This is a genomic window from Pseudofrankia asymbiotica, from assembly GCF_001983105.1.
Classification (GTDB): Bacteria; Actinomycetota; Actinomycetes; order Frankiales; family Frankiaceae; genus Pseudofrankia; species Pseudofrankia asymbiotica.
Genome location: NZ_MOMC01000072.1, coordinates 1 through 57,671, shown reverse-complemented (window position 1 = coordinate 57,671; position 57,671 = coordinate 1). Strand labels below are relative to the sequence as shown.

Here is a 57,671-nt window from a genome sequence, read left to right as displayed (position 1 = left end):
CGACGGTCAGCGCCCCGAAGAGGCCGCAGCGAACCACCCGCCACCCCTGCGCCTACAGGCATCCAGTAGAACGCCCCAATAATGGCTCCCGAGGGAAACAAAAAATCCCCATCACTTCCGCGACAGGGGCTCCAACATACTTACAGACAAAAAAGGAAAGCTGGACGTTTAGCTCGGGGTTCCACTATCCCCGGAATCCGGAATGGAGCTTGGCGGATTCTATCCCCGATCCACCCGGACCCGATGAGCCAGCGTGGCGAGGCCGGGGCAGCCGGGCGTGAAGCCCCCCGACTATGKGGATTCCAGGGGAATCATTCCCTAGGCAGAAATTACGCGTATTGCGCGGGAACCCCGGAAGATGCTCGAAGACCACCGAACAGGGATAAACCCGATCGAGTGGAGCTGAGGGGATTCGAACCCCTGACCCTCACACTGCCAGTGTGATGCGCTACCAGACTGCGCCACAGCCCCATATTCTGTTTTTCCTTTGCCGCGTCCCAAACACTACTACATGGTCCGCGGTTCCGGTTTGGTGCCTGTCTGTACCTCTTGTCCGGCCCGTCAGGCCGGTGGTCGAGAGTGTACAGGATCCGTGTCCGGGGCTGTCGAGGTGTCCTCGTCATGCATCAGCGCCTGACTTGGGAGGACGGTCCCGACGGTCACGTTCAACGGGCCGGTGCCGACCTTATCAGGTCGAACGAGGCCGACATTGTGCTCGACCAGCCGGAACCGTCCGTGTTCGTGCCGCAGCAGCGACCAGTGGCAGTTGCGCAGCGGGCCGAAGTGCCACCAGGTGTGCGGCGGCAGGCCGAGCAGGCGCCCGATGAGCGACCGGGCCGTCCCGCCGTGCAGGACGAACACGACGAGGCTGTCGGGCCCGACCGGCGGGCCGGCCGCGAGGATCTCGTCGAACAGCGCGCCGGCCCGGGCCGCGACCTCGACGTAGGTCTCGCCGCCGCCCCGGCGGATGTCCTCACCGCGCCGCCAGGCGGCGTCCTCCTCCGGGAACAGCCGGCCCGCCTCGTCCGACGTCAGGCCCGACCAGGCGCCGAGGTCGATCTCGCGCAGGCGCGCGTCCGAGCGGTAGGGCAGGCTGACCGCGGCGGCGGTCGCGCGGCACCGCATCAGATCGGACGACACGACCAGATCTGGACCCATCGCCCGGATCACCGGCCCCACGGCCGCCGCCTGGGCCCGCCCGACCGTGTCCAGGGGCGGGTCGGCCTGGCCCTGGAAGCGCCCGTTGTCGTTCCATTCCGTCCGGCCGTGCCGCAGGAGCAGCAGTCTCACCAGGAGCCGGCCGCGCGGTCCGCGTCGGAGGGCGTCGGGGTGGCCGAGGCACCGGCACCGACCATCGCCCTCGCCTTGTCCTTGTCCTCGAACTCGACGCGCGGGCAGTCCTTCCACAGCCGCTCGAGGTCGTAGAACTCGCGCTCCTCGGTGCGCTGGATGTGCACCACGATCTCGGAGAAGTCCAGCAGCACCCAGCGGCCCTCCCGCTCGCCCTCGCGGCGCAGCGGCTTGACCCCGACGAACCGTAGCTTCTCCTCCACCTCGTCGAGGACGGCCTTGACCTGCCGCTCGTTGTCGGCGGACGCGAGCACGAAGCAGTCGGTGAGGGCCAGCCGCTCGCTGACGTCGAGGATGACGAGGTCCTTCGCCAGCTTGTCGGCGGCGGCCTGGGCGGCGGTCAGAGCGAGCTCGACGGCCCGGGTGGAAGCGGTCACGCTACGGGTTCTCCAAGGTGGTGAGCGGGCGGGTCCTGTCGGCTGGAGGCACGGTGGTCAGCCAGCCCGGGACGCCGGATGTTGCCGGCCAAGTTACGGTAACCGGCGCCGCACACGAGGTCACGGCGGTTTTCACGTTGTTTGTCCGGCCGGTGACAGGCGTCATCCAGAACAACAGACCGGGACAAGCTGACATTCCAGCCCCGGTCGGGGCCACCGAAGCCGACTCCAGCCCCGCGCGTCCAGCCGACCAGCCCTCCAGCGGTGCGGCGGTCCGGCCGGCATCAGCTGGCAACGGGAGGCACGGGGTCCGTCCCGTCCCGGTGGGGGCGGTAGAGGCCGCGCTTGACGATGTAGCGCACGACGGCGTCGGGGGTMAGGTACCAGATCGGGGCGCCGCGRCCGACGCGGTCGCGGATGTCGGACGACGAGATCGCCAGCGCCGGCACCTCCAGCAGGCTGACGGAGTTCGCCGGCAGGCTCGCGTCGAAGGTGAGGTGGTAGCCGGGCCTGGTCACGCCGACAAAGTGCGCGAGCAGGAACAGTTCGTGTACGTCACGCCAGGTGAGAATCTGCGCGAGAGCGTCCGCGCCGGTAATGAAGAACAACTCGGCGTCCGGGTACAGCGCTCGCAGGTCCCGCAAGGTGTCGATCGTGTACGTCAGGCCGCCCCGGTCGACGTCGGTCCTGCTGACCGTGAACTGCGGGTTCCCGGCCGTCGCGAGGAACGTCATGAGATAGCGGTCCTCGGCCGCCGACACCTCCCGGTCGGCCTTCTGCCAGGGCTGGCCGCTGGGGACGAAGATCACCCCGTCGAGCGCGAACAACGCGGCGACCTCGCTCGCCGCGACCAGGTGCCCGTTGTGCACCGGGTCGAACGTCCCGCCCATCACCCCCAGCCGCCTGGCCGAAAACGCGGCCACACTGGCCGTCATCCGACGCCCCGGTGCTGCCTGGCCGGGAGAGGCACCCAGGCCGTCTCCGCGGTTTGTCCGGCGCTCTCGGCTCCCAGATGCCTTCCGACATCCCATGGGCTCGCAGCGTGCTGACGGAACGCAGGCATGACGCCGTGCCACCGCCCCATCCGATCAACCCAACCACCGATGGTGACAGCGCTTCGGCGCTGTACCAACGCAACCACTGACCGACCCCGAACCAGACCAACCACAGCTCTATCACCTCCGCCCCAGAACAGCGCGGGGAGGGCGCCCTAGCGCCCGACACGAGGCGGCCGCGTTCAGCGCGCCGGCTCGACAGTAACGCCACGCCCGGAGGACGTGCCTTCCTCGGACCGCCCTCGCCAGCCGGAGTGACCGGCGCCATACCCGTCAACACGCTCCCGCATCGGGAGCGGACGCCTGCCGGGCCGCGAACCGGCCCCGGCCGGGTCACCGGTTGGTAACCACGTGGACTCCCAAGAGACCCACCAGGACGGGTCCTGGCAGTTAGGCTCGGGGGCGCCCACGGAGGTACTTGTCACAAAGACCGGCACCGACGGGGCACCTGACCTGGCGGGACAGGGACGGGCCCGTGCGGCCCGCTCCACGCTGGTGACTAGGAGGCCGACGATGTCGGTACCCGGTTCGCGTCCTACCGGAGGCCATACGACCAGGCCCGGTCCGGCGCGCCCCGGCGGGCCCAGCCGCCCGGTGTCGGCCGCGCGGCCCGACCCGGCTCCGCCGCGCCCGGCGCCCGGCTCCGGCCCAGGCCGCCCGCTCGCGCACCGGCGGAGCAGGCCGTGGCGGTGAGCCCGGGCGTCAGCCCCTTCGCGGGCAAGCCGGCGGACGCCGCCGAGCTCGTCGACGTCGACGAGCTGCTGGCCGCGTACCACGACGTCCACCCCGACGCGGCCGACCCGGCCCAGCGGGTGTCCTTCGGGACGTCGGGCCACCGCGGCACGTCGACGAACGGGTCGTTCAACGCCGACCACATCCTGGCGACCACGCAGGCGATCTGCGAGCACCGGGCGGCGGCCGGCATCGACGGGCCGCTGTTCGTCGGGGCCGACACACACGCCCTGTCCGCCCCGGCGCTGGCGAGCGCGCTGGAGGTGCTCGCGGCGCATGGCGTCGACATCCGGATCGCCCCCGACGGCGAGGCCACGCCCACGCCGGTGATCTCGCACGCGATCCTCGCCCACAACCGTTCCGGCCGGCCGGGCGTGGCCGACGGCATCGTCATCACCCCGTCGCACAACCCGCCGACGGACGGCGGTTTCAAGTACAACCCGCCGCACGGCGGCCCCGCGGACGCCGACGTCACCACCGCGGTCCAGAACCGGGCGAACGAGCTGCTGGCCGCAGGCCTGGCCGGGATGAGCCGGCTGCCCTACGAGAAGGCGCGGGCCACGGCGACCGTGCAGGACTACGTGACCGCCTACGTCGACGATCTGGTGGACGTCGTCGACCTGGACGCGATCCGGGGCGCCGGGGTGCGTGTCGGCGTCGACCCGCTGGGCGGGGCGAGCCTGATCTACTGGCAGCGGATCGCCGAGCGTTACCAGCTGGACCTGACGGTCGTGAACGACACGATCGACCCGACGTTCGGTTTCATGACCCGCGACTGGGACGGCAGGATCCGGATGGATCCCTCGTCCCCGTACGCGATGGCCTCGCTGCTGCGCCTCACCGGGGCCACCCCGGCCGACGGCCGGGTGGGCTTCGACCTCGCGGTCGCGAACGACGCGGACGCCGACCGGCACGGCATCGTCACCCCCGCCGCCGGCCTGCTCAACCCGAACCACTACCTCGCCGCCGCGATCTCCTACCTGTTCGCGCACCGGACCGACTGGGCGCCGGCGGCGGCCGTCGGCAAGACGCTGGTCAGCTCGAGCCTGATCGACCGGGTGGCCGCGGGCCTCGGCCGGGACCTCGTCGAGGTGCCGGTCGGCTTCAAGTGGTTCGTACCGGGGCTGACGGACGGAAGTCTRGGCTTCGGCGGCGAGGAGAGCGCCGGCGCGTCGTTCCTGCGCGCCGACGGGACCGTCTGGACGACCGACAAGGACGGCCTCATCCTCTGCCTGCTGGCCGCCGAGATGACCGCGGTCACCGGCCGCGACCCGGGCGCGCTCTACGAGGAGCTGACCGCGACGTACGGCGCCCCCGCCTACCGCCGGGTCGACGCGCCCGCCACCTCGGCGCAGAAGGACGTCCTGAAGAGGCTCACCCCGCGGGCGCTCGGCGCGGCGACGCTCGGCGGCCAGCCGGTCGTCGCGACGCTGACGCACGCGCCGGGCAACGAGGCCCCGATCGGCGGCATCAAGGTCGTCGCCGACGACGCCTGGTTCGCCGCCCGCCCGTCCGGCACCGAGGACGTCTACAAGATCTACGCGGAGAGCTTCCGCGGCCCCGCCCACCTGGACTCCGTCCTCGCCGAGGCCCAGGCAATGGTCGACGCCGCCCTCGCCCGAGGCTGACCGCGCCCGCGCTACTACGCGAGCCACGCCTGACTCACGTGACGTCGATCCCGCGGCGCCAAGCGGCGCCTGGGTATCCGGAGGACCGGACCTCGACGGCCCGGAGATCGCCGACCCCTACCTCGACGGCGGAGGCAGAGGCGGCGACGGCGACGGCTGGGATCACCACAGCGGCTCCGACCATGGTCATCTCGACCGTGGCCGGTCCGGACTGACGACGCCGGGCTCTCAGAACTCGCTGTGCGCGACCGGCGCGCCCGGAGCGTGGATGACCGGGCCGTAGTGCTCGGCGAAGAGCTTCGCGATGAGCTCGCCCCGGCTGCCGACGCCGACCTTCGCGAAGATCGTCTTGAGGTGGTCGCGGACCGTGTGCGGCGAGAGGAAGAGCTCGGCGGCGATCTCCGGGTTCGATAGGCCGCGGGCGATCGCGCGGGTGATCTCCTGCTCGCGGACCGTCAGCCGGTAGGCCTCCACGATGATCGGCGCGATCTGCGACGACTTCGCCGGCTCGATGATCAGCGCCGTCGGGCCCGGCTCCCCGCCGGGGCGGCGCAGGCAGGACGCGTGCACCGACAGCCAACGCCCGGAGGACGCGCGCAGCCGGGCCGCCGCCGGCCCACGGTCCCGGCCGGCGGCGACGGACGCCGCCCGGGCCACCACGGCCCGGACCGGCGTCATCGCCTGGGACGACGGGGACCAGGACGGGCCGGCGAGCTCCATGAACAGGCGCTCGGCGTTCTCGTCGAGCGACAGCAGCAGGCCGGCGTCGTCGTACAGCGCGGTGCCGGGGCCGCTGTCCGCGGGATGGCGGGAGCCCTGGCCCGCGTCCCGGGTGGCGAATCCGCGCAGCGCGGTCGCGACGGCGGGGACGACCGCGCGCATGATCTTCACGTCCGCGGCGCTGAACGCCGGCCGGTGCTTGTCCCGCATCAGGTCGACGACGCCCCAGGTCCCGCCGCCCAGCCGGAAGGCGGCCCGTAGCTCGTCGCCGTAGCCCTGCGGGGCGATGAACTCCCGCCAGCGGGCGCTGCGGGCCGGGTTGTCGTCGGTGGCCGCGTACAGCGTGCCGACGCCCTCCTTCGACCGCGCGACGTCGCGGAACAGCAGGACGTCCTCGACGCGGCACTCCCGTTCCCAGTAAGACTCGCAGTGGCCCGACTCGACGTTCTCGACCCGGACGGGGAAGGTCCCGAGCACGGTCGCCGGGTCGGTGCCGAACCAGGCTCCGCAGTCGAACGGCAGGATCTGCCTGAGGCGCTCGGAGACGTCCCCGAAGAGATCGTCGCCGTTCTCGGCCTCGCGGCACGCCCGCTCCAACGCGGCGATATGCCGCTCAACCATCGCTGAGTCCACAGCCCCCGAACCCCTCCCTCGCGGGAACGCCGAGGCGCTGGTCCCGCGTGTACGGATCTCAGTGTCCCCGTGCCCGGCGCCGGCCCACAACCCCTCAACTGTGGGGGTCTGGGCCGGCCTGGCCCGCCGGTCGAGGGGGCGGTGGCCGGCAGAGGGCCACCAGCCGTGGGATCGCGGCGACGAGCCTCCGCGCCGACTCTTGGTCCTGTCACCAGGACCGACAGCAGGAGGACGCCGTGAAGCTGGGCATCGCGCTACCGAACGCCGTACCGGCGACTCCGGGCCAGGCCATCACCGCCTGGGCTCGGCGCGCGGAACACCTGGGCTTCGACGCCGTCGCGGTCATCGACCGCGTCGTCTACGACAGCTACGAGCCGCTGGTGACGCTGGCGCTCGCGGCGGCCGTCACCGAGCGCGTCGAACTCGTGACGAACGTACTGATCGCCCCGCAGCGGGGCACCGCGCTGCTGGCCAAGCAGGCCGCGAGCCTCGACCGCGCCAGCGGCGGCCGGCTCACGCTCGGCCTCGGGGTCGGCCTGCGCGACGACGACTTCGCCGCCACCGGGACCTCGCCGCGCGGCCGCGGCGCCCACTTCGAGACGCAACTGCGGCAGCTGCGGCAGATCTGGTCCGAGCCGACCGCCATCGGCCCCACCCCCGCGCGGCCCGGCGGCCCCGAGCTGCTGATCGGCGGGGAGGCCTCGATCGCCGGTCCGCGCGCGGCCCACTGGGGTGCCGGCTGGACGATGATGGTCGGCACACCCGAGCAGTTCGCGGCGGGTGTCGCCACGGTGCGCCAGGCATGGAAGGCCGCCGGCCGCCGTGACCAGCCGCGCCTCATGGCCATCTTCTACGCGGCGCTCGGACCGGACGCCTCGGCCCTCGCCACATCGGCGATCGACAGCTACTACGCCTGGCTCGGCCCGGAGACCGTCGGCTGGATCGCCGGCACCGCCGCGACCGACGAGAACGCCCTCGCGGCGCGCATCAGGGCATTCACGGCGGCCGGAGCCGACGAGATCGTGATCTGCCCCTGCTCGCACGACATCCGGCAGCTCGACCGCATCGCCGCTGTCGCCCTGTCGACGACCGTCGCCGGCTGATGGCCCGCCCAGCACGTTCAGCCCGCCCAGCGCGCTCAGCCCCCCGGTTCAGGGCCACGGCTACGGCCACCGCCGCGGCCACAGCGGCCACAGCGGCCACGGCCACCGCGGTCGTGGCCTTCGGCCGGCGCCGCCGAGCCTGGACGACGCTCTCACAGCCCCACGCCCGGACCTCACGGTCGGACGCGCTCCCCACATCCGAACGCCCAGACACCGAACGCCCAGACAGCACATGCTCAGGCAGAAGAGGAACCCCCGGTATGACTCCCGACCTGCTTCAAGCCGACCCGGACATCGCCGCCCGCACCAGCGTCGACGCGGAGCTCGCGGCCGGCCTGGATCGGCTCGCGGCCGACCTGGACGGGCCGCTGCTGCGGCCCGCCGACGACGGCTGGGACACCGCCCGCCAGGCCTGGCACCTGACCGTCGACCAGCGGCCGACGGCGGTCGTCACCGCGCTGTCGGTGCGCGACGTCGCCACCGTCGTCCTGGCCGCGGCCGAGCTCGGGCTGCGCGTCGCCGCGCAGTCCACCGGGCACAACGCCGCGCCCATGGGCGACCTGGCGGGCACGATCCTGCTGCGGACGTCGGCGATGCGGTCGGTCCACATCGACGCCGAGGCGTGCCTCGCGCGGGTGGAGGCCGGCGCGCTCTGGATGGACGTCACCGACGCCGCGGCACGGCACGGCCTCGCCGCCCTCGCCGGTTCGGCCCGTGACGTCGGCGTCGCCGGCTACACGCTCGGCGGTGGGCTGAGCTGGCTCGGCCGTTCGCACGGTCTCGCCGCCAGCAGCGTCACGGCGATGGAGGCCGTCACCGCCGACGGCCGGTTCCGCCGGGTCCACGCCGGTCAGGACCCCGACCTGTTCTGGGCGCTGCGTGGCGGTGGCGGCGGCTTCGGCATCGTCACCGCGCTGGAGTTCCGCCTCTACCCCGTCACCGACGTCTACGCCGGCGTGCTGTTCTTCCCGATCGAACGGGCCGAGGAGGTGCTGCACGCCTGGCGTGGCTGGCTGCCGTCCGTGCCCGACGAGGTGACGTCCGTCGGCCGGCTGCTGCGCTTCCCGCCGCTGCCCGAGCTGCCCCCGGCGCTGCGCGGCCAGTCCTACGTGGTGGTGGAGGCGGCCTGCCAGCTGCCGCCCTCGCTGGCCGCCGCGCTGCTCGCGCCGCTGCGGGCGCTCGGGCCGTCCCTCGACACGTTCACCACCAGGCCGGCCAGCGAGCTGGGCCTGCTGCACATGGATCCCGACGGCCCGACGCCCGCGCACGGCGACGGCATGCTGCTGCGGGCCCTGCCGCCCGAGGCCGTCACGGCGTTCGCCAGCGGCGCCGACGGCGCGGACGCGCTGCTCTCGCTGGAGCTGCGCCACCTGGGCGGGGCGCTCGCGCCGGGACGGCGGCCCGGCGGCGCGGTCGACGGCATCGACGCCGCCTTCGCGCTGTTCGCCGTCGGGATCACTCCCGACGCCGCGTCCGCCCAGGCGGTGCGCTCGGCGGTGGACGCCGTCCAGCGCCGGATGGGCCCGTGGTCGACGGGCGGTGCCTACCTGAACTTCGCGGAGCGGCGCCGATCCGGCGAGGAACTGTTCGGCGCGCGGACATACCAGCGTCTCCGTCAGATCAAGGCCGCCTACGACCCGGCCGACGTCATCCGCTCGAACCACCCGGTCGAGCCCTGAGACGACGGGCGGCACCCGACCTCGCGTTGGATTCCGTCATCGCCGGCGGGGCCTGGCTTCGGACCGGGCGGTCCGAAGCCAGGCGGAACCGCGCCGTCTCAGGTGGTGGTCCCGCTGGGGACAGGACCGGTGGTGGTGTCGGCCGAGACCGGATCCGGATCCGGCGACGAAGCCGGGTCCGGGGAGGCGGGAGCTGGGGAGGCCGGAGCCGGGGAGCCGCCGCCGTCCGTACCGCCGGCCCCGCCCGTGCCGCCTGTACCACCTATACCACCCGAGCCGCTGGCCTCGCCGTTCGTGGGGCGGTCACGGCGGGTGCGGCCGGTGCGCCGCAGGGCGCGGGGCAGGCGGTAGAGCAGGTAGAGGACGACGATGACGAGGGCGATCAGCGCGATCACACCGAGGGCCGAGATGATGTCCTCGAGGCCGGAGACGAAGTCATGCCAGGCGGAGCGCAGCGCGTGCAGGAAGCCGTTCTCCCCCTTCGGCTCGCCGCTCTGGGCGCCCTTCTCGGCGAGGTCGATCGTCAGGGTGGCCAGGTCGCTCTGGTCCGCGAGCACCTTGCGCTGGCCCTCGAGCTGCTCGATCTGGGTCTGCACCCCGTCGATCTGCTGCTGCACCTGGAGGATCTCGCCGACGGTCGTCGCCTTGCCCAGCAGCGTCAGGTAGGTGGTCCGTGACGTGCCCAGCGCGCTCAGGCGGGCCTCGAGGTCGACGTACTCGGCGGTGACGTCCTTGGAGCTCATCGTCGACGTGAGGACGGTGCCCGCGCCGCCGACGGCGTCCTGCAGCTTGGTGAACGAACCGGCCGGCACCCGCAGGGTGATCGTCGCACTCTGCCGGTCGTCGTCGGCCGTCGTCGCGGTACCGCTGACCTGGCTGTCCGCGAGGTAGCCGTCCAACACCTCGGCGACGGCCGCGATCCGGCGAATCGTCGACTGAACGGAACCCGCGGCGACCTCGACGCTCATCGACCCGGTCCACACGATCCGCGGCTGGGCTCCGGCCGGGCGGGCCGCGCCCGAACCGCTCCCCGGCGTCGGGACCGGGCCCGCGGGCCCGGTGACGGCGGGCGCGTCGGCGGCGGACCCGGACAACGGGGGCACGGCGCGCTCGGCGGTGCTGGCGTCGCCGGCGGTGCCGACGCCACCGCTGTCGGCGATCCCACTCCCGCCGGCGGCGTCGGGCTTGATCGCGGCGGGAGCCGGCAGGCTGTAGCTCGACGTGCCGCCGCCGCCCGCCGTACCCAGCGCGACGATGATCACTATGACGATGGCCAGGGCCACCGCGCCCATGAGGGCGCCGCGCCGGGTCACCCGCAGCTGGCGCCCGCCCCCAAGCGGGATCCGCGTCCCCCCGGTGCCGTCCTGACGCCTGGCGGCGAGCGCCGCCCGCGCCGCGAGCCAGCCGGCCCGCAGCGCCCCGTCCCCGGTCCGCGCGACCGGCGGAGCCGACGACGCCGACGCTGATGACTCCGAGGCCGCGCCGCCCGGTGCGGCGGCGGCCCGGGCGCCGCCGGCGGCCGGGCTGGCGTCGGCCGGAGCCTCGCCAGGCCTCGGCGCCGGCGCCTCCCTCGGCAGGGTCGCCGTGGCGCCCCCCGCCGTACCCACGCCTCCCCCGGGCTCCGGTTCCGCCCGACCGCCCAGCCCCTCGTCCGACGCCATTGCCGCCCTCCGATCCGTGCCTCGCGGCACCTCGAAGGCATTGGACGCGCCCCACCCGCGATCGGTTTCACCCGCGCCGCGTACTCCGGCGGTGTCAGTGGTGGACGGTCGGGGCGGGATCGGTCGGACGCCGTCGCCGCCTCCACGCGTCGGCTGCGGCGCGCGCCGCGGCCGGTCGGAGCCAGCCACCGCGGCGAATGCCCGTCGATCGCCCGTCAACCGCCGTCGGGCCGGGCGGACGCCAGCAGAGCGCCCAGGTGACGGGGCGGGGGTGAGCCGTGGGCGAGGAGATCGTCGTGGAAGGCGCGCAGAGCCGAGGGAGCGGGGCGGTATGCCTGGCGGAGCCCGGTGATCTCCTTCCAGCCGACGAAATAGGTAGACAGCTGCCCCGAGGTGAGCAGGGCACGACGCCACTTGCCGTAAGCCTCGCCCTCCTCCTGGAGGCCGCGGTTCGTCATCAGCTCCATCGCTTCAGCCCTGGTCATGCCGGCACAGTGCACACCATGGTCGAGCAGCGCATTGATGGTCATCCGCAACTGCAGTTTCAGCTGCATCAGGCGCACCGGCAGGCCACCGAAGCCCGCCTCGGCCATGATCTGTTCCGAGTACACCGCCCAGCCCTCGACGAAGGACCCTGACTGGGCGGCGGCGCGCACCCGGGTCGGTCCTCGGAAACGACGTTCAGCGGCAATCTGCAGGTGATGGCCAGGGATGGCCTCGTGAACGGTGAGGTCACGCAGGGCGGCGCGGTTGTACTCCCGGTAGAACGAACTCTTCCGCTCGCGCGACCAGTGCTCGGGCGTCGGCGCGATCGCGTAGAAGGTCGGCAGCGGTGCCGCCTCCAGCGGGCCGGGCGTGTCGCAGTAGGCCACGGAGACGCCGCGGGCGAACTCGGGCATGACGACGATGTCGAGTGGGTCATCGGTGGGGCTGACCAGGTCGACGTCGGCAAGAAACGCGCTGGCGTCGGCGAGCGCGGAACGGATGTCCGCGACGACCGTCGTATCGTCGGGCGCGTCCGCGGCGACCAGGTCCAGGGCCCGTCGAACCACGTCCGTTCCCCGCCGCTCACCGAGATACCTGGCGGCGGCCTCGGTGATTTCCTCAGTCAACCGGTCGAGATGCTCGCCTGCCGCGGCGACCACCTGAGCCGACGTGAGCTCGCTCGACAGGCTGTGTACCAGCGTCCGCTCCCACAGCGCCTGACCCAGCCGAGGACCGCGCCCTTCCAGGCTGGTCACCTCGCCGAGGGCGCTGTCGTCCCCGGAGCGCGAGCCGCTCGGGGCGGCATCCTCCTGGYCGGCCAGCCTCGCGCGCAGCCAGTCACGGAACTCGACGACGGCCCGGAGCGCGGCCGCCCGCGCCGGCTCGACCAGCGGACGCAGCGATGGCTCCCCGGCGAGCGCGCCCGCGACGTCGTCGCGGATGAGGCCCGCAAGCCCCGTTGCCTGGTCCACAGCCGTCTCGACGTGGATCTGGGGCATCGGGCCAAGGATGTGGCGGGCGGTCGCCAGTGCGTCAGGCAGAGCGGCGAGGCGGCCGGCGAGCAGGCGCAGCCGGTCGCCGGCCGGCGCGAACGGCCGGGCCAGCAGACCGTGCAGCGCATGGCCTGGCAGGTGGACAAGCGGGTTCCACTCATGGGAACGCAACTCGGCGACATCGAACTCCGCCGCGGCGAGCAGCTCCCCCAGCATCGCGGCGTCGACTGCCGCCTCCGGTTCCAGCGCGGCCACGTCGACCCGTTCCAGGGCCGCCCGATGTTCCCGCAACGCGGCGAGGTATCCGCGCCGCGCCTCCAGCCCGAAGTCGTCGAGCCGGTCGTCGAACCGGTGGTCACCCAGGGCGCTCGCCCACGCGGGCCGCCGAGCCAGCAGATCCTCCAGCGCCCCGTCGGCCACCGACAACAGCTCCGCCGTCGCTTCCGGACGCGTCATGCCCCAAACCTAACCCGGGTCGTGACACAACCGGCCCGGTAAGCGCGATGTCCGCCGACGTGCGGGCGCCCGGTTCGCGGGCGTTTCGGGGTCAGCTGGCGCGGACGGCGGCCAGGGTGGTGCCCCGGCGGGCGAGAGCCTCCTCGACGCGACGCTGGATGTGCGCGATCAGCGCGTACTGGTCCGCGCAGTACACCGTCGGGTTGGCATACGCGGCGCCTGGCCGGTAGCGGTGCGGGAACAATCCGGCGCCGCAGGTCGTCACCACGTCGCAGTCGCGGCAGCTGTCGGCCAGGCCGTGCAGCCCGAGCTGGCGCTGGACGAACGCCGGCACGTCGAACAGGGCGTCGAGCGGGTCGGCGAACACGGTCCGCCCGCTGGCGGCGGCGCCCTGGCCGACCGCCTTCATGGTGTCCACCTGTTCGTAGGAGCCGTCGGACTCGACGACGACGAGCGCCACGGGCGCGAGACCGAACGACTCGTGCGCGCCCACTCCCCCGAGCAGCAGGTGCAGCAACGACTCGAAGGTCCGTACCGACAGCGGCCGCACCGGCGCGTCGAACCAGCGGTCGAACAGCGGGACCAACCAGTCGGCGTAAGGCGTCCGGCCGCCGGCCGGTACGAGGCCCGGAGGAGGGTGTTCCCAGGTGCCGTGCGGGAGCAGGAAGTCCACTCCGTCAATGCCAAGGCCGAGCAGCGCGTCCCATACCCGGACCGGGTCCGCCGCCAGCTGGATGGTGCACAGGAGCCCGAGGAAGTGTGAGCGGAACTCCGGCCGCTGCATCATCTGGATGCCCGCGACAACCTCGTCGTAGCTGGACCTGCCGTCGGCATAGGTGCGGTGCAGGTCGTTGGCCTGCCGGTCACCGTCGAGGCTGATTCCGACGCCGATGTCCTGCGCCACGAGGAAGGCGGCCATCGGTTCGTCGAGCAGCACGCCATTGGTCTGCACGGTGATGGCGACCTCGGTCAGCGGGGCGAGGCGCTCCCGCAACGTGCCGGCGATCCGGCTCAGTCGCTCACGGCCCGCGAGCAGCGGCTCGCCGCCGTGGAGCCGGATGTTCACGAACTCCAGGTCGTGTGTACGCACGTGCTCGGCGATCCGGTCCGCCGTCGCGCCGACCGCCGCTTCCGTCATGAACCGTGGCTGGGTTCGCCAGGACTGGTCAGCCAGGTGGTAGACGTAGCAGTAGTCGCAGTCGAGGTTGCAGCGCGAGGCCACCTTCAGGACGAACTCGCGAAACGGCGTCGGGGCCCAGCCCGGCGGCAGCGGAGCGCCCCACGCCGCGGCGGCGCGTTCCGCGGCGGTCGGTGCCGCGCCAACGGCCTCCGGAGCCCGAACCGGCGGGGGCGCCGGCCACGGCAGCGAGACCGACATTCTCCGTCAGCTCTTGGTGTCCGTCAGTCGGGGTGCCGACGCCGAGGCAGGCCGGCGAGGGCGGAACAGGCACGGGCCGGAGTTGTGCACGTAGGCACCGCTCACCAGGTCACCGTCGGCGGACGTCCGGCGGGCGAGAGCGTGCTCAAGCGCGGACAGACCGACCGCGGTACCTGTTGTGTCGACCGGCGTGACGGCGGGGTCGGACATGGCGCACTCCCTGCGGCCGGAACATCAACGGCTGGCATGACCGGTCCCGGTCATCGCTCGGCCCTTCAGCGGAAAGTGTCGCATGACGGTGGCCCGTATTCACCCGGATCCGGGTTTTCCGGATCCGGGTCCTCGGAAAGCGCGCGCCGCGGTTGCGGCCGCGGTCAGGTCGGGAGAAGACGTCCGATGAAGGCTTCCAGCTGTTCGACGTTTCGKCACTCGACCATCTCGTCGACGATGTCGGCGTAGGCCTTCGTGGCGGAGTCGCCCGAGCCCCAGTAGGAGTGAGGCTCCGGGTTGAGCCAGTAGGCGTGCCGGGCCTGCTGGCAAAGACGCCTGAACGGGACGGTGGAGGTGGCGCGGTAGTTGTTGCGGGCGTCGCCGAGGATCAGGAGCGACGTCTTCGGGCCGACGGCGTCGGGGAACTTCTCGGCGAAGACCTCGAAGGCGTGGCCGTAGTCGCTGTGGCCGTCGAACCAGACCAGGTCCGCCTCCTTGGCGATCCTGGCCATCATGTCGCCGAGGTCGACGCCGCGCAGGAAACGGGTGATCTCGTCGGTGGTGTCGATGAAGCCGAACGCGCGCACCTTCGAGAACTGCTCGCGCAGCGCGTGGGTGAGCATCAGGGTGAAATGCGCGAATGACGCGACCGAGCCGGAGACGTCGCAGAGAACGACCAGCTCGGGCTTGTGCGGCTTGTGCGGGCGGTGCTTCGTCTCCAGCGGGACGCCGCCAGTGGCCAGCGAGGCGCGCACGGTGCGGCGGAAGTCGAGCCGGCCACTGCGGCCGAGGCGGCGCTTGGCCGTGAGCCGGGTCGCGAGCCGGCGCGCCAGCGGGTACACCTGCCGGCGCAGCTCGATGAGGTCCTGGTGGGAGGCCCGCAGGAACTCGACCTGGTCGGTGAGCGGCTTGACCGCGGTGCGCTCGGTCGCCGCCAGGCCACGTTCCTCGGCCATCCGGCGGCGGATCTCGCTCTGGACCATCTCCTCGAAGGAGCGGATGCGGTCCGTGATGGTCTGCCGGGCGATCCGCTCGGCGAGGCCGCCCTTGTCCTGGGGGCCGAGCATAGCGGCGAGCAGCGCCGCGATCAGGGTGTCCGGCGACATCGCGCGCAGGACCCTGAACACGAACCACGACTTGCCGTTCTGCCCGCCGGCGGGCGCGGAGCCGAAGCTGGACACGGCCTGGCGGGCGAGCTCGCGCAGCGCGTCGTCGTCGCCGTCGAGCAGCGCCTGCTGGAGCCGGTCGCGCAGCGCCTTGCGCAGCGCGTCCAGCTCCTCGGGGGTGAGGTCGCGCGGCGGCTCGTCGCTTGGGTCACCCTCCCCCAGGCCGGGCACGCCGTCGGCCCCGCCGGCCACCCCGTCGCCGATCCGCGGCGGGAAGTACAGGTCGAACAGGGTGTCGAAGGCGTTGCGGTAGAGCGGGCGCTTGCACATCGTGGTGGCGAACGCCGCCCGGACGGCCTCCCGGTCGAGCCAGCCGACCGCGCCGACGGCGCGCGACGCGTCGACGGTCTCCGCGGTGCTCACCGGCACACCGGCGCGCCGCAGGGCCGCGGTGAAGTCGACGATGCGGTCTACCAGGTTCATCGCGTGCCCCTCACTGCTCGCGGGTACGCGGGCCGGTCAGTTGGCGCCGAGCTTGAGCTGGCTGATGGCGCGAGCCTGATCGCTCGCGTGCTTGAGGACGACGCCGAGAGTGCTCCGGACCTCTTCCTCGTTGAGCGAGTCGAAGCCGAGGGCGAGCACGGTCTGACCCCAGTCGATGGTCTCCGCGATCGACGGCGCCTTCTTCAGCTCCATCGCCCGCAGCGAGCGGACAGTGCGGACCAACGCCTCGGCGAGCTGCTCGGGCAGTTCCGGCACTCGGGCGAGCAGGATCTCCTTCTCCCGGGCCGCCGACGGGTAGTCAAGGTTGAGATAGAGGCAGCGGCGCTTGAGCGCCTCGGAGAGCTCACGGGTCGCGTTCGACGTCAGGACGACGAACGGCCGGCGCTTTGCCTGGATCGTGCCGAGCTCCGGGATCGTCACCTGGAAGTCGGAGAGGACCTCCAGCAGCAGGCCCTCGACCTCGACGTCGGCCTTGTCGGTCTCGTCGATCAGCAGGACGGTCGGCTCGTCGCGGCGGATCGCGGACAGCAGCGGCCGCGCGAGCAGGAACTCCTCGCTGAAGATGTCGTCGTRGGTCGCACGCCAGTCGGCGGCCGCGGAGCTGTCGCCGGAGGCGGCCTGGATGCGCAGCAGCTGCTTCTTGTAGTTCCACTCGTAGAGCGCGCGCGCCTCGTCGAGCCCCTCGTAACACTGCAGACGGATCAGCTCCGCGCCGACCGACGCGGCCAGCGCCTTGGCGAGCTCGGTCTTGCCGGTGCCCGCCGGTCCCTCGACGAGCAAGGGCTTGCGCAGCCGGTCGGCGAGGAAGACCGTGGTGGCGATCGCCTCGTCGGCGAGGTAGCCTGTCTCCCTCAGGCGGCCGCGCACATCCGCGACATCGGCGAAGGCGTGTTCCTGCAACGACATGGGACTTTTCCCCGCTCTACGTCCGCTTGATCCCCTCGGATCCGTTATCCGTCAGACCCATAGTGCCAGCGCGATCCCGCAAATACCCGGACTGCTACGGGTCCGGATGGTTGGGGTGCGGACGGTTATGTTTCGGACGGGTGACGATCCCCGTCGGCGCTGACCTGCCCTGCCCCGGATCCCGGCGGTTGCGAACCAGCCGGCCCGCCAGGCCTGGGTCAGATCCGGTCGTAGGCGGGCAGCGTCAGGAACTCGGCGTAGGGCTCGCCGAGCGCGGTCCGCTCGAACAGCTCGACCGCGTCCTTCCACCGCCCGGCCGCGAAGGACTCGTCGCCGGCGGCGGCGCGCAGCCGTTCGACCTCCTCGGCGAGCACGGCACGCACCAGCTCGGCGGTGACGACGCGGCCGTCGGCGAGCCTCGCCCCGGCCGCGGCCCACTGGTGGAGCTGGCTGCGGGAGATCTCGGCGGTGGCCGCGTCCTCCATGAGGTTGTCGATGCCGACGGCGCCGGTGCCGCGCAGCCACGCCTCCAGGTACCGCAGGCCGACGCTGATGTTGACCCGTACGCCGCCCTCGGTGATCTCGCCGGGGGTGGCGGCGACGTCGAGCAGCTGGGCGGCGGTGACGTGGACGTCGTCGCGCTGGCGCGCGAGCTGGTTGGGGGCGTCGCCGAGCACGCCGTCGAAGACCTCGGTGCAGACGGGCACCAGGTCGGGGTGGGCGACCCAGCTGCCGTCGAACCCGTCGCCGGACTCGCGCTCCTTGTCCGCCCGTACCTTCGCCAGCGCCGCCGCGTTGACCTCCGGGTCGCGCCGGGACGGGATGAAGGCGGCCATGCCGCCGATGGCGTGCGCGCCCCGGCGGTGGCACGTGGCCACGAGCAGCTCGGTGTAGGCGCGCAGGAACGGGACCGTCATCGTCACCGAGCCGCGGTCCGGCAGCAGGAACTCCGCCGGCCGCGACGCGAAGGTCTTGATGGTGGAGAACATGTAGTCCCAGCGGCCGGCGTTGAGCCCCGCCGAGTGCTCGCGCAGCTCGTAGAGGATCTCCTCCATCTCGAACGCCGCGGGCAGCGTCTCGATGAGCACGGTCGCCCGGATGGTGCCGCGTGCCAGGCCGAGCGCGTCCTCCGCGGCGGTGAACACGTCGTTCCACAGCCGGGCCTCGAGATGGCTCTCCATCTTGGGCAGGTAGAACGCGGGTGTGCGGCCGGCGTCGACCAGCGTGCGCGCGTTGCGGAAGAGGTACAGGCCGGCGTCGAAGAGCGACCCGGACATCGGCGCGCCGTCGACGAGCACGTGCCGCTCGGGCAGATGCCAGCCGCGTGGGCGGACGACGAGGGCGGCGAGCCTCTCGCCGAGCCGGTAGCCGCGGCCGTCCGGGTTGGTGAAGGTCAGCGTGCCGGCGATGGCCGCGGTCAGGTTGCGCTGGCCGTCCAGCAGGTTGAACCAGGTGGGGACGTTGGCGTCCTCGAAGTCGGCCATGAACAGGCGCGCACCGCTGTTCAGCGCGTTGATGACCATCTTCGCGTCGGTCGGGCCCGTGATCTCGCAGCGGCGGTCGGTGAGGTCCGGGGCCGGTGGGGCGACCCGCCAGTCGCCGGCCCGCACCTCGGCGGTCTCGGGCAGGAAGTCGAGCGTGCCGCCGGCGGCGATCACGGCGCGCCGCTGGGCCCGCCGGTGGAGCAGCTCCTGGCGCCGGGGACCGAACGCGCGCTGCAGCCCGGCCACGAACGCGACCGCCTCGTCACCCAGCACCTCGCCGACCAGCGCCGCCGCGTCGTCCGCCGCGAGCCCCGGCACGTCCCGCTCGACACGCACCCCGTCGCTCGTCGCCCCCCGCAACCCGCCCGTCACACCCATCCCACCCTCCACCTGGCCACCGCTCCAGTCTGGCCGCCCTCACCCCGAATCGACACCCAGCACGGAGATATATCCGCCACGCCCGAGGCCGGGCACGAGGAGGCCGCCCGTCCGCTCCTGTGCCGACCCGCTGGTCGGGCGCAGCCCGACATCGGGGGTTCCAGGGGGTCGTCCCCCTGGGCAGACATCGTCGTATAGGACACCGGGAAGCCGCCCCAAAGGGGCGGCGAACAAGGTTCGCCCCTAAACGACGTGGCCGTCGCCGATGCCGACCCAGGTGGTGGAGGTCAGCTCGGGCAGTCCCATGGGGCCTCGGGCGTGCAGCTTCTGGGTCGAGATGCCGATCTCGGCGCCCATGCCGAACCGCTCGCCGTCGGTGAACCGGGTGGAGGCGTTCACCATGATCGCCGCGCTGTCGCAGGTGGCGATGAAGCGGCGGGACGCGGCGAGCGAGCGGGTGACGATCGCCTCGGTGTGGCCGCTGCTGTAGGCGCGGATGTGCTCGACGGCGGCGTCCAGCGACGGGACGACCCTCACCGCGAGGTCGAGCGAGAGGTACTCGGCGGCCCAGTCGTCCTCGGTCGCGGCCAGCGCGCCCGGGGCGACGGCCCGCACCGCGTCGTCGCCGTGGACCGTCACGCCGGCCTCGGTGAGCGCGGCGAGCACCCGGGGCAGGAACTCGTCGGCGACGTCGGCGTGGACGAGCAGTGTCTCGGCGGAGTTGCAGACCGACACCCGCTGGGTCTTCGAGTTGATCGCGATCGCGACCGCCATGTCGAGGTCGGCGGTCGCGTCGACGTAGACGTGGCAGTTGCCGACGCCGGTCTCGATGACCGGGACCGTCGACTCCTCGACGACGGCCCGGATCAGCCCCGCGCCGCCGCGCGGGATGAGGACGTCCACGAGCCCGCGCAGCCGCATGAGGTGCTTGACCGACTCGTGGTCGACGCCGGGGACGAGCTGGACGGCGTCCGCGGGCAGCCCCGCCGCCTCGGCCGCGTCGCGTAGTACGCCGACGAGCGCGGTGTTGGAGCGCACCGCGGAGGCGCTGCCTCGTAGCAGCGCCGCGTTGCCGCTCTTCAGGCACAGCCCGGCGGCGTCGACGGTCACGTTCGGCCGGGCCTCGTAGATGATCCCGACGACGCCGAGCGGGACGCGGACCTGGCGCAGCTCCATCCCGTTGGGCAGCACCCGGCCGCGCAGCACCTCGCCGACCGGGTCCTCGAGCCCGGCGACCTGGCGCAGCCCGTCGGCCATCCCGGCGAGCCGGGCCTCGGTGAGGGTGAGCCGGTCGACCATCGCGGCCGCGGTGCCGGCGGCCTGGGCCGCGGCGACGTCCTCGGCGTTGGCGGCGAGCAGCTCGTCGGCGCGGGCGAGCAGCGCGTCCGCCATCCCCAGCAGCGCGGCGTCCTTCGCGGCCCGCGACAGTGGGGCCAGCGCCGCCGCGGCCCGCTTCGCGCGCACGGCGCTCGTTCGGACGTCCTCCGCGGAGACCTGCATGACCCGTTCCCCTCTCACCGGGTCCCAGGGGTCGCACCCTGGGCCGGCATCACGGTCCACCGAAAGCCGAACAAGATCATCGGACACGCCCAGCCGGCGCCGCGCCGGCGCGGCGCGCCATCCCCCGAGGCTACCTTCCCGGGCACGGCCGGGCCCGGGAGGCGGGATGCCAGCCAGCGCCGATGACGCCGGGACGGACCGAGGCCGCGCGTGATCGCGCGGCCTCGGTCCGTCTTCCTGGAGCTGCGCCTCGATCTGGATCCGTGTCTTGATCTGGATCCGTGTCTCGACGAGGTCGACGCTTGAGCGGCTTAGTCGGCCGCGCGGGCGAGCCTGGACGGCCACCAGATCTTCTTGCCGATCTCGTGGCTGAGCGACGGGACCAGGATCGACCGCACGATGATCGTGTCCAGCAGGACGCCGAACGCCACCGTGAACCCGACCTCGGCGAGGAAGACCAGCGGCAGCACCGCCAACACCGCGAACGTGGCCGCGAGCACGCAGCCGGCCGAGGTGATGACGCCGCCGGTGACGGACAGCCCGCGCGTGATGCCCCTGCGCGTGCCGAACATCAACGCCTCTWCCCGCACCCGGGTCATCAGGAAGATGTTGTAGTCGATTCCGAGCGCTACCAGGAAGACGAACGCGAACAGCGGGAACGCCGGATCGGCGTTGGCGAAGTTGAACACATGGTTGAACATCACCGCCGACACGCCCAGGGACGCGGCGAACGAGAACACCACGGTCGCGATCAGCAGCAACGGGGCCACGAGCGCGCGCAGCAGCAGTCCAAGCACCAGGAGGATCACCAACAGCACGATCGGGATCACCAGGTTGCGGTCGTGCCGGGAGGCCGCGTTGACGTCGTGGTTGACCGCCGTCGAGCCGCCGACAAGCGCCTCGGCGCCGGGCACCGCGCGGACGGCGTCCCGGATCCGCAGGACCGTGGCGTCCGCCTCCGACGTGTCGTACCGGTAGGCGAGCGTCGCGTCGATCGCGAGCCGGCCGTCCACCGGCTTCACCTGGATGGCCGCCGGCGGGCAGGCTCCGCCGGCCAGGTTCGCCGGCGTGATCGCGCCGGACTTCAGCGCGTCGGGGATCTTGCCGTAGTCGACCTCGACGCAGACCGAGCCCGGCTTGGTGTCCACGCCCTGGACCTTGGACACGGCGGCGATCACGGCATTCGCCTGGTCCGCCTTCGCGGTGATGACCGCCGGGGCGCCGGCGCCGGCGTCGAAGTTGGCGTCATAGATCTTCTGCCCGACGATCGCGTCCGGCTCGGAGGTGAAGCTGTCCATCGTCGACAGGCCGCCCGTGCGCAGGCCGGGCAGGAACGCGACGCAGATCAGCAGCAGCACGGAGGTCGAGATCCAGCCGAGTCGGGCGCGCCGGCCGACCAGCTCGGCGATCCGCGCCCACCTGCCGTGGGTGGCGATGTCGGCCTGGTGATCGACCTTCGGCCTACGCGGCCAGAACACCCACCGGCCGAACAGCACCAGGAACGCCGGCAGGAAGGTCAGCATGAACAGCATCGTGCAGGCGACGCCGATCGCGCAGACCGGTCCGAGGCTCTTGTTGGAGTTCAGCTCGCCGAGGGCCAGGCAGAGCAGGCCCAGAACGACGGTGATACCGGAAGCGGCGATCRCCGGCGCGGCGCCCCGCCAGGCCGCGAGCATCGCGTTCATCCGGCTGGCGTGGTTGTGCAGCTCCTCCCGGTACCGGCTGACGAGCAGCAGCGCGTAGTCGGTGCCGGCGCCGATCACGATGACCGACAGGATGCCCTGGCTCTGGCCGGTGAGCGTCAGCACGTCGTGCTTGGCCAACGGATAGATCACCAGCGACGACAGGCCAAGCGCGAAGACCGAGCTGAGCAGCGGGAAGAACCACAGAATCGGGCTGCGGTAGACGACGAGCAGGATGATGATGACGACGAGCCCGGCCGCGAGCAGCAGCTGCCCGTCGAGTCCCGCGAACGCGTCGATGAACGCCACGAGCAGGCCGCCCGCGCCGGCGCTATGGATCTTCAGGCCGTCCGGCGCCTTGTCGCGAGCCATGTCGATGATCGACTTCTCGGTGTCGCTGAGCTTCTCCCCGTCGACCTCGACGTCGCCGTTCTTGCCGATCAGTGGGACCGAGACCGAGGCGACCGAGCCGTCCTTGTTGAACTGGGCCGGCCCGATCTGGTCCGCGGCCACCCCGTCGATCTTGCCAAAGGCCGCGCGGTCATCGTCGATCTTCGCCTTGTCGCCGTCGGTCAGGCCGCCGTCGCGCTGGTAGACGATGAAGCCCGGGATCGTCGCCACGGAGCGGAACTTCTCCGACTCGGAGTCGACCTTCGTCGACTCGGCCGAACCCGGCAGGTACGAGGCGTTGTCGTTCTTCTGGACCTCGCCCAGCTTGCCCTGGAACGGCAGGCCGGCCACGCCGACGATGAAGAAGACGATGACGACGCCGACGGCACCGACCCATCTGCGCCACGACGGACGGCGCTGGTCCGGCGGCGCGGTTGGCGGCGATGACGCGGGCAGCTGGGTCTCCGAGTTTTCCTGCTCGGCGGCCACGTCGCTCATGGTGTTCTCTCCGGTCGGCTCTCGGGCTCGCTCGTCGTCGACGGCGCAGGCGGCGGTCACTCGTGAACGGGCATACGGGTGTGGCGGGTGCTGCCGACGACCTCGATGATGTCGTGGCGGGCCGGCGGCGCCCATCCGTTATTCGGTTGACTGGCCCGTCCCCATCCGGTGGATCCGGTCGCCCGAACGGCGCGCCCGGGGGCCACTCGCGCAGGCCGGGGAACTCGGCATGGTCATCGAGAAGACGGCCCAGACCCCGAAAACGCATCGGCCGGTCGACGGGATGTGATGCAGGACACTACGGATTGCCGTGCCGCCCGGACGCCATGCCGCCCGGACGCTGGGCCATCCGGACGCTGGGCCGTTCGGCGGTCCGTCGGCGCGCCGCCCACACACCGAACAGTCGCGGATGGCGGCGTGCCAGTCACTGCGGCTGGCCACCGGCTTTGGATCAGAAAACCGGCGGCCTCAGGAGGCGCCACACCCCCGCGACCGAGTGGGACTGGCCCTACCAGGGCGGCGGTCAGCCGGCGCGCGGGTGAGACGCGCGGCACTGGTCGCGCTGCGCGGCCAGGCCGGTTCGCGGTGATGTCATGGTGACCAGCCTGATGCCTGGCGCGACTGGCGTCGTCAGCCGGACGGCGGCATCGGCGTACGTCCACGCGCGTACGGACCGCTACGCCAGCGCTCCGGCCGCGCCGAGCGGGCACGGGGTGCGAACCGGACACGACCGGATCGCCTACGCTACCGATGCTCTCGGCACCCGTTCACCGAGCCGCCGCCGGCGTCCAGCACCCGGCGCGCCGCCGGACGCGGCTTTCGCCGATCCGCCGCCGCACCGTGGCGACGCCCGGGCGGGTCCGGCCGATCGGCGGGAGAGCACGGACCGGTAGGGAGGGGGGACATGCTCGTCCTGCACACGTCCGACTGGCATCTCGGGCGCGGCCTGCACGGGCATGACCTCGCCGCGGCGCAGGCCGCCTTCGTCGATCACCTTGTCGAGGTGGCCCGCGCCGAACGCGTCGGCCTCGTCGTGGTCGCGGGCGACGTGCACGATCGGGCGATCCCGCCGCTCGCCGCGCTGCGCCTGTTCGACGAGGCGCTGTCCCGGCTGCGTGACACCGGCGCCCGGGTGGTGGTCATCAGCGGGAACCACGACGCGCCGGCGCGTCTCGGCGACAAGGCGGGGCTGCTCGACCCCCGGGTCCGCATCCGTACCGACCCCGCCGAGCTCGCGACACCCGTGGTGGTCGAGGACCGGTTCGGCCCGGTGCGGGTCTACCCGATTCCCTACCTGGAGCCCGCGGCCGTCGCCGGCCGCCTCCCCGAGGTCAGCACCGTGAGCGATACCCAGGGCGACGGCCCAGCCGGCGTGGGCGCCGACGCGGAGGCCGGCGGCCAGGCGGACGGCCCGGGCGGCGCCTGGGCGGCTGCCCTCGGCGCCGCCGGCGTCGCGGCCGGGCCGCCACCGCTGGCCGCCGAGGGCCCGGCCGAACCGCCCTTCCCGGGCATGGTCTCGCTCTTCGACGACGACGAGCTGGCCCCGAGCCTCGTACCCGCCGCGCCGCGCAGCCCCGCCGCGCCCGGCCCGGGCCGCCGGGCGGAGCCGCTGTCCCACAYGGCGACGATGCGCCGGGCGATGGCCGCCGTCCGGGCCGACCTCGCCGGCCATCCCGGTGCCAGGTCCGTCGTCGTCGCGCACGCCTGGGTCACCGGCGCCGCCGGCAGCGACAGCGAGCGCGACATCAGCGTCGGCGGCGTCGCGCACGTCCCGGCGTCGCTGTTCGACGGCATCACCTACACGGCGCTCGGCCACCTGCACCGCCCGCAACGAGTCCAGGGCCTGGAGCGGGTCCGCTACAGCGGCTCACCGCTGGCGTACTCGTTCTCCGAGGCCGGCGACGCGAAGACGACGCTGCTCGCCGAGCTCGGCCCGGCCGGGCTGACCAGGGTGGAGGCGATCCCGGTCCCGACGCGACGCCGGATGACGATCCTGCGCGGCCGGCTCGCGGACCTGCTCACCCGGCTCGAGTACGGCGAGCATGCCGACGACTTCATCGCCGCCGTGCTCACCGACCCGGCCCGCCCGATGGACGCGATGACGACGTTGCGTGAGCGTTTCCCGCGCACCCTGGTCCTGCGCCACGAACCGGAGAACGCGGAGGCCGACGACACCCGCTCGTTCGCGCGGCGTACCCGCGGCCGTGCCGACCTCGACGTCGCCGCCGACTTCGTCAGCTTCGCCCGCGGCACCTCGGCGACCGAGGCCGAACGCGACCTGCTCACCGCCGCGCTCACCGAGGCTCGGCTCGCGGCCACGGCGGCGGAGGCCGGCTGATGCGCCCGCACCGCCTGGAGCTCACCGCGTTCGGCGCTTTCCCCGGCACGGTGGAGCTCGACCTCGACCGGCTCGGCGCGGGTGGCCTGGTGCTGCTCTGCGGCGAGACCGGCGGCGGGAAGACGACGCTGCTCGACGCGCTCGGATTCGCGCTCTATGGCACGGTTCCCGGGCTGCGCGGCGTGCGCGACCTGCGCTCCCATCACGCCGCCGCCGACGTGGCCCCGCGGGTGCGGCTGGAGTACTCGGTGCCGGCCGGCCGCTTCCGGGTCACCCGCTGGCCCGGGTGGGACCGGCCGAAGCGCCGCGGCAACGGCACCCAACGGGAGCACCCGAAGGCACAGCTCGAGAGGTGGACCAGTTCGGGCTGGCAGATGGAGGCCACCCGCAACGACGACGTCGGCCTCGAGGTCAGCCTGCACCTCGGGATGAAGCCCGAGCAGTTCTTCCAGGTGGTCATGCTCCCCCAGGGCCGGTTCGCCGACTTCCTGCACGCCGACAACGACGCCCGCGAGGCGCTGCTCAAGCAGCTGTTCAGTGTCGGCCTGTTCGAGCGGGTCGAACAGTGGCTCGCCGACCGCGCCAAGCGCGCCGCCGACGACCACGGCGTCGCCCGCCAGTCCCTCGACCGCGTCCACGCGAAGATCATCGAAGCCGCCGGTGTCGAGGCGCACCCAGCCGACACGGAGACCGCGCCGGTCGGCGCGGCGGCGCCCGGGCCGGACTGGGCGACGGCGCTCGCCGAAGCCGCCCGCGCCGGCGAGATATCGGCCGCCAAGCGCCGCGACGAGGCCGCCAGGGCGCGCGAGCTCGCCGACCGCCAACTGGCCGCGACGCACGAGGCGGCGCGGCGGGCCGAGGACCGAGCGCGGCTGCGCGCCCGGCTCGCTGAACTCGTCGAACTCGCGCCCGAGATCACCTCGCTCGCCGCGGAGCTGGACGCGGCGGGCCGGGCCGGCATGGTCAGCCGTGCCGTCGCCGACGCGGCCGGACGGGCCGACGAGGCCGGCCGGGCAGCACACGATGAGGTCACGGCCCGCGTCGACCTCGCCGCCGCCTCCGTGCCCTCCCTTGACACCACCCGCGAGTCGTCTGGGCGGCTGGCCAGCCAGCTGAGTGCGGGCCCCGACGCGGGCGCGGGCGAGCTGGGCACGCTCGCCGCGCTCGCGCACACCGAGTCGGGCAGGCTCGAGGCGCTGGCGCTCGCGCTCGCGACGGCCGACGAGGCTGAACGGGAGGTGGCGGCGGCCGAACGGGACGCTCTCACCCACGCCCAAGCCGCCGAGGTCCACGTCACCGAGCTCGAGACGACGTTCCCCATCGCCCGCGGGACCGCGCAGGACCGCGTCGGACGGGCCAGGCACGCGGCCCAGCTCGCTCCGGCGCTCGCGGAGCGCGCCGACCAGCTGGCTGATCTGGCCGACGCCGTCCGCGCGCGGCAGGCGGCGTTCCTCGCCGCCGACGAGACCCAGGCCGCCGCGACGCTCGCCCGCGCCCGCGCGGCCGAGCTGCGCCAGCAGCGTTTCGACGCGATCACCGCCGAACTCGCCGCCGCGCTCGTCGGCGACACCCCCTGCCCGGTGTGCGGCTCGCTCGTCCACCCCGACCCCGCCGAGGTCCGCGCCGACCACGTCAACAAGGACGACGAACGAGCCGCCGACGACGAGGCCGGGCGGCGCGAGGCGACGGCGCGGGAGGCACGCGAACGGGTCGCCGGGCTGACGGAACGCGTGCGGGCCCTGCGCGCGACGCTCCTGCGCATCCCAGAAGCGCTGCGCGCCGACGACACCGCTGGCGAACCTGTCCAGGAGCTGCTGGGCGAGCTGCGCGGCACCCTGCTCGACGAGGAGATGCTGCTCGCCAGCCCCGCCGCGCTCCCCGGGGCCGGGGCCGGCCAACCGACGCCCGCCGAGCGCGGCGCCACCGAGCTGGCGGCGGTGGCGCGCGCGTTCGCCGGGTCCGCCGGCGAGGCCGCGGCGGCGGCGGCGGATCTGGCCACGGCCGAGGCGGAGCTCGACCGACTCGCCCGCGCCGAGACCGCGGCGCACGCGGGCCTGGCGGCCCATCGGTCCGGTGAGAGCGAGGCCGGGTCACGCGCCGCGGCGGCGCGGAAGCGGGCCGCGAAAGCGCTGGCGGCGGTGCCGGACGTGCTGCGCGACCCGGCCGGCCTGGCCGCGCGGGTCGACGCCGTGGCGGCGTTCGCCCGCGGGTGCGAGGCGACACGCGCGGCCGTGCTCGCGGCCGTCCGGGCGGCCGACGAGTCCCGGCGGGCCGAGGCCACGGCCATCGCCGCCGCGACGGAGGCGGGCTTCGCCGACCCGGTGTCGGCCCTGGCCGCCGTCCGTGAGGCGAGCTGGCTGGCTGACGCCCGGGCGCGGATCCAGGCTCACCAGGAGGAACGGGTCAGGATCCAGTCCCGGTTGGACGCCCCGGAGCTGGCCGGGATCGCCGATGACGCGCCGATCGCGGTCGAGGAGCACGAACGCGCCGCCGAGGACGCGAGGCGGGCGCACGAGGAGGCGCTGGCCGCCGCGGCGACGGCGGCTGATCGGACCTGCCGGCTCGATGCCCTCGTCCAGGAGTACGTCGCGGCGCACGCGGCGCTGGCACCGCGCAAAGCCACGGCGGACCAGCTGCGCGCACTCGCCGATCTGGCCGCCGGCCGGGGCGGCAACCTGCACGGCATGCCGCTGTCGAGCTACGTGCTGGCCGCGCGGCTCGAGGAGGTCGCGCAGGCGGCGAGCCGGCGGCTTTCGGTGATGAGCGGCGGGCGCTACACCCTCGTCCACGACGCCGGCGAGCGCCGCGACCGGCGGCGGCGGGCCGGGCTCGGCCTGCTCGTCGAGGACGCCTGGACAGGCCGCTCCCGGCCGACGGCGACCCTGTCCGGCGGCGAGACGTTCCAGGCCGCGCTGTCACTGGCTCTGGGGCTCGCCGACGTCGTCAGCGCCGAGTCCGGCGGCCACGCGATCGACGCCCTGTTCATCGACGAGGGCTTCGGCACCCTCGACCCGGACAGCCTCGACGAGGTCATGAACGTGCTCGACGAGCTCCGCTCCGGCGGCCGCCTGGTCGGCGTCGTCAGCCACGTGGCCGACCTCCGCCTGCGCATCCCCACCCAGATCCAGGTCCACAAGGGCCCCGACGGCAGCACCGTCGACACGACGACATGACGCGGGCGTCGCGGGTGGCCAGGCAGGTACCAGCTACGCTGGCTGGCCCCCAGGGATCCGGGTCGCTGGGCGCGAGGCCCGCTCCGGCGGCCCTTTGTCCTACCCGAGGTCAGCGGGTGGGCTGGAGGAGGACGAGGTCGTCGCGGTGGACGACCTCGCGTTCGTAGCTGGGGCCGAGGTCGGCGGCCAGCTCGGCGGTGCCGCGGCCGAGCATGGTGGGAAGCTCCGCCGCGTCGAAGGCGACGAGGCCGCGCGCCACCGGGCGGCCCGACGGGTCGACGAGGTCGACCGGGTCCCCCGCGGAGAAGTCTCCGTCGACGGCCGTCAGGCCGGCGGGCAGCAGAGAGGCCCGGCGGCCGACGACCGCGGCGACCGCGCCCGCGTCCAGGTGCAGGCGGCCCTGGGGAGCGGTCGCGTACTGCAGCCAGAGCAGGCGGGACGCGCGGCGTGGGCCGGTCGGGTGAAAGACCGTGCCGACCTCCTCACCGGCCAGTGCCGCCGCGGCGAGCGCCGCCGACGTGACGATCGTGGTCACCCCGCCGGACGCGGCCATCCGAGCCGCGTCGATCTTCGTCGCCATCCCGCCGGTGCCGACGCCGGCCGTGCCGGTGCCCTTGACGGTCAGCCCGTCCAGGTCGGCGTCCGACCGCACGTCGCGCACCAGGCTCGCCGGGCCCAGCCGTGGGTTCGCGTCATAGACCCCGTCGACGTCGGACAGCAGCACCAGCAGGTCGGCGGAGACGAGATGGGAGACGATCGCCGCGAGCCGGTCGTTGTCGCCGAAGCGGATCTCCTGGGTGGCGACGGCGTCGTTCTCGTTGATGATCGGGACGATGCCGAGCTCGAGCAGCCGGTCGAGCGCCGTGCGGGCGTTGCGGTAATGGGTGCGCCGGATGACGTCGGTCGCGGTGAGCAGCACCTGGCCGACCTGGTGGTCCGAGCGTCGGAACGCCTCCGCGTACTGGTGGACCAGCGCGCTCTGCCCGACGCTCGCCGCTGCCTGCAGGGTGGCGAGGTCACGCGGCCGGCGCGCGAGCCCCAGCGGAGCGAGCCCGGCCGCGATCGCGCCGGAGCTCACCAGCACCAGCCGTCGCCCGGCCAGCGGGCGCACGGCCGCGACCAGCGCCTCCAGCCGGTCCGCGTCCAGCCCACCGGCGGCGGTCGTCAGCGACGACGACCCGACCTTGACGACAACGCGTTGCGCGTGCTCAACGAACGAACGCACGCCTACCCCTTGTCCCCCGCCCCGCCGCGCCGGGCGCCGATCGGCTGGCCGCTGGCCGGCTCGTCGCCGGCCGCGCTCTCGTTCTCGTCGTCGTCCCAGGACGCGGCCGCGTCGTCGCCATCGCCCTCGCCGTCGCGACCGACCCAGACGACGGTGGGGCCGTCCGCGGTGTCCGCGCCGTCCGCGTCCTCGTCGTCGTCCAGGTCCTCGTCATCCAGGTCCTGGCCGTCGTCCCAGACGTCGTCGTCCCAGCCCGCGTCCCGCGTGGCGGCGGGGGTGACCACGCCGTCCTCGTCGACGACAACACCGTCCTGGGCGTCCTCGAAGGCGGTGTCCGCCCCGTCCAGGTTGGCCAGCCGCCGCGCGCGGCGGGTCAGACGCTCACCGCGGGTCAGCCGGACCGAGGTGCGCATCCGGTCGTCGCTGCCGCGCGGGCCGAGCAGCGGCTCGGTCACGCGGCCGCGGCCGGCGGTACCACCGACGGTCGCGACGCCCGCGGTCTCCTCGTCGGCGCGGGCCGTCGCGTAGTCGGCGAGCGCGCCGCGGCCGGACAGCGTCGGCTCCCAGTCGAACGTGACGTCGCCGATGGTGACCTCGGCTCCCGGCTCGGCGCCGAGCCGGGCGAGCTCGGCCTCGACACCGAGCCGGGCGAGCCGGTCGGCGAGGAAACCGATCGCCTCGTCGTTGGTGAAGTCGGTCTGGCGGATCCAGCGCAGGGGCTTCGCGCCGGTGACGACGAATCCGTCGCCGGCGGCGCGTACCGAGAAGTCAGGCTCGTCGACCGCGCGCGGGCGCAGCACGATCCGCGTCGCCGACGCCACCGGCGACGAGCGCCGGTGCTCGGCGATCATCCCGGCGAGGTACAGCGACAGCTGCCGCACGCCCTCCCGGGTCGCGCTACTGATCGAGAACACCTCGAGCCCGCGCGCACGCAGATCGGGCGTGACCAGCTCGGCGAGATCCCGGGCGTCCGGAACGTCGATCTTGTTGAGGACCACGACGCGGGGCCGGTCCGCGAGATCCGCCGAGTAGGCCGCCAGCTCGCTCTCGATCACATCCAGGTCCGACAGCGGGTCGCGGTCGGGCTCCAGCGTCGCGCAGTCCAGGACGTGCACGATCACCGAGCAGCGCTCGATGTGACGGAGGAACTCCAGCCCCAGCCCCCGGCCCTGGCTCGCGCCGGGGATCAGGCCGGGAACGTCGGCGACGGTGTAGGGCGGCAGGTCGCCCGCCTGCGCGACACCGAGGTTCGGCACCAGCGTCGTGAACGGGTAGTCGGCGATCTTCGGCTTGGCGGCGCTCAGCACCGAGACCAGCGAGGACTTCCCGGCGCTCGGGTAGCCGACGAGCGCGGCGTCCGCGACCGACTTCAGCTCCAGGACGGCGTCGAGGCTCTCCCCCGGCTCGCCGAGCTCCGCGAACCCCGGCGCCTTGCGCCGAGCGGACGCGAGCGCCGCGTTGCCCCGCCCGCCGCGCCCGCCGTGGGCGAGCACATAGGTGCTGCCGACGCCRACCAGGTCGACGATCTCCTCGCCGTCCGGGGTGAGCACGACGGTGCCGTCCGGGACGGGGAGCACGAGGTCCTCGCCGTCGGCGCCGCTCTTGTTGGAGCCCTGCCCCGGCCGGCCGCTGGTGGCGCGGCGATGGGGGTGGAAGTGGAAGTCGAGCAGCGTGGTCACGCTGGCGTCGACGACCAGCCTGATCTCGCCGCCTCGGCCGCCGTTGCCCCCGTCGGGCCCGCCGAGCGGCTTGAACTTCTCCCGGTGGATCGACGCGCAGCCGTGCCCGCCGTCCCCCGCGGCGGCGTGCAGCACCACCCGGTCGACGAATGTGGGCACTGTCCTGACCTCTCGATCGCCTTGCGTTACCTATGAATGTTGCCACCGCGGTGTCATGGACCGCGAGCATGCCAAAGGCCGCACCGGGCTCCTAACGCCAGCCCGGCACGGCTTCGACAGAAGCGTGCACCGAATACCCCGATCAGGTCAGGCTAAGCCCGCCATCGGGGGTCCGGAGGTCACGCCTCGGAGCAGACATCCTGACCCGACCAGGTCGGGCGAAGCCCGACATCGGGGGTCCGGGGGTCGCCCCCCGGAGCAGACATCCTGACCTGGTCACCCGGGAAGCTGACCGAAGGTCAGCGACCAGGATGACCCGGCCAGGTCAGCCCCGCGTCAGGCGGCAACGGTCTCCAGCGCGAGCACGTTGATGACGCGGCGGCCGCGGCGGGTGCCGAACTGGACGTGGCCCTYGGCGAGCGCGAACAGGGTGTCGTCCTTGCCCCGGCCGACGAGGTCGCCCGGGTGGAAGTGGGTGCCGCGCTGGCGGACGAGGATCTCGCCCGCCTTCACGTACTGCCCACCGAACCGCTTCACGCCCAGTCGCTGGGCGTTGGAGTCACGACCGTTGCGCGAGGAGCTCGCGCCCTTCTTATGCGCCATCTCGCTCAGGCCTCTTCGGTCTCGATGCCGGTGACCTTCAGCCGGGTGAACTTCTGGCGATGACCCTGCCGCTTGTGGTAACCGGTCTTGTTCTTGAACTTGTGGATCCGGATCTTCGGACCCTTGACGACGCCGACGACCTCGGCGGTCACCGCGACGGACGCGAGCGCGTCCTTGTCGGTGGTGACCGACTCACCGTCGATAAGCAGCAGTGCCGGAAGGTTCACGGCCACACCCGGCTTACCGGGGAGAAGCTCGACGTCAACCACATCGCCGACGGCGACCCTGTGCTGCTTGCCGCCGCTGGCAACGACCGCGTACACCAGTTCTCCCTGCTCCTGGGGCCCACGCGCACCTCGAAAGCCGCCGCGCGAGCTCATGTCCTCAAGGTGCCCCGCGCCCGTGCGCCTCGGCCTGCAACGGCCACGCGACCGCCCCGGATCTCCCATGTGGAGTCGCCCGTGGGGCCCGCGCGGCACTGACTGGCCAACGCCCGTCCGGAGTGGGCACCAAACCTACCCCGTGTCGGTCCACCCTACAGGCCCGATGGCGAAAGGTGYTGACCGGCACCGGCTCGTTTACGCCCGGTGCTCGCGTCCGTCTCCGCCCGGTGATGACCGGTCTGCTCGTGGTCACCAGGACCCGCTGGTCAGGGCCAGCATGACTACTTTCCGTTGATAGCCAGCCCGGATGGGTACACCCGTCGGGCACAGGCGGGTGACTCCTTGCCTAGGGCGGGATCACCTGAGGGTGATCCGGACGTGTCATGGTCACCGCCCCGGCCGCCGGGAAACGATGGACCTGGCGACGGAGATATCCGGCGGGGGCGGGAGGGCGGCCGGGGGATGACGGAGATGGAGTGGGAGACGGCGACCTGGGTGGCGGGCGCGGTCGCGCTGGTCGCCCTCATGGCGGTTCCGGTGGCCTGCTGGGCAACGCTGCATGGACGGGCGCTGACGGCTCGGTCGGCGGCGGCGAGCGCGGCCGCCCGGCGCACCGAGGCGGCCGCGCGCCTCGGTGACCAGGACGACCTGGTGCAGACGCTCGTCGTCGCGACCTACGCGCTGCAGCTCGGTGACCATGACCGGGCCAGGGACGCCGTGGACGGCGCGCTGCGCCGCTCACGGGTAGCTCTGGACCAGCTGCTCGCCGAGGCCGGCCGTTCCGCGCTGGCCGGCCTCGGCGACGACAGGACGCCTACGGACAAGGCGCCCGTCGACGTTCACGACCCGCGGGACCCCTCGCCCGCCGACCACGACGAGCCGTCCGGCCGCCGGCGGCCGGACGCACCGGCCACCACCGACGACCACCGCCACGCGGCCTAGCCCTCCGGGCCCGGGCCCGGCCCGTGGCCGGCGCGCGGAGCCGGCCTCAGTCGGCCGAGACGGTCGCCTCCACGGACTCCGCCGGCTTCGCCACCGGGCGGGACGCGCGTCGCGGCCGGCGGCCACGGCCGCCCGCCGAGCCCGTCTCGCCGATGATGCTGTCCGGGTCGGCCGAGTTGGCGAACACCGTCGGCCCCGCCGATGAGGCATGCTCCGACTCGTCCGTGACGGCACCCGTGGGAGCGCCGCCGTTCTGAGCGCCGCCGTTCTGGTGGCCCTGGGTGTGCGCCGCGCCGTTCGTCGGCCAGCCCACGCCGCCTGGTTCGCCGGCGGGCGTCTGGAGGGCGTGCTCCTCGCCGCTCCCGGTCGGGATCGTGCCCGGCCAGCCGGTGCCGTCCGCGGGCCCGTTCACCGGTGCCGCCGCCGGCTCTGCCCCGGCAGACTTCGGCTCCGCCGCCTGGGTGGCCGCCGGCTCCGGCGCCACCACGTCCGCGGCGATGATCTGGGTCGTGGCCCGGCGGGCCCGCCGGGAGCGGCGGCCGCTCTCGCGCGCGGTGCCGGCCTCGGTGCCTCCCGCGGGCTCGGGCGCGCCCGAGCCCGGCCCGGTGGCGCCGGTGTGGCCGTCGGCCTCCAGGGTTCCGCCGGTCGAGGAGGTCGGCTCGGGGACCGCCCCGTCGCCCTCGCCCTCGTTCAGCTGTTCGGAGCCCGCCAGCGGCACCGCGGCGCCGGAGCCGCGGCGCCCGGCCCGACGAGCCGGGGGTGCCGGCACCGGCGAGGACGCCGCCGGCGCGTGGTGACCGTCCAGGTGGATGATCACGCCACGCCCGTTGCAGTGCGCGCAGGACTCGCTGTACGCCTCCAGGAGGCCCTGGCCGACCCGCTTACGGGTCATCTGGACCAGGCCGAGGCTGGTCACCTCGGCGACCTGGTGGCGGGTGCGGTCCCGGCCGAGGCACTCGGTGAGCCGGCGCAGCACCAGCTCGCGGTTGCTCTCCAGGACCATGTCGATGAAGTCGATGACGATGATCCCGCCGATGTCACGCAGCCGCAGCTGGCGGACGATCTCCTCGGCGGCCTCGAGGTTGTTCTTGGTGACGGTCTCCTCGAGGTTGCCGCCCTTGCCGGTGAACTTGCCGGTGTTGACGTCGATGACCGTCATGGCCTCGGTCCGGTCGATCACCAGCGAACCGCCGGAGGGCAGCCACACCTTGCGGTCCAGCGCCTTGGCCAGCTGCTCGTCGACGCGGTACTCGGTGAACAGGTCGGTCGTCCCGACGTGCCTGCGGACCCGTGTACGCAGATCCGGCGCGACCGTGTCGACGTAGTCCTCGATGATCTCGGCCTCGCCCGAGCCCTGTACGAGCAGCTCGGTGAAGTCCTCGTTGAAGATGTCGCGGATCACCCGGACGACCAGGTCCGGCTCGCCGTAGAGCAGCGCCGGGGCGCTGGCCTTCTGCGCCTTGCGGGAGATGTCCTCCCACTGGGCCGCGAGGCGCTCGACGTCACGCTCGAGCTCCTGCTCGCTCGCGCCCTCGGCGGCCGTGCGCACGATCACGCCGCCGTCCTCGGGAGTGATCTTCTTGAGGATGCTCTTGAGCCGGGCACGCTCGGTGTCCGGCAGCTTGCGGCTGATCCCGGCGCTCTGSCCGTCCGGCACGTACACCAGGTAGCGGCCGGGCAGRCTGATCTGGCTGGTCAGCCGGGCGCCCTTGTGCCCGATCGGGTCCTTGGAGACCTGGACGAGCACGGGCTGGCCCGGCTTGAGCACCTGCTCGATCTTGCGCGGCCTGCCCTCCAGCCCGGACGCGTCGTAGTTGACCTCGCCGGCGTAGAGGACGGCGTTGCGGCCCTTGCCGATGTCGACGAACGCCGCCTCCATGCTGGCCAGCACGTTCTGTACCCGGCCGAGGTAGACGTTGCCGGCGTACGAGGAGGAGCTGGCCCTGGTGACGAAGTGCTCCACCAGGACACCGTCCTCGAGCACGGCGATCTGGGTGCGGTCGCCGGCGTGGCGCACCAGCATCCGGCGCTCGACCGACTCGCGGCGGGCGAGGAACTCCGCCTCGGTGACGATGGGCGGCCGACGGCGGCCGACATCCCGCCCCTCCCGGCGGCGCTGCCGCTTGGCCTCGAGCCTGGTCGACCCGCTGACCCCGCGGACGAGGTCGTCGTCGCGGCGCTGCTCGCGGACGTGGACGACCGTGTTCGGCGGGTCGTCCGGGGAGGATGCCTCGTCGCCCGACGTCGTGGCCCGGCGACGGCGACGACGGCGGCGGCGCGAGCCGGCCCGATCGTCCTCCTCGTCCTCCTCGTCGGCGTCGGTGGCGAGCTGCTCGTCGGCCTCGTCCGGCTCGTCGTCCTCGGCCTCGTCCTCGTCCGCGGTCGACTGCTCCGCATCGGCCTCGCCGGCCTCGAAACCGTCCTCCTCGCCGCGTGTCCGGCCCCGGCCACGGCGGCCGCGTCGGCGACGGCGGGTGCCGGCGACGTCGGTGTCCTCCAGGCCCGACTCGATGTCGGTGGCCTCGGGCTCCTGGGCCTGCGCGGTCTCGACCACGGGGAGCTCTTCGCTGGCCTCCGGGGACGCCTCGACCTCCTTCACGGCCACGGCCGGCGCGGCCCGGTCGGGGCGCTCCTCCGCGTCGCGGGGGTGGTCCCGATCCCGATCCCGATCGCGGTCCCAGTCGCGGTCGCGCTCACGGCCCCGGGGAGCCGTCGGCTCGTGCGCGGCCAGGTCGGGGGCCTGGAAGGTCACCGCCGTCACTGGCCGGCGAGCCACGCGAGGTGCGGAGACCTGGGTGTCGAAACCGGCCGAGAAGGTCGACCCGACGCTCCACTTCGGGGCGGCTGACCTGGAGGCGTCGCCCGGCTGTGCGGACGCCTCGACGACCGACGCCTCGACGGGCGGTACCTCAGCGACGGGCGGTACCTCAGCGACGGGCGTCTCGGCCTCAGCGGGCGTCTCAGCCTGAGCAGGTTCGCCGGCCGCGGTCTCCTCGACGGCGCGGGCACGCCGGCTCGACGCGCGGCGGCGTGTCCTGGCGGGCGCCGCGGGCGTCTCGGTCGCGGCGGGTGCCTCGGTCACGGCGGCTGTCTCGGCCGCCGACGCGGAGATCTCCGCCGTCTCGACGGGCTGGACCACGGCGGCGGGCGGCTCGTCCACCGCGGACGGCGCGGCTTCGGGGGCCGTCACCGCGGACGGCTCGAGCGGCGCCGACGCGGCACGGCGGGCGGAACGGGCCCGCCGGCGGACCGGCGCGTCGGGGACCGCCTCCGCGGGCACGGCCTCGCCCAGCGGCTCGCTCGCGGCCGGCGCGCCGGCCGCGGCCGGCGGCGACTCGGCGGACTCGGGAGCGGAGATAGCGGACTCGGGAGCGGAAGTCGCCGACTCGGGCGACGTAAGGGGCGCGACGGGCGTGAGCACGGCCCGGACCGCCCGGCGCGCGCGCGGCCGGCGCCGTGTCTCCGCGGGAGCCGTCTCGGCGGTCGGGTCGATGTCAACGGGCGCGCTGTCCGCCGGGTCGACAGGCGCACTGTCCGCCGGCACGGCGGCAATGGGCGCGGCGGCGGCCGGCGCGGGCACGGCCCCGGCAGCCTCGATCGTGGCCTGGGTGGGCTCGCTCGCCGACGGCTCGGCCTCGCTGGCCGGGGCCGACATGTCCGTCCCGACTGGCGGGTCGAGCTCGTCCTCCTCCGCCGGAGCCGTACCGATGGCGTCGGGAACGACCGGAGCGTCGGCCGGGTTCAGAACGACCGGGGCGTCGGCCGCGATCGGGTCGACCGGAGCGTCGCCCGCGGCGCGTGGCGCCACGTCGTCGGGAGGCTGCTCGGAGGGCGGCGCCGCGGATGCCTCGCTGGGAGGACCGGCGGGCCGGCCGGCCGAGCGGCGGCGGCGGGGCGCGGCGGCGGATTCCTCCGTCGTCGCTGCCGTCTGGTTGTCGTCACTAGGGATCTGAGTGTCGTCGGGCACGGGATATAAAGCCTCCGGGCTCCCGGGCGCGCTGCCACAGGCAGTCGCGGCCGCGCAGAAGCCACTGTCTAGTCCGGCGGGCGAACCGCCGTAATCCTGCGACGCCCTGCATCAAGCAGTGAGTCGACCCGCCAGCCGGCCCGTCTCGCTTCGGTTCGGCGCCCCGGTGGGGGCGRCCAATGGGTCCGCCAGCGTCCCGTCCACCTGGATCAGTCCCTGCTCGAGCCTGGTTGGCTCCGGGGGGACCGGAAACGTCAGCGGCGGAACGGCGACCACGCCAAGGGCGGTCAGCACGTCGTCTGGTCGCACAGCGGGCGTCGTATGCCGCACGACCACATCCAGTATCGCACAGTCGTGAGCCGACGCACGGCAAACGCCGCAGATCACCGCTCGCCGCACGTCGACGAGGGCACGGCCGGACTTGGTCTTGCGCTCGACCTCGAGACTTTCCCGTGCCAGCAGCGCGTCCAGCGCGCGGGCGACGTCCTCGGCCGGCACGCCCGGCACGCGCACGCTCCAGCGGGACGCCTCGATCCGGTCGGCCAGCGAGCCGCCCTCCGCGGGCACGCACGCGAGCACGTCGAACCCGGGCGGCAGCGCCGCGTCCAACGCCACCCGCAGCGCCTCCGGGTCGACGTCCTCGGCGAGCGCGAGCTCGACGTACTCGGCCTCGCTGGCCGCCCCGGTAGGCACCCCATTGGTCCACGAGACCCTCGGATGCGGGCTGAACCCGGCCGAGAAGGCCATCGGTACCCGCGCGCGGCGCAGCCCGCGCTCGAAGGACCGCGCGAGGTCGAGCTGGGAGAGGAAGCGCAGCCGGCCGCGCTTCGCGAACCGCAGCCGCACCCGCGCGACCGGCGGTGGCGGCGGCGGGCCGTCAGGGCGCCGCGGCGGCACGAGCCTTCTCCTGTCCCGCCGCCGGTGTCGCGGCTGTCACGGAAGCGGACGTCGCCGCGCCCTCCGCCGCCCGCGCGGGCAGCGACGGGACCGGGGTCAGCGGCAGCAGGGTGCGGCGCGTCGGGCCGATCTCGATCTGCGAGCCCGTCGTCGGGCAGACGCCGCAGTCGTAGCAGGGCGTCCACCGGCAGTCCTCGACCTCGGCCGCGCCGCGCAACGCGTCCTGCCAGTCCGACCACAGCCAGTCGCGATCGAGGCCCGCGTCGAGGTGGTCCCAGGGCAGCACCTCGCTTTCGGGGCGCTCCCGGGTCGTGAACCAGTCCAGCGAGACGCCCAGCGGCTCAAGCTCGGCGGCGGCCGAGCGCTCCCAGCGCTCGAAGGAGAAGTGCTCGGTCCAGCCGTCGAAGCGCCCGCCCTCGCGCCACACCCGTTCGACCACCCGGCCCACCCGCCGGTCGCCGCGCGAGAGCAGGCCCTCGATGATCCCCGGCCGGCCGTCGTGGTACCGGAACCCGACGGCGCGGGCGATCTCCCGGTCAGCCCGGACGGTGTCCCGCAGCAGCTTGAGGCGCTGGTCGGTGACCTCCCAGGACGCCTGCCCGACCCACTGGAACGGGGTGTGCGGCTTGGGCACGAAACCGCCGATGGAGACCGTGCAACGAATATCGCGGTGCCCACTGGCCTTGCGACCAGCCCTGATCACCTCGCGGGCGAGCTTCGCGATGCCAAGCACGTCCTCGTCGGTCTCCGTCGGCAGGCCGCACATGAAGTAGAGCTTCACCTGCCGCCAGCCCTGCGCGTACGCGGTGCTGACGGTACGGATCAGGTCCTCCTCGCTGACCATCTTGTTGATGACCTTGCGAAGACGCTCCGAGCCCCCCTCGGGAGCGAAGGTGAGGCCGCTACGCCGGCCGTTGCGGGAGAACTCATTGGCCAGCGTGACGTTGAACGCGTCGACCCGGGTCGACGGCAGCGACAACGACGTGTTGGTGCCCTCATAGCGGTCCGCGAGCTGGGTCGCGAGCTCGCCGATCTCGCTGTGGTCGGCGCTCGACAGCGACAGCAGCCCGACCTCGGAGAAACCGGACGCCGACAGGCCGGCGTCGATCATCGCGCCGATCGTGTCGATCGAGCGCTCGCGAACGGGCCTGGTGATCATCCCGGCCTGACAGAAGCGGCAGCCTCGGGTGCAGCCACGGAAGATCTCCACGCTCATCCGCTCGTGCACGGTCTCCGCGAGCGGCACCAGCGGCGTCTTCGGGTACGGCCAGGCGTCCAGGTCGGGCAGCGTGTGCTTGGCCGGGCGGGCGGGGACGTCGTCACGGTTGGGCGTGACGGCGACGATCGCGCCGTCGGGGCCGTAGGCGACGTCGAAGAACGCCGGAACGTAGACGAGGCGACGGCGCGCGAGCCTGGCGAGCAGCTCCGTGCGGCCGCCGGGCTCGCCCGCGGCCTTGAACGCGCGGACCACGTCGGTGATGTCGAGGACGGCCTGCTCGCCGTCGCCGAGGACGGCGGCGTCGATGAAGTCGGCGACGGGCTCCGGATTGAACGCGGAATGCCCGCCCGCGATCACCAGCGGGTGTTCGGCGCCGCGGTCGGCGGCGTGCAGCGGGATGCCGGCGAGGTCGAGCGCGGTCAGCAGGTTGGTGTAACCGTGCTCGCTGGCGAAGCTGACACCGAGGACGTCGAAGTCACCAACCGGGCGGTGCGCGTCGACGGTGAACTGCGGCACGCCGTGCTCGCGCAGCAGCGCCTCCAGGTCCGGCAACACCGCGTAGGTCCGCTCGGCGAGCACGTCCGGCTGCTCGTTGAGGACCTCGTAGAGGATCTGCAACCCCTGGTTGGGCAGGCCGACCTCATAGGCGTCCGGATACATCAGGCACCAGCGGACGACCGCGGACTCCCATGGCTTGACGGTCGAGTTCCCCTCGCCACCGACGTACTGCACAGGTTTGCGGATCCGGGGCAGCAGTGGCTCCAGGCGCGGGAACACCGACTGTCCAGGCATGCGAGCCAGCCTACTCAGGTGTCAGAGCGCGTATGGATCTGTGCGCGACCTGAGTCGGACGTTCTGCAGCAGACCGACGGCGATCATGTTCGCGAACATCGACGAGCCGCCGTAGGAGACGAACGGCAGCGGCAGGCCGGTGACCGGCATGATCCCGAGTGTCATCCCGATGTTGACGAACGCCTGGAAGGCGAACCAGCACACCACTCCCGTGCCGACGAGCGCGCCAAAGGAGTCGTCGGAATCCTTCGCGATCGACAGCGCCCGCCACAGGATCACCCCGAGCGCGACCAGGATCCCGCCGGAGCCGAGGAAGCCGAGCTCCTCCCCGGCGACGGTGAACACGAAGTCGGTCTGCTGCTCGGGTACGAACTGCCCCTGGGTCTGCTGGCCGTGCAGCAGGCCACGGCCGTAGATCCCGCCGTTGGCGATCGCCGTCTTGGCCTGGTCGACGTTGTAGCCGGTGGTCGAGTTGGTGGCCGCGTTCGCCGACACGAAGGAGGTGAGCCGGGCCTCCTGGTAGGGCTTGAGCAGGTGGAACTGCAGGATCGCCGCGCCGAACAGCACGCCGCCGAGCAGCAGCCCGAGCACCCAGCGGCGCGGCGCGCCGCTGACGGCGAGCATGCCGAGGATGACGAAGACCAGCACCATCACGGTGCCGAAGTCCGGCTGCAGCATGATCAGGCCGATCGGCACCAGCGTGAGCGCGAGGACGACGATCACGTCGACGTCGCCGGGCCGCGTGGAGCGCACTCCTTCGCGGCTGTCGTGTTTCTCGCCGAGGATCATCGCCACGCCGACGATCAGCGCGACCTTGGCGAACTCGGACGGCTGCAGCTGGAAGCCGGCGGGCAGCACGATCCACGAGTGCGCGCCGTTGATCGTGCTGCCGACGAGGAGCACCGCGACGAGGCCGACCAACGAGCCCAGGTAGACGAACGGGGCATAGGCGCGCAGCAGCCGGTAGTCGAGCAGCATCGCCCCCGCGGCGAGCACGAGGCCGATCGTCAGGTTCAGCAGGTGGCGCTTGAGGAAGTCGTTCGGGTCGCCGCCGACGTCCGCCAGCCGCTGACGGGTGGCGGACCAGACGAGCAGCGCGCCGAGCACGGACAACGCCAGCACGGCACCCATCAGCACCCAGTCGAGCCGGCGCAGCGGCGAGTGCCGCCCGGAGGCCCGGTCGCGCAGCTGCCCCATCCGGCCGCGCAGCGCGACCGGTGACGACCGCAGCGCGGTCGATCCGAGCTCGTCCACTGTGCCTCCTGGTCCGCTCCGTCCGGGCACGGCCCTCCGGCCCCGTACTCGCTTCGCTCCCACGGGACCTCCGCGCCGCGTCCTCCTCCGCGGACATGCCCTCCGGCGACCTCCGCTGCGGCCCAACCCACATCGCTTCGCTCGTGGGCCGGGCCTCCGCGGAGGCACGCCTCCGGGCCAGCTCGGTCGCGTGACACCTGAACGTCACGAACTCAGCTACCGCGCCGTCGCCCAGTGCTTACCTGTCCTCCCGGCGCCGTCGCGGACGGTCGCCGGCTAGCCGGCGGTGCCCGCGGGTGGCGCGCGGGGCCCAGCGGACGGGCTGGCGGGCCCCACGACCGGGTCAGGGGCCGCCGCGGGGGACGTGGTGAGGGCCGCCGGGGCCACTCCGCGCGCGCCACCGGCGGCCGGCGGGGCGGTGCCGTCGGGCGGTGGGGTCGTCGCGGCCGGGCCCGGGGCCACCGCAGCCCCGCCCGTCGCGTCCGCCGGGGCCGGCGCGAGCGAGGCGTCGCGGCCGACCGCGGGCAGCGTCGACGGCGGCAGGCCGCCGGGCAGCTCCGCCGGGCGGCCGACGCCGAAGATGGCCTGGTAGATCGCCTTGGCCACCGGCGCGGCGTAGGTGGCGCCGGTGCCGGAGTCGGGAATGGAGACGACGATGGCGTAGCGCGGGTCGTTCACCGGCGCGAACGAGGCGAACCACGAGGTGTCGCCGTGGCCCTCGACCTCGGCGGTGCCGGTCTTGCCGCCGACCGGGATGATGTTGTTGGGCCAGTCGGCGAAGACGCCGGTCGCCGTGCCGCCGCCCTCGGTGGTCACGCCGTGCAGTGACTCGCGGATGTAGCCCAGCACCTCCGGCGGGACCGGCAGCTTGCCCTTGACCGCCGGCTCGAACCGCTTGACGACCTTCCCGTCCGGGGRGACGACGGCCTTCGCGAGCTGGGGCTCGTAGAGCGTCCCGCCGTTGGCGATCGCCGCGTAGGCGGACGCCAGCTGCAGCGGGCTGATCGCCAGGTACTGGCCCTGGCCGATCGCGAACTGGGCGGCCGCGCCGGCGTTGTACAGGTAGCCGTCGGCGCAGGCCTCGACGGCGTACTGCTGATAGCGCTTGGCCGTCGCCGGGTCCTTGACGTCCGGGTAGCCGTTCTTCGCCCGCTCGCAGTAGGAGCCCTTCAGCTCCTCCCAGATCGCCTTCGCCTGGTCCCGGTCGACGATGCTGCCCGCGGTCTCGCCCGGCAGGTCGATGCCGGTGCGCGTGCCGAAGCCCATCGCCTCGGCCATCTTCACGAAGTTCTCGGCCGGTGGCGGGTATCGGCCCTTGCCGTTGCGCAGGCCGCCGTCACGCAGCCACTCGTCGTAGGCGAACTTGTCGAAGATGACGTCGCAGGAGATCACCAGCGCCTGGTGCAGGGTGATCGGGCCGGCGGACGACCCCTCGAAGTTGTGGAAGGTCTGGCTGCCGATCTGCAGGGAGGGCGCGCAGTCGAACTTCTGGCTCGGCTTCGCGCCGAGCTTGGCCATCGCGACCGAGGTGGACACCGGCTTGAAGGTCGACCCGACGGCGCCGGAGCCCTGGTAGGCCCGCGAGAGCAGTGGGATGCCGTTGGCCGGGTCGGACAGGGCCGCGTAGTCCTGCTGGGAGACCCCGCCGACGAACACCGACGGGTCGTATGAGGGCAGGCTGGCCAGGGCCACGACGCCGCCGGTCTTGACGTCCAGTACCACCGCCGAGGCCGTGCGGGCCTGCGCCCCGCCGGGCAGCTTGTCCAGGGTCGAGCGCAGTGCCTCCTCCGCGGCGGCCTGCACGCCGCGGTCCAGGTTGAGCACGAGGTGGTCGCCAGGAACGGGCGCGGTGTTCGACGCGGTGCCCGAGACCCTGCCGAACCGGTCCACCTCCAGCCCCTCGACGCCGTCGACGCCGCGCAGCTCGGAGTCGTAGACGGACTCCAGCCCCGACACGCCGACCAGGCTGTTGAGGTGGTAGGCGCCGGGCGTCACCTCAGGGTCCTTGCCCTGTTTCTTCAGGTCGGCGGCCTGCCGGTCGAGCTGGTCCTGGCTGACCGGCGCCAGGTAGCCGAGCTCGTGGGAGCCCAGCGAGGCGAACGGGTATTCGCGAACCGCCTGCAGGTCGGCGGTGACGCCGGGAAACCGCTCCGGGTGCTCGATGATCGCGAGCGCCTGGGCGGGGCTCACGTCCTTGGCGATCGGCACCGGCTGGTAGGGCGAGCCGTTCCAGCACGGCTGGGGGATCTTCGGCCCGCAGAAGCGGATCTTCTTCTCGATGTCGTCGACGGGCATGCCGATCACCGACGACAGCGACGCGAAGACCGCCTTGCCGGCGTCGCCCTGCCGGTCGGTCGTCGAGCGGTTCACCGAGATGACCAGCGAGCTGCGGTTGCGCACGAGCTGCTCGCCCTGGTCGTCGAGGATCATGCCGCGCGGCGCGGGGCTGACGACCTCCCGGACCCGGTTGGTCTCGGCGACCTTCCGGTAGCGGTCGCCGTCGAGGACCTGCAGCACCCACAGCCGCGTGCCGAGCGTCACCAGCAGCGAGACGGCGAGCACCCGCAGGACGATGATGCGGACGCGCATCCCGTCGTTCACGGCCGCCTCCCGCACGTCACAGCCGTCACGGCCGCCTCGCCCCCCGCGCCCGCCTGGTGCGGCGCACGCCGGCGGCCATGGCCGGGAACAGGAACGGGGTCAGGAGCGCCGCGTACAGCGCCGCCACCACCGCCCGCAGGAACGCCTGGCTGGGGGTGCCGGCGGCGCCGTCACTGAGCAGCCCGGCGACGGCGACGTTCGCGAGCGTCCCGCCGGCGACCGCGCCGGACACGACGACGAGCGCGATGGCGACCGACCGTTCGGTCGCGTCCGCCAGCAGGCCCACGAGGTAGCCGAGCAGGCAGCACACCAGCGCCGACCGGCCGAGCACGTGGGTGGACAGCAGGTCGCCGAACAGGCCGACGACGAAGCCGAGCAGCGCGCCGGCGATGGGCCCCTCCAGGAGCGCGGCCGTGGCCAGCAGCAACAGCACGAGGTCTGGATGGCCGCCCGGCAGCGGCACCCGCGCCACCACGCTCACCTGCGTGATCGCGGCCGCCAGCAGCACGACGGTGAGCGCGGCGAACGTCAGTGGGTGGACCTCACCCTCGTGGTCCGGCTCGAACAGCTGCACGCTCATCCGGCGGTCCCGCCTTCCTCGGCCGGGGCGGTGCGCGGCGGGAGCACCCGGTCGCCCGGGTCGGTGGGCGGCTTGCCGACGACGATGCCGACCAGGTCGAGCGTGCCGACGGAGACGTACGGCTTCACCTCGGCCGTCCTCGACAGCCCGTCCGCGTCGGTGACCTTGGTGACCTCGCCGATCGGCACGCCGGCGACGTAGTCGAGGCTGCCGAAGGTGACGAGCCGCTCGCCGGGCCGGACCCGGTACGAGGCGTCGTACAGCGTGAAGACGAGCTTGTTCGGGCCGGAGCCGCCGGCGACGGAGCCAAGCAGCTGTGTGCCCTCCAGCCGGGCCCCGATCCGGCTGCGCGGGTCACAGAAGAGCCGGACGACGGCGGTGTGCTCGGTCAGCGAGACGACCGTGCCGACGAGGCCCCTGGAGTTGACCACGATCTTGTCCGCGGCGAGGCCGTCCGCCTTGCCCGCGTTGACGGTGACCGTCCAGTCGGTGCCGCTGACGTCACCGATGGCGATCACCCGGGCCGGGACGATCGTGTACTGGCCCTTGTCGGCGAGCAGCCGCAGCGCGGACAGCTCGGCCGCCTGCCGGGTGACCTCGTCCCCGTCGGCGACCTGGCGGCGCAGGTCGGCGTTCTCCTTGGCCAGCTCGTCGGCGCGGTCGTGGTAGCGGTTCGGATGGAACAACGAGGACGCCGTCCGCCCGATCGGCCGCACGACCGTGGTCACGCCGCTCTCGACGCCGCCGACCACCGTGTGCACGACGCCGCGCGCCCCGCCGGAGCTCTCCCCGGTCCGGTAGTCAATCGTGATCAGCGCGAACGTGATGACGAGCAGGACGGCGACGACCAGCCGGGAACGCTTCAGGTCACGTCCCACGACAACTCCTCATCGTCCCCAGCCCGACGTCGCCATTCCGGACATCGCCCGACCCGACATTCCCGTGCCCCGCGAGGTGGCCCGGCGCCAGCCCGCGTCCCGGCCGGCGGTACTAAACGCCTGCCGGCACGGACGAACCAGCCTGGCCCCAGGTTCCCGCCACTCCGCGATTTCCTGAACCGTTGTCCGACCAGCGCGCAATTGCCCCGTCAACCAGCCCCGGTCACGTAAAACGACATCACCCTGCCCTTGGCCCAACCGTCTGACCGCGGTGACCCACAAGGGGGCGAAACCCGAGGGGAAAAACGACTTGGCCCCGCCCCCAGCCAGACCTCCCGGTGGCGATGACCCCGAAGGTCGGGCGAAGCCCGACACCGGGGGTCCGGACGCAGGGGTCCCCGGCTGGCCGCGCCAGCGGACAGTTGGGGGAACGGACCCCCGGAGCGATATCGCTGAGCGGGCCCCGGCGAAGCCGCCCGAAGGGCGGCGAGCAGGCCTCACCCCGCCCGCTCAGCGCCCTCCCCCTCACCGACGGGGCTCGGAGATGAGGACCTGCTGGAGGGCCTCGAACTCCTCAACGCACTTGCCGGAGCCCATGGCGACCGAGTGCAGTGGGTTGTCGGCGATGTGGATCGGCATGCCGGTCTCGTTGCGCAGCCGCTCGTCGAGGCCGCGCAGCAGCGCGCCGCCGCCGGTGAGCACGATGCCGCGGTCCATGATGTCGCCGGCCAGCTCGGGCGGGCAGCGGTCCAGGGTGACCTTGACGGCGTCGATGACCGCGTTGACCGGCTCCTCGACGGCCTTGCGGATCTCCTCGGCGGTGACGACGATCGTCTTTGGCAGGCCGGTGACGAGGTCGCGGCCGCGGATCTCGGCGCTCGGCTCGTCCGGCATCTTGTGCGCCGAGCCGATCGCCATCTTGATCTCCTCGGCGGTGCGCTCGCCGAGCATCAGCGAGTACTCCTTCTTGACGTAGGAGATGATCGCCGTGTCCAGCTCGTCGCCGGCGATGCGGATGGACTGGCTGGTCACGATGCCGCCGAGCGAGATGACCGCCACCTCGGTGGTGCCGCCGCCGATGTCGACGACCATGTTGCCGGTCGGCTCGTGCACCGGCAGGCCCGCGCCGATCGCGGCGGCCATCGGTTCCTCGATGATGTAGACCCGGCGCGCGCCCGCCTCGTAGCCCGCGTCCTTGACGGCCCGCTGCTCGACRCCGGTGATGCCGCTCGGCACGCACACGACCAGCCTGGGCTTGGCGAAGTGCCGGCGGCGGTGGACCTTCTGGATGAAGTAGCGCAGCATCCGCTCGGTGGTCTCGAAGTCGGCGATCACGCCGTCCTTGAGCGGGCGGACCGCGACGACGTTGCCCGGCGTCCGGCCGATCATGCGCTTGGCGTCGGTACCGACCGCGAGGATGYCCGTAGTGGTGGTGTTGATCGCGACGACGCTCGGCTCGTTGAGCACGATCCCACGCCCGCGTACGTAGACGAGCGTGTTGGCGGTGCCAAGGTCGACCGCCATGTCACGACCGAGGAATGACAAGGAACTGGACATCGTCGGGCCGACCCTCCCGGAGATGTGGTCCTGGGCGCCGCCGCGCTCGGCCCGGGCTCACCGGACCCGCCGGCCCGCCTCGAACAGATCAAGGTTCTTAGGCTTTGGGGCTTGGGGATGTTGCTCTGGCTTCGTTATCCCCCACTTAGGTCATACAGACTTCTACTTGACCGTGTCGACCGCGGCTGGCGCGGGGGACGCCGGCACCACGGGATTGGAGCGGCATTTGCTTTTGTACGTCTGACGGGTGGGCCTCACGTGGGACGATTCCGGCGGCGCGGCGCTGCCCATGGCGACACCTGAAGGTTAGACCGCGCCACCGACAGCCCGCCCCCCAGCGAGGACGTGTCACCCATGGTGCCGACCGGTCGTCGCCGTCMAGACCGGCCCTCGCCGCCCATCACGGCCACCTCCGGAACCACCGGCACCCCTGGGCGCGTCCGCCCGTCGACACCCCGTCCTACCCTGGCAAACCGCCCGGCCGCCCGGCGGGACGCCACGCCGGGCCGGCCGCGGGCTCACCCAGAAGAGGCGGGTCGACGTCTGGAAGCAGGACGGGCGGGCACCCCCACCCGAGGAGAACTCGGAAGATGCGGGTCAGTGTCCAGATAGCTCGGGATAACCCCGTGGATTCGATCCGGAACGGGCGGGTCAGTGCTTAGAGGACTTGGCATAACCCCGTGGATCCGATCCGCCGGGGCGGATCGGATCCACGGGGACCCCGACGTCCAGGCACCACGGGGACCCCGACATCAGGAGCCGGGGAGGTCACGACGTCCTGGCACGATTCGCCGGGAGTCAGGCCCCCGGCGGGGCCGTCAGCTCAGGCCCGGGAAGAACAGGTCGATCTCCCGCTTGGCGGACTCGGGCGAGTCCGAGCCGTGGACGAGGTTCTGGCCGATCTCCAGGGCGTAGTCGCCACGGATCGAACCGGGAACGGCCTTCACCGGGTCGGTGACGCCCATCAGGCCACGCGTGCCCTCGATCGCGCGCGGGCCCTCGACGACCAGCGCGACCAGCGGGCCCGAGGTGATGAACTCGACCAGCTCACCGAAGAACGGCTTGCTCGCGTGCTCGCCGTAGTGCGTCTCGGCGACGGACTTCTCCAGCGTGCGCAGCTCGAGGGCGACCAGGCTGAGGCCCTTGCTCTCGAGACGGCTGATGATCTCCCCGACGAGGCCACGGCTGACGCCGTCGGGCTTGACCAGGACGAGGGTGCGCTCGGCGGGCACTGGACTCCTCATATCGTGTCATCGTTGACAGGTCGGACCCAGCGCACCGCGCTGGTCGCGTCGTTATCCACGCCGGGGCCGGAACCGCGGCGCTCCCGGCCCAACTTACAGGTCCTCGGGGCCATCCCTCCGGGGCGCCGCCCTGTCCGATCCGTCAGGCGGGCCCCTGACGGGGTCAGCCTGACGGATCGGGGGACCACGGTGCCCGGAAGGTGACGATCAGCGGACCGCGAGGGACGAGTGGCGGGCAACCGTAGGAATCAGCGAGTCAGGAGATGGCGCGCCTCACCCACGGTCGTCAACGAGCCGGTCACGACGACACCGCCACCGCCGAGCTCGGCGTCCTCCTCCACCAGCCGCACGGCCGTCTCGATCGCGTCGTCGAGCCGCGGCGTGACCTCGACCCGGTCCGCACCGAAGATCTCGACGGCGGCGGCGGCCAGCTCGTCGACCGGCAGCGCCCGCGGCGACGAGCTCTGCGTGATCACGATCGAGGTGAACACCGGCTCCAGCACGGACAGCATGCCGTGCGCGTCCTTGTCGGAGAGCAGGCCGACCACGCCGACGACCAGGTCGAACGCGAACGAGTCGGTCAGCGCCGCGGCGAGCGACTGCGCGCCGGCCACGTTGTGGGCCCCGTCGAGCACGACCGTCGGCGAGCGGCGGACGACCTCGAGCCGTCCCGGTGAGGAGGCGCTCGCGAACCCGGCCCGGACCGCCTCGACATCCAGTGACCCGGCGCCACCGCCGAGGAACGCCTCGACGGCGGCGAGCGCGCACGCGGCGTTGTGCGCCTGGTGCTCGCCATGCAGCGGCAGGAAGATCTCGTCGTAGTCGCCGCCAAGCCCGCGCAGCGTCAGCATCTGGCCGCCTACGGCCACGTGCCGCCGGGCCACCCCGAACTCCAGCCCCTCGCGGGCGAGCGTCGTGCCCAGCTCGGCCGCGCGCTCGGCCAGCACCCGCGCCGCGCCCAGCGGCTGCGTGCCGAGCACGGCGAGAGCGTCCGGGCGCAGGATCCCCGCCTTCTCGCCGGCGACCTCCTCGACGGTCGAGCCAAGCTCGCGGTGGTCGAGCCCGATCGGCGTCACCACCTGCACGACGCTGTCGACCACGTTGGTCGCGTCCCACGTCCCGCCCATCCCGACCTCGACGATGCCCACGTCCACCGGGGCGTCGGCGAACGCGGAGAACGCCATGGCGGTCAGCAGCTCGAAGAAGGTGACCCGCTCGGGGTGGCGGCCGTCGACGATCTCGACGTAGGGCAGCACGTCGTCGAACGCCCGCGCGAACACCTCCGTGCTCGCCGGCGGGCCGTCGATGCTGATCCGCTCGGTGACGCTCTCCAGGTGCGGCGAGGTGTACCTGCCGGGGCGCAGCCCGAACGCACGCAGCAGCGCGTCGATCATCCGAGCCGTCGATGTCTTGCCGTTCGTGCCGGTCAGGTGAACCACCGGGAACGAGCGCTCCGGATGGCCCAGCAGGTCGACCAGGTCGCGCATCCGCTCCAGGTCGGGGATCATCCGATGCGGGAACCGCCCGGCGAGCGCCTTCTCCACCCGCGACAGGTCATCGCCCGCCGTGCCCCTGGCGTCGCCCGCGGCGCCCGCCGCGCCGCCCCGCGTGCTCGCCGGCCGACCGTCTCGCCCGTTGTCCACCACGCATGAAGGTTATCGGGTACGTACGCACCGCTCGTCGATCACCATGCGTGGCACCCGGGTGACCGACACCACGCAGCGCCCGTTTCCTGTAGGTACGCGGCTAGCGTGAGCCGGTGTGGGTGAGTTCGAGAAGGCGATCGCCGCCGAGGTCGACGACGCCGGTGCCTGGACAGCCGAGGTCGCCGAAGGCTGGGACATCGACGGTCATCCTCATGGTGGCTACGACTCGTCCGACCGCCTGGTCGCCCAGGGCCGCCAACTGGCCGGCTACCGTGGCAAGCCCCAGCAGCCTCCCGCGGCCTGACCTGCCGCGGCCTGACCTCCGGCCGCGACTAGGCCGACTTCTCCTGTCGGGTGTTGCGCTTGGCGGCGATGTCGCGCGGCACCAGGGTCGGGTTGACGTGCTCGAGCACGACCTCGCGGGTGACGACGACGCGGGCGACGTCCTTGCGGCTCGGGATGTCGTACATCACCGACATCAGCACCTCCTCCATGATGGCGCGCAGGCCGCGCGCGCCGGTGCCGCGCAGGATCGCCTGGTCGGCGATGGCCTCGAGYGCGTCGGAGGTGAAGTCGAGGTCGACGTTGTCCAGCTCGAACAGGCGCTTGTACTGGCGGACGAGAGCGTTCTTCGGCTCGGTCAGGATGCGGATCAGCGCTTCCCGGTCCAGGWTCTGCACGCTGGTGAGGACCGGCAGCCGGCCGATGAACTCGGGGATCATCCCGTACTTGAGCAGGTCCTCCGGCATGACGTCACCGAAGACGTCGGAGGCGTCCGGATCGTCCTTGCCGTGCAGGACCGCGCGGAAGCCCAGCGACTTCTTGCCGATCCGCGACTCGATGATCCGGTCGAGCCCCGCGAACGCGCCGCCCACGATGAACAGCACGTTCGTCGTGTCGATCTGGATGAACTCCTGGTGCGGGTGCTTGCGTCCGCCCTGCGGTGGCACGCTCGCCGTGGTGCCCTCGAGGATCTTCAGCAGCGCCTGCTGCACGCCCTCGCCGGAGACGTCTCTGGTGATACTCGGGTTCTCCGACTTACGGGCGATCTTGTCGACCTCGTCGATATAGATGATCCCGGTCTCGGCCTTCTTGACGTCGTAGTCGGCCGCCTGGATCAGCTTGAGCAGGATGTTCTCGACGTCCTCGCCGACGTAGCCGGCTTCGGTGAGGGCGGTGGCGTCAGCGATCGCGAACGGCACGTTGAGCATCCTGGCGAGCGTCTGCGCCAGCAGCGTCTTGCCGCAGCCGGTCGGCCCGAGCAGCAGGATGTTGCTCTTGGCCAGCTCGACGTCGCCCTTGCCCGCCTCGCCCTGCGCCGCCCCCCCGGCCTGAATCCGCTTGTAGTGGTTGTAGACCGCCACCGACAGCGTCTTCTTCGCGGTCTCCTGGCCCACGACGTAGCCGTCGAGGAACTCGTAGATCTCCCGCGGCTTGGGCAGCTCATCCCATTTGAGCTCGGAGGACTCGGACAGCTCCTCCTCGATGATCTCGTTGCAGAGATCGATGCACTCGTCGCAGATGTAGACGCCCGGACCAGCGATGAGCTTCTTCACCTGCTTCTGCGACTTCCCGCAGAACGAACACTTCAGCAGGTCGCCGCCATCACCGATGCGTGCCACCGAGGACTCAGTCCCTTCGTCCAGACGATGGGTTCGCCTGCAGCTCGGGGGCGGCTGCCGCCGCCCGGTCGTCGCGTGTCGAGTGAGCCACCGCTGTCTCCTGCGCTATCCGCGGCTCGGGGTCTCTCCCGGACCGAGGAAGCCGATCCGGACGGTCCGCCGCCGGCCAGCCCGCCAGCCGCCCCGGACGGATCTTCCCTTGCGCCCTCGTCGGCCGGCGGAGGTCAACCCGCCAGCCGCTTCGGGCCGTTGCGTCCAGCGCCCCCATGACTGGCCAGTCGACCAGCCCGCCAGCCGGGTCAGGCACGGACGCCCACCGCCCGCCGTGCCCGCGCCCAACCGGTACCGCCACGCCGTCTCCCGCACCCGCGGCGGCCAACGTGCCGGCCGGCCATCGCCGGCCGCCGCGGAAGATGTCCCGAGGGGAACGGTACCCCGCCACACCGTCCGGTGAGAGCCCTATCGCGCGGCTCATTCCGCTCAGTGCGCCTGGACAATGACCACTGGGCATGCGAAGGAGGAACATTTTCGCACGTCCTTTGGCCCCCAGCGTACGGCCGATTGGCACCGTCAGCGGGCAGCCGCCAGACGAGACGACTTACGGGTCTTGATCACCTCGTCGATCAGGCCGTACTCCTTGGCCTCGTCGGCGGAGAGAATCTTGTCGCGCTCGATGTCGCGGCGGATCTCCTCCTCCGGCTTGCCGGTGTGGTCGGCGAGCATCCTCTCCAGCAGCGAGYGCATCCGAAGGATTTCCTTCGCCTGGATCTCGATGTCGCTCGACTGGCCCTCGCCCGAGCCGGACGGCTGGTGGATGAGGATGCGGCTGTTCTGCAGCGCGAACCGCTTGCCCGGAGTGCCGGCGGCCAGCAGCACGGCCGCGGCCGAGGCGGCCTGGCCCATGCAGATGGTCTGGATGTCCGGGCGGACGAACTGCATCGTGTCGTAGATCGCCGTCAGCGAGGTGAACGACCCGCCGGGCGAGTTGATGTAGATCGAGATGTCGCGGTCCGGGTCCTCGGACTCGAGGAAGAGCAGCTGCGCCATGACGTCGTTGGCGGACACGTCGTCGATCTGGACGCCGAGGAAGACGATTCGCTCCTTGAGCAGCTTCGAGTACGGGTCCATGCCGTACTCGCCGCGGGAGGTCTTCTCGATGATGTTCGGYAGCACGTAGCGGCCGGTCTGTTGATAACTCGACATGATCGTGCCCTCCGGGAGGCGCGGTGGTGACAGGCCGATGAGACGGGAAGCGCCGACGAGATCAGTTGCTGGCCGGGCTGCCGCCAGGAACCTGGGCCACCCGCTGGACGACGTGGTCGACGAAGCCGTAGTCCTTCGCCTCCTCGGCCGTGAACCACCGGTCACGGTCGGAGTCTCGCTCGATCTGGTCGATCGACTGACCGGTGTGGAAGGCGATGCGCTCCTGCATCATCCGCTTGGTGTAGAGCATCTGCTCGGCCTGGATAGCGATGTCGGACGCGGTGCCCCCGATGMCGCCGGACGGCTGGTGCATCATGATCCGCGCGTGCGGGAGCGAGTAGCGCTTGCCCGACGCGCCGGCGCACAGCAGGAACTGGCCCATCGACGCGGCCAGGCCCATCGCGAAGGTGGCGACATCGTTCGAGATRAACTGCATCGTGTCGTAGATCGCCATACCCGCGCTGACCGAGCCACCCGGCGAGTTGATGTACAGCGAGATGTCCTTGATCGGATCCTCGGCGCTCAGCAGCAGCAGCTGCGCGCAGATCTGGTTCGCGATGTTGTCCTCGACCACCGAGCCGAGAACGATGATCCGCTCCCGCAGGAGACGGTTGTAGACCTGCTCGTCGAACCCCGGCCCGCCCTGGCCCGGCGACCGGAGGCTCGGGCCACCCGGCACGGCCAGACTCGGCACTGCGAACTCACTCACGGTCGACTCCTCGGCTTCCTGCCCAGTCCTGCAATACCCACGGGCGACAGCTTGACCGRCTCGACACTATCTGTGACCCGCGCCAGTTCCGGCCCATCCGGCTCGATGTTCGCGCTAGGCAGAGGCGCTCCTGTGGCCGAGGCGCGGCGCGCCTCGGCCACAGGGCGCCCCGCGGGCAGGGCTGGACATGCGTCGGCCCCCGCGGCATCGCCGCGGGGGCCGGCTCGGTCACGACGGACCGCGAGGATCGGGCGGGCCAGGTGGTGCCTAGTGGTTGTGGCCCTCGTGGTCATCATGGTCATGATCGTGGTCATGACCCTCATGGTCGTGACCTTCGTGGTCATGACCTTCGTGGTCATGACCTTCGTGGTCATGACCTTCGTGGTCGTCGATGTCCAGAGGCTCCGGCTGCTCCGGGAGCTCCAGCGTGACCGGGTTGTCCTCGCCGTCGACGACGGTCGCGGCGCGCAGCAGGTGCAGCAGCGCCTTGTTGCGCATGATGTCCGACATCAGCGCGGTCAGGCCCGACCCGTTGCCCGATGCCAGCTGCTGCGCGTACTGCTCGGGCGCGACGCCCATCCGCTGCGAGAGCAGCATGATCTGCTCCATCAGCTCGCCCTGGTCGATCCCGATCGACTCGGTGCGCACCACCGTGTCCAGGATGAACTGGGACTTGATCGCCTTCGTCGCCGAGTCGCGGACCTGGCTGTCGAACTCCTCGGGCTCCTGGTCGAGCGTCTTGAGGTAGGTCTCCCGGTCGACGCCGAAACGCTCCAGGTCGTGGCCGAGCCGATGCTCGCGCGCCTCGATCTCGGTGGCCAGCACGGAGTCGGGCACCGGTACGTCGACGGTCTCGATGAGCTGCTCGAGCAGCCGCTCCCGTGCCTGGTTGACCTGCTCGAACTTGCGGGTGCCYTCGAGGCGCTCGCGCACGTCGGCCTTCAGCTCGTCCAGCGTGTCGAACTCGCTCGCGGTGGTCGCGAAGTCGTCGTCGAGCGCCGGGAGTTCCTTCTCCTTGACGCCACGCACGGTCGCGGTGACCTGRGCGGTCTGGCCCTGCTTGTCACCGGCGAGCAGCTCGGTGTCGAACGTACGGCTGTCGCCCTCGGCCGCGCCGATGATCGCGTCGTCGATGCCGTCGATGAGGTTGCCGCTACCGACCTCATAGGACATGCCCGTAGCCGTGGCGTCCTCGACGGGCTCACCGTCGACCACCGCCGAGAGGTCCAGGGACACGTAGTCGCCGGAGGCCACCGGCCGCTCGACCGGCGTGAGCACCGCGAAGCGCTCCCGCATCGAGTCCAGCTGCGTGTCGACCTGCTCGTCGGTGACCTCGACCGCGTCGACCGTGACCTTGAGGCTGTCGGTCTCCGGCAGCGTGACGTCAGGCCGGATGTCCACCTCGGCGGTGAAGACGATCGGGCTGCCCTCGGTGAACTCGGTGACGTCCACCTCCGGGCGCGACAGCACGTCGACGTCCTCGGCCTCGACCGCCTGCGAGTAGAAACTCGGCAGGGCCTCCTGCAGCGCCTCGTCGAGGATCACCTCACGCCCGAGCCGCTGGTCCAGGATCCGCGGCGGCACCTTGCCCGGCCGGAACCCGGACACCCGGATCTGCCGGGAAAGCTTCTTGTACGTGGCGTCCAGGGAGGGCTTCAGGTCGTCGAAGGGCACCTCGACGGTGAGTTTGACCCTGGTCGGGCTGAGTGTCTCCTTGGTGGCCTTCACGGCGCGGATGTCTCCTGGTACGACGTCGGACGGGGGACGCGCCGAGATTACGCCTCACGGCGGCCCAAGGACCTCAGCCTGCCTCTCGGGACCCAGCCCCACAGAGCCGAAGCGAGGTTCGGCGTTAGAGCGGCCCTTCAAGACCTGCCCCCCTGGGTCGAGCGAAGCTCGACACCGGGGGGTCTGGGGGGTCGAACCCCCAGGCGATATCGCGGCCTCCGGGAAGCTGCCCCGGAGGGCAGCGAACAGGATGAGCCAGCTCGTCGGGGCGGGGAGACTCGAACTCCCGATCTCCTGCACCCAAAGCAGGCGCGCTAGCCACTACGCTACGCCCCGAGGCGTTGCTCACCCATCCTACGGTGTGGATACGCCACGATCACGAGGCGGGTCCGAGATCCCGCCCAGCMCGCCCACCCACCCCTCAGCCGGGGCCTCACGGTCATGCCGACAAGGGGCATCCGCACCGCCCGCCACGCCGAAGACGTCATCTCCAGGGTAAGCTCACCACCACGATCACAACGCGGGTGTAGCTCAATGGCAGAGCCCCAGCCTTCCAAGCTGGCCATGCCGGTTCGATCCCGGTCACCCGCTCGCGCCGGGCATTGGTGCTCGTCGACCTTCGGTCGACTTCGCCGAGGGCCGTTATTTTGCCCCGGGGCCGAGCCCCGGACCCCACGCGGCGGCTGACGCTGCTTGGCCCCCCTTCGGGGCGCCTGCGCCCAGGCCCGTTATTTAGCCCCGGACCCCACGCGGCCCATCAGCCGCAGACGGCCGATCCCACCTGGAATCCCGGGCACACCGCCGACCAGCCAGCCACTCACGCCCCTCGAAGCACCTGCGCCCAAGCCGTTTTTGCGCTGGGGTGAGCGCCGGAATCCGCGCAACCGGACAGCCCCGGGCCGTCAATTCTGGCTGGATCCCTGTGCCCTGACCGTCGGGTTCCCGCCGGGGGGTGAGCCCCGGAGCCGGCGAGATCGTCTGGTCGTCGTCCCGGTGCTCGTCGGGCTTTCCACCCGGGACGACCGGCCACGAAGGGTCGTGGGACCTCATCGCTGTGTGCCTGACGCACCCGTCGCTTCCGTGGGCTCGCCCCCGTGGCGCGTCGACTCGCGGGGAGTCCTTGCGTCACAACGGGGCCACACCACTGTGAGCGGCGGATGGGGAGCGTCGGGGGCGGATGGCAAGCTTCACGGTGTGTCTGACGCGGGAGCGGGGGTGACGGCGGGGCTGTTGGGCGGCGTGGTACCGGATGTCGCGGTCGCGGTGGAGACGTTCACCGACGAGATCGACGCCGAGCTGTTCCCGGCCGAGGAGGCGTTGCTCGCGCGGGCCGTTGAGAAACGGCGGCGCGAGTTCACCACCGGCCGGATATGCGCGCGCCGCGCGCTCGCGCGGCTGGGCGTCGAACCGGCGCCGCTGCTGTCCGGGCCCAAGCGGGAGCCGCTGTGGCCGGCCGGCGTCGTCGGCAGCATCACCCACTGCGACGGGTACCGGGCCGCCGCCGTCGCCTGGTCGCGGCACCTCGTCTCCGTGGGGATCGACGCCGAGCCGAACGGTCCCACGCCGCAGGGTGTGCTGGAGCGGATCTCCCTGCCGTCCGAACGGGAGTGGATCCGGGCGGTCAGCTCCCGTGCCCCCGAGGTCAGCTGGGATCGGCTGCTGTTCTGCGCCAAGGAGTCCGTCTACAAGGCCTGGTTCCCGCTCGCCCAGGAGTGGCTGGGATTCGAGGACGCCGAGATCACCTTCACGGACGGCGGGCCCGGCCGGCAGGGTGCCGAGGGTGCGGGCGGGCGGTCCGGAACGTTCGTGGCGCGGCTGCTGGTCACGGGGCCGGTGCTGCCGGACGGGCAGCGGCTGACGACACTGCGCGGGCGGTTCGTCGTCGGGCAGGGCCTGATCGTCACCGCGCTCGCGGTCGAGCCGGGCGGGGACGCGTCATGAGCCGGCGGCGCTGGCTGCCGGTCGCCGTGCTCGCCGGAGTCGGGCTGAACACGGCGAGGCTGCGCCGACGCCTGTCCGCGCTACCGGTCGCCGAACCCTCCAACGACCCCATCCACCACAACCACGTCTTCCTGCTCGCCGAAGGCGTCCACCTCGACGACGCCCAACAACGCGCCGCCAGCACCCACGCCACCCACCACAACCTCGACGTCCTCGACCTCATCCCCGACAACCTCACCGCCGACCGACTCCTCGACCTCGCCCGCATGCTCGACACCACCACCTACCAGAACAACCGGCTCGCCCCCGGGCGGGGTGCCTACCAGGCACTTCTCGTCGATCGCGACGTCCTCACGCGCGCCGGCCTGGACCTGAAGGACCTCACCGAGACCGCCCTCGTCGCGGTCACCGAGACGCTCAAAC

General features: G+C 72.5%; 38 protein-coding genes, 3 tRNA genes and 2 pseudogenes. 10 read left to right on the top strand and 33 right to left on the bottom strand.

The genetic code is table 11. The features are described from left to right. Nucleotides 1–397: 397 nt before the first annotated feature. From BL253_RS31070 to nadD, 4 genes are all read right to left on the bottom strand, one after another. A tRNA-Ala gene (locus BL253_RS31070) sits at nucleotides 398–471 on the bottom strand. Between the two features lie 90 nt (nucleotides 472–561). Continuing rightward, nucleotides 562–1,290 carry a histidine phosphatase family protein gene (locus BL253_RS31065; RefSeq protein ID WP_076820864.1) on the bottom strand — a complete coding sequence of 243 codons (729 nt, stop codon included), beginning with the start codon at nucleotides 1,288–1,290 and terminating at the stop codon, nucleotides 562–564. After that, nucleotides 1,287–1,727, bottom strand: a complete 441-nt coding sequence (gene rsfS / locus BL253_RS31060; RefSeq protein WP_076820863.1) for a ribosome silencing factor — start codon at nucleotides 1,725–1,727, stop codon at nucleotides 1,287–1,289. The genes BL253_RS31065 and rsfS overlap by 4 nt, the downstream gene beginning before the upstream one ends. A 284-nt stretch (nucleotides 1,728–2,011) precedes the next feature. Next, nucleotides 2,012–2,650: a nicotinate-nucleotide adenylyltransferase gene (nadD, locus tag BL253_RS31055; protein WP_274535278.1), complete on the bottom strand. Its 639-nt coding sequence runs from the start codon at nucleotides 2,648–2,650 to the stop codon at nucleotides 2,012–2,014. Between the two features lie 815 nt (nucleotides 2,651–3,465). Between nadD and pgm the strand changes: the two genes are divergently transcribed. Beyond that, nucleotides 3,466–5,142 (top strand): phosphoglucomutase (alpha-D-glucose-1,6-bisphosphate-dependent), encoded by a 1,677-nt coding sequence (gene pgm / locus BL253_RS31050; RefSeq protein ID WP_076820861.1) that lies wholly within the window; start codon nucleotides 3,466–3,468, stop codon nucleotides 5,140–5,142. A gap of 228 nt (nucleotides 5,143–5,370) precedes the next feature. On the opposite strand, the gene BL253_RS44190 is transcribed toward pgm, so the two are convergent. Further along, the gene (locus BL253_RS44190) at nucleotides 5,371–6,483 is read right to left on the bottom strand and encodes a LuxR C-terminal-related transcriptional regulator (protein WP_076820860.1); all 1,113 of its coding nucleotides are present in this window, start codon (nucleotides 6,481–6,483) and stop codon (nucleotides 5,371–5,373) included. 248 nt (nucleotides 6,484–6,731) lie between these two features. Here BL253_RS44190 and BL253_RS31040 point away from each other — a divergent pair, with 248 nt between their 5' ends. Next, a complete protein-coding gene (locus tag BL253_RS31040; protein ID WP_076820859.1) occupies nucleotides 6,732–7,598 on the top strand; it encodes an LLM class flavin-dependent oxidoreductase in 867 nt (288 codons plus the stop codon). A gap of 260 nt (nucleotides 7,599–7,858) precedes the next feature. After that, on the top strand, nucleotides 7,859–9,277 hold the full coding sequence (locus BL253_RS31035) for an FAD-binding oxidoreductase (RefSeq protein WP_081438874.1): 1,419 nt from the start codon (nucleotides 7,859–7,861) through the stop codon (nucleotides 9,275–9,277). A 98-nt stretch (nucleotides 9,278–9,375) separates the two neighbouring features. Here BL253_RS31035 and BL253_RS31030 read toward each other — a convergent pair whose 3' ends face one another. The 9 genes from BL253_RS31030 to BL253_RS30990 all read right to left on the bottom strand — a co-directional run bounded on the left by BL253_RS31030 (nucleotide 9,376) and on the right by BL253_RS30990 (nucleotide 22,908). Beyond that, nucleotides 9,376–10,884, bottom strand: coding sequence for a DUF4349 domain-containing protein (locus BL253_RS31030; RefSeq protein ID WP_158230453.1), 1,509 nt, complete (start codon nucleotides 10,882–10,884; stop codon nucleotides 9,376–9,378). A gap of 269 nt (nucleotides 10,885–11,153) precedes the next feature. Continuing rightward, nucleotides 11,154–12,872 (bottom strand): DUF885 domain-containing protein, encoded by a 1,719-nt coding sequence (locus tag BL253_RS31025; RefSeq protein ID WP_076820857.1) that lies wholly within the window; start codon nucleotides 12,870–12,872, stop codon nucleotides 11,154–11,156. Between the two features lie 91 nt (nucleotides 12,873–12,963). Beyond that, nucleotides 12,964–14,250 carry an FxsB family cyclophane-forming radical SAM/SPASM peptide maturase gene (locus BL253_RS31020; protein ID WP_081438873.1) on the bottom strand — a complete coding sequence of 429 codons (1,287 nt, stop codon included), beginning with the start codon at nucleotides 14,248–14,250 and terminating at the stop codon, nucleotides 12,964–12,966. A gap of 6 nt (nucleotides 14,251–14,256) precedes the next feature. Further along, a complete protein-coding gene (locus BL253_RS31015; RefSeq protein WP_076820856.1) occupies nucleotides 14,257–14,460 on the bottom strand; it encodes a hypothetical protein in 204 nt (67 codons plus the stop codon). A 164-nt stretch (nucleotides 14,461–14,624) separates the two neighbouring features. Next, nucleotides 14,625–16,049, bottom strand: a complete 1,425-nt coding sequence (locus BL253_RS31010) for a vWA domain-containing protein (RefSeq protein ID WP_076820855.1) — start codon at nucleotides 16,047–16,049, stop codon at nucleotides 14,625–14,627. A 36-nt stretch (nucleotides 16,050–16,085) separates the two neighbouring features. Further along, the gene (locus tag BL253_RS31005) at nucleotides 16,086–16,976 is read right to left on the bottom strand and encodes an AAA family ATPase (protein ID WP_076820854.1); all 891 of its coding nucleotides are present in this window, start codon (nucleotides 16,974–16,976) and stop codon (nucleotides 16,086–16,088) included. 218 nt (nucleotides 16,977–17,194) lie between these two features. Then, entirely contained in the window at nucleotides 17,195–18,838 is a 1,644-nt protein-coding gene (gene aceB, locus BL253_RS31000) for a malate synthase A (RefSeq protein WP_076820853.1), read from the bottom strand. 243 nt (nucleotides 18,839–19,081) lie between these two features. Next, nucleotides 19,082–20,356, bottom strand: coding sequence for a glutamate-5-semialdehyde dehydrogenase (locus tag BL253_RS30995; protein ID WP_274535276.1), 1,275 nt, complete (start codon nucleotides 20,354–20,356; stop codon nucleotides 19,082–19,084). A gap of 293 nt (nucleotides 20,357–20,649) precedes the next feature. Next, nucleotides 20,650–22,908 carry an MMPL family transporter gene (locus tag BL253_RS30990; protein WP_076820870.1) on the bottom strand — a complete coding sequence of 753 codons (2,259 nt, stop codon included), beginning with the start codon at nucleotides 22,906–22,908 and terminating at the stop codon, nucleotides 20,650–20,652. Between the two features lie 904 nt (nucleotides 22,909–23,812). Between BL253_RS30990 and BL253_RS30980 the strand changes: the two genes are divergently transcribed. Both BL253_RS30980 and BL253_RS30975 read left to right on the top strand, forming a co-directional pair. Then, complete coding sequence (locus BL253_RS30980) at nucleotides 23,813–25,246, top strand: exonuclease SbcCD subunit D (RefSeq protein ID WP_076820850.1); 1,434 nt, start codon at nucleotides 23,813–23,815, stop codon at nucleotides 25,244–25,246. Beyond that, nucleotides 25,246–28,419, top strand: coding sequence for an AAA family ATPase (locus tag BL253_RS30975; protein WP_076820849.1), 3,174 nt, complete (start codon nucleotides 25,246–25,248; stop codon nucleotides 28,417–28,419). The genes BL253_RS30980 and BL253_RS30975 overlap by 1 nt, the downstream gene beginning before the upstream one ends. Nucleotides 28,420–28,528: 109 nt before the next feature. On the opposite strand, the gene proB is transcribed toward BL253_RS30975, so the two are convergent. The 4 genes and pseudogenes from proB to rplU form a co-directional block, all read right to left on the bottom strand. After that, nucleotides 28,529–29,644, bottom strand: a complete 1,116-nt coding sequence (gene proB, locus BL253_RS30970; RefSeq protein WP_076820848.1) for a glutamate 5-kinase — start codon at nucleotides 29,642–29,644, stop codon at nucleotides 28,529–28,531. Nucleotides 29,645–30,006: 362 nt separating this feature from the next. Then, a pseudogene (gene obgE / locus BL253_RS30965) lies at nucleotides 30,007–31,482 on the bottom strand (GTPase ObgE); the annotation flags it as partial. Between the two features lie 336 nt (nucleotides 31,483–31,818). After that, a complete protein-coding gene (gene rpmA / locus BL253_RS30960; protein ID WP_076820847.1) occupies nucleotides 31,819–32,085 on the bottom strand; it encodes a 50S ribosomal protein L27 in 267 nt (88 codons plus the stop codon). Between the two features lie 5 nt (nucleotides 32,086–32,090). Next, nucleotides 32,091–32,408, bottom strand: coding sequence for a 50S ribosomal protein L21 (rplU, locus tag BL253_RS30955; protein WP_076820846.1), 318 nt, complete (start codon nucleotides 32,406–32,408; stop codon nucleotides 32,091–32,093). Nucleotides 32,409–32,930: 522 nt separating this feature from the next. Here rplU and BL253_RS30950 point away from each other — a divergent pair. Further along, nucleotides 32,931–33,410: a hypothetical protein gene (locus BL253_RS30950; protein WP_198946468.1), complete on the top strand. Its 480-nt coding sequence runs from the start codon at nucleotides 32,931–32,933 to the stop codon at nucleotides 33,408–33,410. A 46-nt stretch (nucleotides 33,411–33,456) separates the two neighbouring features. On the opposite strand, the gene BL253_RS30945 is transcribed toward BL253_RS30950, so the two are convergent. From BL253_RS30945 to BL253_RS30900, 10 genes are all read right to left on the bottom strand, one after another. Beyond that, a complete protein-coding gene (locus BL253_RS30945; protein WP_081438871.1) occupies nucleotides 33,457–37,377 on the bottom strand; it encodes an Rne/Rng family ribonuclease in 3,921 nt (1,306 codons plus the stop codon). Between the two features lie 111 nt (nucleotides 37,378–37,488). Then, nucleotides 37,489–38,274 carry a TIGR03936 family radical SAM-associated protein gene (locus tag BL253_RS30940; protein ID WP_076820845.1) on the bottom strand — a complete coding sequence of 262 codons (786 nt, stop codon included), beginning with the start codon at nucleotides 38,272–38,274 and terminating at the stop codon, nucleotides 37,489–37,491. Next, the gene (locus tag BL253_RS30935) at nucleotides 38,255–40,285 is read right to left on the bottom strand and encodes a TIGR03960 family B12-binding radical SAM protein (RefSeq protein ID WP_076820844.1); all 2,031 of its coding nucleotides are present in this window, start codon (nucleotides 40,283–40,285) and stop codon (nucleotides 38,255–38,257) included. The genes BL253_RS30940 and BL253_RS30935 overlap by 20 nt, the downstream gene beginning before the upstream one ends. 21 nt (nucleotides 40,286–40,306) lie before the next feature. Further along, nucleotides 40,307–41,482 carry a rod shape-determining protein RodA gene (rodA, locus tag BL253_RS30930; protein WP_198946471.1) on the bottom strand — a complete coding sequence of 392 codons (1,176 nt, stop codon included), beginning with the start codon at nucleotides 41,480–41,482 and terminating at the stop codon, nucleotides 40,307–40,309. A gap of 333 nt (nucleotides 41,483–41,815) precedes the next feature. Further along, on the bottom strand, nucleotides 41,816–44,140 hold the full coding sequence (gene mrdA / locus BL253_RS30925) for a penicillin-binding protein 2 (RefSeq protein ID WP_076820868.1): 2,325 nt from the start codon (nucleotides 44,138–44,140) through the stop codon (nucleotides 41,816–41,818). A gap of 25 nt (nucleotides 44,141–44,165) precedes the next feature. Then, nucleotides 44,166–44,720 carry a rod shape-determining protein MreD gene (mreD, locus tag BL253_RS30920; protein ID WP_076820842.1) on the bottom strand — a complete coding sequence of 185 codons (555 nt, stop codon included), beginning with the start codon at nucleotides 44,718–44,720 and terminating at the stop codon, nucleotides 44,166–44,168. Further along, entirely contained in the window at nucleotides 44,717–45,598 is an 882-nt protein-coding gene (gene mreC / locus BL253_RS30915) for a rod shape-determining protein MreC (protein WP_081438870.1), read from the bottom strand. Before mreC ends, mreD begins: the two co-directional genes overlap by 4 nt. 525 nt (nucleotides 45,599–46,123) lie before the next feature. Continuing rightward, entirely contained in the window at nucleotides 46,124–47,155 is a 1,032-nt protein-coding gene (locus tag BL253_RS30910) for a rod shape-determining protein (protein ID WP_076820841.1), read from the bottom strand. 818 nt (nucleotides 47,156–47,973) lie between these two features. After that, nucleotides 47,974–48,387, bottom strand: a complete 414-nt coding sequence (ndk, locus tag BL253_RS30905; protein ID WP_076820840.1) for a nucleoside-diphosphate kinase — start codon at nucleotides 48,385–48,387, stop codon at nucleotides 47,974–47,976. Nucleotides 48,388–48,647: 260 nt separating this feature from the next. After that, the gene (locus BL253_RS30900) at nucleotides 48,648–50,045 is read right to left on the bottom strand and encodes a bifunctional folylpolyglutamate synthase/dihydrofolate synthase (protein WP_076820839.1); all 1,398 of its coding nucleotides are present in this window, start codon (nucleotides 50,043–50,045) and stop codon (nucleotides 48,648–48,650) included. A 115-nt stretch (nucleotides 50,046–50,160) separates the two neighbouring features. Between BL253_RS30900 and BL253_RS43075 the strand changes: the two genes are divergently transcribed. Further along, on the top strand, nucleotides 50,161–50,349 hold the full coding sequence (locus BL253_RS43075; protein WP_076820838.1) for a hypothetical protein: 189 nt from the start codon (nucleotides 50,161–50,163) through the stop codon (nucleotides 50,347–50,349). Nucleotides 50,350–50,377: 28 nt separating this feature from the next. Here BL253_RS43075 and clpX read toward each other — a convergent pair whose 3' ends face one another. The 5 genes from clpX to BL253_RS30870 all read right to left on the bottom strand — a co-directional run bounded on the left by clpX (nucleotide 50,378) and on the right by BL253_RS30870 (nucleotide 55,643). Further along, entirely contained in the window at nucleotides 50,378–51,667 is a 1,290-nt protein-coding gene (clpX, locus tag BL253_RS30890) for an ATP-dependent Clp protease ATP-binding subunit ClpX (RefSeq protein WP_076820837.1), read from the bottom strand. A gap of 570 nt (nucleotides 51,668–52,237) precedes the next feature. Next, the gene (locus BL253_RS30885; protein WP_076820836.1) at nucleotides 52,238–52,870 is read right to left on the bottom strand and encodes an ATP-dependent Clp protease proteolytic subunit; all 633 of its coding nucleotides are present in this window, start codon (nucleotides 52,868–52,870) and stop codon (nucleotides 52,238–52,240) included. Nucleotides 52,871–52,931: 61 nt separating this feature from the next. Then, on the bottom strand, nucleotides 52,932–53,579 hold the full coding sequence (locus BL253_RS30880; RefSeq protein ID WP_081438869.1) for an ATP-dependent Clp protease proteolytic subunit: 648 nt from the start codon (nucleotides 53,577–53,579) through the stop codon (nucleotides 52,932–52,934). Nucleotides 53,580–53,846: 267 nt separating this feature from the next. Continuing rightward, nucleotides 53,847–55,307: a trigger factor gene (gene tig, locus BL253_RS30875; protein ID WP_076820835.1), complete on the bottom strand. Its 1,461-nt coding sequence runs from the start codon at nucleotides 55,305–55,307 to the stop codon at nucleotides 53,847–53,849. A gap of 263 nt (nucleotides 55,308–55,570) precedes the next feature. After that, a tRNA-Pro gene (locus BL253_RS30870) sits at nucleotides 55,571–55,643 on the bottom strand. A gap of 184 nt (nucleotides 55,644–55,827) precedes the next feature. Here BL253_RS30870 and BL253_RS30865 point away from each other — a divergent pair. The 3 genes and pseudogenes from BL253_RS30865 to BL253_RS30855 form a co-directional block, all read left to right on the top strand. Beyond that, nucleotides 55,828–55,898 (top strand) — tRNA-Gly (locus BL253_RS30865). Nucleotides 55,899–56,501: 603 nt separating this feature from the next. Next, a complete protein-coding gene (locus BL253_RS30860; protein ID WP_241835301.1) occupies nucleotides 56,502–57,248 on the top strand; it encodes a 4'-phosphopantetheinyl transferase family protein in 747 nt (248 codons plus the stop codon). Then, nucleotides 57,245–57,671: pseudogene (locus tag BL253_RS30855) on the top strand (class I SAM-dependent methyltransferase); the annotation flags it as partial. The gene BL253_RS30860 and the pseudogene BL253_RS30855, both read left to right, overlap by 4 nt.

Coding starts and splice junctions, on each gene's coding strand:
- BL253_RS44190 (WP_076820860.1), bottom strand. CDS start 6,483: ATGGTTGAGCGGCATATCGCCGCGTTGGAGCGGGCGTGCCGCGAGGCC.
- BL253_RS31035 (WP_081438874.1), top strand. CDS start 7,859: ATGACTCCCGACCTGCTTCAAGCCGACCCGGACATCGCCGCCCGCACC.
- BL253_RS31020 (WP_081438873.1), bottom strand. CDS start 14,250: ATGTCGGTCTCGCTGCCGTGGCCGGCGCCCCCGCCGGTTCGGGCTCCG.
- BL253_RS31015 (WP_076820856.1), bottom strand. CDS start 14,460: ATGTCCGACCCCGCCGTCACGCCGGTCGACACAACAGGTACCGCGGTC.
- aceB (WP_076820853.1), bottom strand. CDS start 18,838: ATGGGTGTGACGGGCGGGTTGCGGGGGGCGACGAGCGACGGGGTGCGT.
- BL253_RS30975 (WP_076820849.1), top strand. CDS start 25,246: ATGCGCCCGCACCGCCTGGAGCTCACCGCGTTCGGCGCTTTCCCCGGC.
- BL253_RS30950 (WP_198946468.1), top strand. CDS start 32,931: ATGACGGAGATGGAGTGGGAGACGGCGACCTGGGTGGCGGGCGCGGTC.
- BL253_RS30935 (WP_076820844.1), bottom strand. CDS start 40,285: ATGCCTGGACAGTCGGTGTTCCCGCGCCTGGAGCCACTGCTGCCCCGG.
- rodA (WP_198946471.1), bottom strand. CDS start 41,482: ATGGGGCAGCTGCGCGACCGGGCCTCCGGGCGGCACTCGCCGCTGCGC.
- mreD (WP_076820842.1), bottom strand. CDS start 44,720: ATGAGCGTGCAGCTGTTCGAGCCGGACCACGAGGGTGAGGTCCACCCA.